Source organism: Streptomyces sp. bgisy159, from assembly GCF_965341775.1.
Taxonomy (GTDB): domain Bacteria; phylum Actinomycetota; class Actinomycetes; order Streptomycetales; family Streptomycetaceae; genus Streptomyces.
The window spans coordinates 277672-334443 of record NZ_CBDQZH010000002.1; the positions used below are offsets into that span (position 1 = coordinate 277672).

50 protein-coding genes, 1 tRNA gene and 1 riboswitch (2 of these 52 cut by a window edge) are annotated in these 56772 nt (G+C 72.7%); of the genes, 23 read left to right on the forward strand and 28 right to left on the reverse strand.

Annotated features, from left to right (window positions below; all coding sequences use genetic code 11):
• A protein-coding gene (locus ACSLTV_RS03375; protein WP_432134244.1) for a hypothetical protein crosses the window boundary here: on the reverse strand, positions 1-40 show its 5' end (the start). The gene continues 173 nt to the left of window position 1, outside the view; 40 of the gene's 213 nt are visible here — the first part of the coding sequence; the start codon lies at positions 38-40; its stop codon lies beyond the left edge, outside the window.
• A 128-nt stretch (positions 41-168) separates the two neighbouring features.
• Positions 169-250 (reverse strand) — tRNA-Tyr (locus tag ACSLTV_RS03380).
• 225 nt (positions 251-475) lie between these two features.
• Between ACSLTV_RS03380 and ACSLTV_RS03385 the strand changes: the two genes are divergently transcribed.
• Complete coding sequence (locus tag ACSLTV_RS03385) at positions 476-964, forward strand: YajQ family cyclic di-GMP-binding protein (protein WP_435611588.1); 489 nt, start codon at positions 476-478, stop codon at positions 962-964.
• Between the two features lie 91 nt (positions 965-1055).
• Here ACSLTV_RS03385 and ACSLTV_RS03390 read toward each other — a convergent pair whose 3' ends face one another.
• Positions 1056-1322, reverse strand: a complete 267-nt coding sequence (locus tag ACSLTV_RS03390) for a GlsB/YeaQ/YmgE family stress response membrane protein (RefSeq protein WP_432134266.1) — start codon at positions 1320-1322, stop codon at positions 1056-1058.
• Positions 1323-1435: 113 nt separating this feature from the next.
• Between ACSLTV_RS03390 and ACSLTV_RS03395 the strand changes: the two genes are divergently transcribed.
• Positions 1436-2689 carry an APC family permease gene (locus ACSLTV_RS03395; RefSeq protein WP_435611589.1) on the forward strand — a complete coding sequence of 418 codons (1254 nt, stop codon included), beginning with the start codon at positions 1436-1438 and terminating at the stop codon, positions 2687-2689.
• A gap of 336 nt (positions 2690-3025) precedes the next feature.
• Here ACSLTV_RS03395 and ACSLTV_RS03400 read toward each other — a convergent pair whose 3' ends face one another.
• The 12 genes from ACSLTV_RS03400 to ACSLTV_RS03455 form a co-directional block, all read right to left on the reverse strand.
• A complete protein-coding gene (locus tag ACSLTV_RS03400) occupies positions 3026-3418 on the reverse strand; it encodes a YccF domain-containing protein (RefSeq protein ID WP_432134268.1) in 393 nt (130 codons plus the stop codon).
• Positions 3415-4278 carry a zinc metalloprotease HtpX gene (htpX, locus tag ACSLTV_RS03405; protein ID WP_432134269.1) on the reverse strand — a complete coding sequence of 288 codons (864 nt, stop codon included), beginning with the start codon at positions 4276-4278 and terminating at the stop codon, positions 3415-3417. Before htpX ends, ACSLTV_RS03400 begins: the two co-directional genes overlap by 4 nt.
• 233 nt (positions 4279-4511) lie before the next feature.
• Positions 4512-6035: an NADH-quinone oxidoreductase subunit N gene (locus ACSLTV_RS03410; protein WP_432134270.1), complete on the reverse strand. Its 1524-nt coding sequence runs from the start codon at positions 6033-6035 to the stop codon at positions 4512-4514.
• On the reverse strand, positions 6032-7606 hold the full coding sequence (locus ACSLTV_RS03415; RefSeq protein WP_435611590.1) for a complex I subunit 4 family protein: 1575 nt from the start codon (positions 7604-7606) through the stop codon (positions 6032-6034). Before ACSLTV_RS03415 ends, ACSLTV_RS03410 begins: the two co-directional genes overlap by 4 nt.
• Before the next feature lie 6 nt (positions 7607-7612).
• Positions 7613-9607, reverse strand: coding sequence for an NADH-quinone oxidoreductase subunit 5 family protein (locus ACSLTV_RS03420; protein ID WP_435611591.1), 1995 nt, complete (start codon positions 9605-9607; stop codon positions 7613-7615).
• Positions 9604-9981 carry an NADH-quinone oxidoreductase subunit NuoK gene (nuoK, locus tag ACSLTV_RS03425; protein ID WP_432134273.1) on the reverse strand — a complete coding sequence of 126 codons (378 nt, stop codon included), beginning with the start codon at positions 9979-9981 and terminating at the stop codon, positions 9604-9606. Before nuoK ends, ACSLTV_RS03420 begins: the two co-directional genes overlap by 4 nt.
• Positions 9981-10712 carry an NADH-quinone oxidoreductase subunit J family protein gene (locus ACSLTV_RS03430; protein WP_435611592.1) on the reverse strand — a complete coding sequence of 244 codons (732 nt, stop codon included), beginning with the start codon at positions 10710-10712 and terminating at the stop codon, positions 9981-9983. Before ACSLTV_RS03430 ends, nuoK begins: the two co-directional genes overlap by 1 nt.
• Positions 10709-11275 carry a NuoI/complex I 23 kDa subunit family protein gene (locus ACSLTV_RS03435; RefSeq protein WP_435611627.1) on the reverse strand — a complete coding sequence of 189 codons (567 nt, stop codon included), beginning with the start codon at positions 11273-11275 and terminating at the stop codon, positions 10709-10711. The genes ACSLTV_RS03430 and ACSLTV_RS03435 overlap by 4 nt, the downstream gene beginning before the upstream one ends.
• A gap of 80 nt (positions 11276-11355) precedes the next feature.
• Entirely contained in the window at positions 11356-12324 is a 969-nt protein-coding gene (locus ACSLTV_RS03440) for a complex I subunit 1/NuoH family protein (RefSeq protein ID WP_432134275.1), read from the reverse strand.
• A complete protein-coding gene (locus ACSLTV_RS03445) occupies positions 12321-13511 on the reverse strand; it encodes an NADH-quinone oxidoreductase subunit C (protein ID WP_435611593.1) in 1191 nt (396 codons plus the stop codon). The genes ACSLTV_RS03440 and ACSLTV_RS03445 overlap by 4 nt, the downstream gene beginning before the upstream one ends.
• Positions 13508-14134: an NADH-quinone oxidoreductase subunit B gene (locus ACSLTV_RS03450; RefSeq protein WP_432134277.1), complete on the reverse strand. Its 627-nt coding sequence runs from the start codon at positions 14132-14134 to the stop codon at positions 13508-13510. Before ACSLTV_RS03450 ends, ACSLTV_RS03445 begins: the two co-directional genes overlap by 4 nt.
• The gene (locus tag ACSLTV_RS03455) at positions 14125-14520 is read right to left on the reverse strand and encodes an NADH-quinone oxidoreductase subunit A (protein ID WP_432134278.1); all 396 of its coding nucleotides are present in this window, start codon (positions 14518-14520) and stop codon (positions 14125-14127) included. Before ACSLTV_RS03455 ends, ACSLTV_RS03450 begins: the two co-directional genes overlap by 10 nt.
• 227 nt (positions 14521-14747) lie before the next feature.
• Between ACSLTV_RS03455 and ACSLTV_RS03460 the strand changes: the two genes are divergently transcribed.
• The 5 genes from ACSLTV_RS03460 (at position 14748) to ACSLTV_RS03480 (ending at position 21910) form a co-directional block, all read left to right on the forward strand.
• Positions 14748-15947 (forward strand): sensor histidine kinase, encoded by a 1200-nt coding sequence (locus tag ACSLTV_RS03460; protein ID WP_432134279.1) that lies wholly within the window; start codon positions 14748-14750, stop codon positions 15945-15947.
• A 176-nt stretch (positions 15948-16123) separates the two neighbouring features.
• Positions 16124-17470, forward strand: a complete 1347-nt coding sequence (locus ACSLTV_RS03465; protein WP_432155475.1) for a sensor histidine kinase — start codon at positions 16124-16126, stop codon at positions 17468-17470.
• Between the two features lie 599 nt (positions 17471-18069).
• Complete coding sequence (locus ACSLTV_RS03470) at positions 18070-18729, forward strand: LuxR C-terminal-related transcriptional regulator (RefSeq protein ID WP_435611628.1); 660 nt, start codon at positions 18070-18072, stop codon at positions 18727-18729.
• Positions 18730-18939: 210 nt separating this feature from the next.
• Positions 18940-20868: a 2-oxoacid:acceptor oxidoreductase subunit alpha gene (locus ACSLTV_RS03475; RefSeq protein WP_432134281.1), complete on the forward strand. Its 1929-nt coding sequence runs from the start codon at positions 18940-18942 to the stop codon at positions 20866-20868.
• Complete coding sequence (locus ACSLTV_RS03480; RefSeq protein WP_432134282.1) at positions 20861-21910, forward strand: 2-oxoacid:ferredoxin oxidoreductase subunit beta; 1050 nt, start codon at positions 20861-20863, stop codon at positions 21908-21910. The genes ACSLTV_RS03475 and ACSLTV_RS03480 overlap by 8 nt, the downstream gene beginning before the upstream one ends.
• Positions 21911-21926: 16 nt before the next feature.
• Here ACSLTV_RS03480 and ACSLTV_RS03485 read toward each other — a convergent pair whose 3' ends face one another.
• The gene (locus tag ACSLTV_RS03485; protein WP_432134283.1) at positions 21927-22346 is read right to left on the reverse strand and encodes a winged helix-turn-helix transcriptional regulator; all 420 of its coding nucleotides are present in this window, start codon (positions 22344-22346) and stop codon (positions 21927-21929) included.
• A gap of 91 nt (positions 22347-22437) precedes the next feature.
• On the opposite strand from ACSLTV_RS03485, the gene ACSLTV_RS03490 reads away from it, so the two are divergent.
• From ACSLTV_RS03490 to ACSLTV_RS03500, 3 genes are all read left to right on the forward strand, one after another.
• Positions 22438-23292: an SDR family oxidoreductase gene (locus tag ACSLTV_RS03490; RefSeq protein ID WP_435611594.1), complete on the forward strand. Its 855-nt coding sequence runs from the start codon at positions 22438-22440 to the stop codon at positions 23290-23292.
• A gap of 206 nt (positions 23293-23498) precedes the next feature.
• Complete coding sequence (gene rarD, locus ACSLTV_RS03495) at positions 23499-24509, forward strand: EamA family transporter RarD (protein WP_432134408.1); 1011 nt, start codon at positions 23499-23501, stop codon at positions 24507-24509.
• A gap of 34 nt (positions 24510-24543) precedes the next feature.
• On the forward strand, positions 24544-25020 hold the full coding sequence (locus tag ACSLTV_RS03500) for a VOC family protein (protein WP_432134285.1): 477 nt from the start codon (positions 24544-24546) through the stop codon (positions 25018-25020).
• A 48-nt stretch (positions 25021-25068) separates the two neighbouring features.
• Here the strand turns inward: ACSLTV_RS03500 and ACSLTV_RS03505 are convergent, their stop codons facing one another.
• A complete protein-coding gene (locus ACSLTV_RS03505; protein ID WP_435611595.1) occupies positions 25069-26328 on the reverse strand; it encodes a tetratricopeptide repeat protein in 1260 nt (419 codons plus the stop codon).
• 193 nt (positions 26329-26521) lie between these two features.
• On the opposite strand from ACSLTV_RS03505, the gene ACSLTV_RS03510 reads away from it, so the two are divergent.
• From ACSLTV_RS03510 to ACSLTV_RS03520, 3 genes are read left to right on the forward strand one after another with little or no spacing between them, the layout of a single operon-like run.
• Positions 26522-27046 (forward strand): DUF6668 family protein, encoded by a 525-nt coding sequence (locus ACSLTV_RS03510; RefSeq protein ID WP_435611596.1) that lies wholly within the window; start codon positions 26522-26524, stop codon positions 27044-27046.
• Positions 27043-27324: an amidase family protein gene (locus ACSLTV_RS03515; RefSeq protein WP_435611597.1), complete on the forward strand. Its 282-nt coding sequence runs from the start codon at positions 27043-27045 to the stop codon at positions 27322-27324. The genes ACSLTV_RS03510 and ACSLTV_RS03515 overlap by 4 nt, the downstream gene beginning before the upstream one ends.
• Positions 27325-27379: 55 nt before the next feature.
• Positions 27380-27964: a flavodoxin family protein gene (locus ACSLTV_RS03520; RefSeq protein WP_435611598.1), complete on the forward strand. Its 585-nt coding sequence runs from the start codon at positions 27380-27382 to the stop codon at positions 27962-27964.
• A gap of 16 nt (positions 27965-27980) precedes the next feature.
• Here the strand turns inward: ACSLTV_RS03520 and ACSLTV_RS03525 are convergent, their stop codons facing one another.
• From ACSLTV_RS03525 to ACSLTV_RS03540, 4 genes are all read right to left on the reverse strand, one after another.
• Positions 27981-28988, reverse strand: coding sequence for an ABC transporter permease (locus ACSLTV_RS03525; protein WP_435611599.1), 1008 nt, complete (start codon positions 28986-28988; stop codon positions 27981-27983).
• Positions 28975-29961, reverse strand: coding sequence for an ATP-binding cassette domain-containing protein (locus ACSLTV_RS03530; protein ID WP_432134291.1), 987 nt, complete (start codon positions 29959-29961; stop codon positions 28975-28977). Before ACSLTV_RS03530 ends, ACSLTV_RS03525 begins: the two co-directional genes overlap by 14 nt.
• A gap of 20 nt (positions 29962-29981) precedes the next feature.
• Positions 29982-31193 (reverse strand): LolA family protein, encoded by a 1212-nt coding sequence (locus ACSLTV_RS03535; RefSeq protein WP_435611600.1) that lies wholly within the window; start codon positions 31191-31193, stop codon positions 29982-29984.
• A gap of 247 nt (positions 31194-31440) precedes the next feature.
• A complete protein-coding gene (locus tag ACSLTV_RS03540; RefSeq protein ID WP_432134293.1) occupies positions 31441-32451 on the reverse strand; it encodes a polyprenyl synthetase family protein in 1011 nt (336 codons plus the stop codon).
• A gap of 445 nt (positions 32452-32896) precedes the next feature.
• Positions 32897-33065, forward strand: a riboswitch (cyclic di-AMP (ydaO/yuaA leader).
• Positions 33066-33068: 3 nt separating this feature from the next.
• Here ACSLTV_RS03540 and ACSLTV_RS03545 point away from each other — a divergent pair.
• Positions 33069-33575 carry a transglycosylase SLT domain-containing protein gene (locus tag ACSLTV_RS03545; protein ID WP_432134294.1) on the forward strand — a complete coding sequence of 169 codons (507 nt, stop codon included), beginning with the start codon at positions 33069-33071 and terminating at the stop codon, positions 33573-33575.
• A gap of 78 nt (positions 33576-33653) precedes the next feature.
• On the opposite strand, the gene ACSLTV_RS03550 is transcribed toward ACSLTV_RS03545, so the two are convergent.
• Positions 33654-34496, reverse strand: coding sequence for an HAD family hydrolase (locus ACSLTV_RS03550; protein ID WP_432134295.1), 843 nt, complete (start codon positions 34494-34496; stop codon positions 33654-33656).
• Positions 34497-34756: 260 nt separating this feature from the next.
• On the opposite strand from ACSLTV_RS03550, the gene ACSLTV_RS03555 reads away from it, so the two are divergent.
• The 6 genes from ACSLTV_RS03555 to ACSLTV_RS03580 all read left to right on the forward strand — a co-directional run bounded on the left by ACSLTV_RS03555 (position 34757) and on the right by ACSLTV_RS03580 (position 41822).
• Positions 34757-35821: a GNAT family N-acetyltransferase gene (locus tag ACSLTV_RS03555; protein ID WP_432155502.1), complete on the forward strand. Its 1065-nt coding sequence runs from the start codon at positions 34757-34759 to the stop codon at positions 35819-35821.
• 28 nt (positions 35822-35849) lie between these two features.
• Positions 35850-37139, forward strand: a complete 1290-nt coding sequence (locus tag ACSLTV_RS03560) for a glycosyltransferase (RefSeq protein ID WP_435611601.1) — start codon at positions 35850-35852, stop codon at positions 37137-37139.
• Positions 37140-37299: 160 nt separating this feature from the next.
• Positions 37300-38055 (forward strand): polysaccharide deacetylase family protein, encoded by a 756-nt coding sequence (locus ACSLTV_RS03565; protein ID WP_432134410.1) that lies wholly within the window; start codon positions 37300-37302, stop codon positions 38053-38055.
• 4 nt (positions 38056-38059) lie between these two features.
• Positions 38060-40027: a hypothetical protein gene (locus ACSLTV_RS03570; RefSeq protein ID WP_432155484.1), complete on the forward strand. Its 1968-nt coding sequence runs from the start codon at positions 38060-38062 to the stop codon at positions 40025-40027.
• Between the two features lie 221 nt (positions 40028-40248).
• Positions 40249-40704, forward strand: a complete 456-nt coding sequence (locus tag ACSLTV_RS03575) for a hypothetical protein (RefSeq protein ID WP_432155485.1) — start codon at positions 40249-40251, stop codon at positions 40702-40704.
• On the forward strand, positions 40701-41822 hold the full coding sequence (locus ACSLTV_RS03580; protein ID WP_432155486.1) for a glycoside hydrolase family 26 protein: 1122 nt from the start codon (positions 40701-40703) through the stop codon (positions 41820-41822). Before ACSLTV_RS03575 ends, ACSLTV_RS03580 begins: the two co-directional genes overlap by 4 nt.
• On the opposite strand, the gene ACSLTV_RS03585 is transcribed toward ACSLTV_RS03580, so the two are convergent.
• Together ACSLTV_RS03585 and ACSLTV_RS03590 are read right to left on the reverse strand one after the other, a co-directional pair.
• Positions 41743-44547 (reverse strand): lipopolysaccharide biosynthesis protein, encoded by a 2805-nt coding sequence (locus tag ACSLTV_RS03585; protein WP_435611629.1) that lies wholly within the window; start codon positions 44545-44547, stop codon positions 41743-41745. The genes ACSLTV_RS03580 and ACSLTV_RS03585 overlap by 80 nt on opposite strands.
• A 133-nt stretch (positions 44548-44680) precedes the next feature.
• Positions 44681-45919: a DegT/DnrJ/EryC1/StrS family aminotransferase gene (locus ACSLTV_RS03590; protein WP_432134301.1), complete on the reverse strand. Its 1239-nt coding sequence runs from the start codon at positions 45917-45919 to the stop codon at positions 44681-44683.
• Positions 45920-46228: 309 nt separating this feature from the next.
• Here ACSLTV_RS03590 and fahA point away from each other — a divergent pair, with 309 nt between their 5' ends.
• Together fahA and ACSLTV_RS03600 are read left to right on the forward strand one after the other, a co-directional pair.
• Positions 46229-47443: a fumarylacetoacetase gene (gene fahA, locus ACSLTV_RS03595; protein WP_432134302.1), complete on the forward strand. Its 1215-nt coding sequence runs from the start codon at positions 46229-46231 to the stop codon at positions 47441-47443.
• A 151-nt stretch (positions 47444-47594) separates the two neighbouring features.
• The gene (locus ACSLTV_RS03600) at positions 47595-48536 is read left to right on the forward strand and encodes a M56 family metallopeptidase (protein ID WP_432155488.1); all 942 of its coding nucleotides are present in this window, start codon (positions 47595-47597) and stop codon (positions 48534-48536) included.
• A 170-nt stretch (positions 48537-48706) separates the two neighbouring features.
• Here the strand turns inward: ACSLTV_RS03600 and recQ are convergent, their stop codons facing one another.
• A complete protein-coding gene (recQ, locus tag ACSLTV_RS03605; protein ID WP_435611602.1) occupies positions 48707-50731 on the reverse strand; it encodes a DNA helicase RecQ in 2025 nt (674 codons plus the stop codon).
• Positions 50732-50939: 208 nt separating this feature from the next.
• Between recQ and ACSLTV_RS03610 the strand changes: the two genes are divergently transcribed.
• Complete coding sequence (locus ACSLTV_RS03610) at positions 50940-51536, forward strand: Uma2 family endonuclease (RefSeq protein ID WP_432134305.1); 597 nt, start codon at positions 50940-50942, stop codon at positions 51534-51536.
• An 87-nt stretch (positions 51537-51623) separates the two neighbouring features.
• Here the strand turns inward: ACSLTV_RS03610 and nuoN are convergent, their stop codons facing one another.
• The 3 genes in view from nuoN to nuoL are tightly spaced (at most 5 nt apart) and all read right to left on the reverse strand, a layout consistent with a single transcriptional unit that may run on beyond the window.
• Complete coding sequence (gene nuoN, locus ACSLTV_RS03615) at positions 51624-53282, reverse strand: NADH-quinone oxidoreductase subunit NuoN (RefSeq protein ID WP_432134306.1); 1659 nt, start codon at positions 53280-53282, stop codon at positions 51624-51626.
• On the reverse strand, positions 53279-54850 hold the full coding sequence (locus ACSLTV_RS03620; RefSeq protein WP_432134307.1) for an NADH-quinone oxidoreductase subunit M: 1572 nt from the start codon (positions 54848-54850) through the stop codon (positions 53279-53281). The genes nuoN and ACSLTV_RS03620 overlap by 4 nt, the downstream gene beginning before the upstream one ends.
• Positions 54851-54855: 5 nt before the next feature.
• Positions 54856-56772, reverse strand: the 3' portion of a protein-coding gene (gene nuoL / locus ACSLTV_RS03625) for an NADH-quinone oxidoreductase subunit L (RefSeq protein WP_432155490.1). Its footprint extends 48 nt past the window's final position; 1917 of the gene's 1965 nt are visible here — the last part of the coding sequence; the start codon falls outside the window, past its right edge — the gene reads right to left on this strand; the stop codon is at positions 54856-54858.

Sequence of the window (56772 nt, forward strand, 5' to 3'; positions counted from 1 at the left end):
CACGACGGCACTCGGGGCAGGTTCTGCGACGGCTGGACATGGGGCCAGTGTGCCCCAGCGGGCCACGGACCTGTGAGGGAGATCACCGCCGGCAGGCAGTCGGCCGCTTTCACGCCGAAAGCCCCTCCGCGCTGCGTTTCCGCAGTTCGGAGGGGCTTTCGTCCCGTGTGGCGGCGCCAGGATTCGAACCTGGGAAGGCTGAGCCGGCAGATTTACAGTCTGCTCCCTTTGGCCGCTCGGGCACACCGCCGGGTTGTGCTGCACTTCGCGCCGCTCTTCGGCGGTGCTCCGTGGCAACGACGTAAACAATACCCGATGGGGAGGGGTGCTTCGCCACTCGGTTGATCACCGCCCGGCGGCAGCCGGGTGGCTAGGCTGGTCCGGATGCGGCCCGGGCCCCCGCGGGGCCCGGCGGCAGTCCCCGTGGACGCCGACACGCACCCGACACGCACCCCGATACAAGGAGCCACAGGACATGGCCGACTCCAGTTTCGACATTGTCTCGAAGGTCGAGCGGCAGGAGGTCGACAACGCCCTCAACCAGGCCGCCAAGGAGATCTCGCAGCGCTACGACTTCAAGGGCGTGGGCGCCTCGATCTCGTGGTCCGGCGAGAAGATCCTCATGGAGGCGAACTCCGAGGACCGGGTGACGGCTGTCCTCGACGTCTTCCAGTCCAAGCTGATCAAGCGCGGTATCTCCCTGAAGGCCCTGGACGCGGGCGAGCCCCAGCTCTCCGGCAAGGAGTACAAGATCTTCGCGTCGATCCAGGAGGGCATCTCCCAGGAGAACGCCAAGAAGGTCGCGAAGCTCATCCGCGACGAGGGCCCCAAGGGCGTGAAGGCGCAGGTCCAGGGTGACGAGCTGCGCGTCAGCTCCAAGAGCCGCGACGACCTGCAGGCGGTCATCGCGCTGCTGAAGGGTCAGGACTTCGACTTCGCGCTGCAGTTCGTGAACTACCGGTAGCGGTCGGCGGCGCGAGGGGCGGCGCACAGAGTGTCCGCCCCTCCATCCGGCCCCCGTGTCCGCCGTGGTGTCCGGCCGTGGTGTCCGCCGGTCAGTCGCGGGAGTTGCCGAACAGGACCCGGTATCCGATCAGCAGCACCAAGGACCCGCCGATCGCGGCGAGCCAGGTGGGGCCGTCGAAGAAGTCCTTGCTGATCGGGTGGTCCAGCCAGCGGGCCGAGATCCAGCCGCCGACGAACGCACCGGCGACGCCGATGAGAGTGGTGCCGACGAGCCCTCCGGGGTCCCGGCCCGGCAGCAGGATCTTGGCGATGACGCCGGCCAGCAGTCCGAGGACGATCCACGCGATGATTCCCATGCCGTGAACCTACCTTTCCGCGTCACACGCCTGACACACTCGTTCGTTCTCCGTTGCCGGGAACGACGGGCGCACGGGGGCCGCCGGTTCCCGGGCTGAGTAGGGTGCGGCGCATGACACAGTCCGGCCCCACCGCCGAACTCCGGCGCACCCTGGGCGTTCCCGACGCCGTCGTCATCGGTCTCGGTTCGATGATCGGCGCCGGCATCTTCGCCGCGCTGGCGCCCGCTGCGCGGGCGGCCGGTTCCGGACTGCTGCTCGGCCTCGCCGTCGCGGCGGTCGTGGCCTACTGCAACGCCATGTCCTCGGCCCGGCTGGCCGCCGTCTACCCGGCCTCAGGCGGCACTTACGTCTACGGCCGCGAGCGGCTCGGCGCGTTCTGGGGCTACCTCGCGGGCTGGTCGTTCGTGGTCGGAAAGACCGCCTCCTGCGCGGCGATGGCGCTGACCGTGGGGTCGTACGTCTGGCCGGATCAGGCGCACGCCGTGGCGGTCGTCGCCGTGGTGGCGCTGACGGCGGTGAACTACGGCGGCGTCCAGAAGTCCGCCTGGCTGACGCGGGCGATCGTCGCCGTGGTGCTGGCCGTCCTCGCGGCCGTCGTGGTGGTGTGCCTGGGTTCCGGGGAGTCCGACGCCGGGCGGCTGGACATCGGGGCCTCCGAAGGCGCGGGGGGCGTGCTGCAAGCGGCCGGACTGCTGTTCTTCGCCTTCGCCGGCTACGCCCGGATCGCCACCCTCGGCGAGGAGGTGCGGGATCCGGCGCGCACCATCCCGCGGGCTGTGCCGCTGGCTCTGGGCATCGCACTGGCCGTGTACGTGTGCGTGGCGGTCGCGGTGCTGTCGGTGCTGGGTGCCGGGGCGCTCGGGGACGCGACGGCGCCGCTGGCGGACGCGGTGCGCGCGGCCGGTGCGCCGGGTCTGGCGCCGGTGGTGCGGGCGGGGGCCGCGGTGGCGGCGCTGGGCTCGCTGCTCGCGCTGATCCTCGGCGTCTCCCGGACGACGCTCGCCATGGCACGGGACCGGCATCTGCCGGCCGCCCTGGCCGCCGTGCACCCGCGTTTCCGGGTGCCGCACCGGGCGGAACTGGCCGTGGGCGCGGTGGTAGCCGTCCTCGCGGCCACGGTGGATGTGCGGGGTGCGATCGGCTTCTCCTCCTTCGGGGTGCTGGCGTACTACGCGGTCGCCAACGCGTCGGCCTGGACGCTGGACCCGGCCGCGCGAGCGCGTGCCCTGCCCGCCCTGGGTCTGGTCGGCTGCGTGGTCCTGGCGTTCGCACTGCCGGCGGCGTCGGTGGGCGCGGGAGCGGCGGTGCTCGCGGTGGGGGTGACCGCGTACGGGGTGCGCCGGTGGGCGGCGGCCCGCGGGTAGGCGGCGCCGGTGAGGGTGGGCCGGTGCCGGCGCGCCGGTGAGGGTGAGCCGGTGTGTCGCGCCGGTGAGGGTGGTGGGGGCGCCCCCGTGAAGGAGCGGTGCCGGGAGTTCGGCGAGCGGTGCAGGCAAGGGGACGCCCGGCGCGGGCCAGGGTGTCTGTGAGGCGGGACCGGGCAGGGTGGTCCAGCCCCAGGGGCGGGTGGTGCGGGCCCTGCCCCCCCTTGCCGGCAACTGCTCGGTCTCGGTCATGGGTTCATGATGCGCGGCGCCACTGACAAGCGGGCCGGCCTGTGGACGGCCGGCAACCTGTGGACAACTCGGTCACCCGGCCGGGGGTCAGCGGGCCGCGAACGGCTCGTCGGTGCGGACGATGTCGCGGCCCAGCGGGAGCAGCGAGATCGGGATCATCTTGAAGTTGGCGATGCCGAAAGGGATTCCGATGATCGTGACGCACAGCAGGAGCCCGGTGACGATGTGGCCGAGCGCCAGCCACCAGCCGGCGAGGATCAGCCAGAGCACGTTGCCGATGCAGGAGGGTGCTCCGGCGTCTCTTCGTTCGACCGTGGTGTATCCGAACGGCCAGAGGGCGTAGACGCCTATACGAAAGGCGGCGATCCCGAAGGGGATGCCGATGATCGTGATGCAGAGCAGCAGTCCGGCGGCCACGTAGCCGAGGAACAGCCAGAAGCCGCTCAGGATGAGCCATATGACGTTCAGGAGGGTCTTCACTGGCGGTGACCTGCCATCTTCTCCAGGCGGGCGATGCGCTCCGCCATGGGCGGGTGGGTGGAGAACATCTTGGAGAGCCCCTGGCCCGGGCGGAACGGGTTCGCGATCATCATGTGGCTCGCGGACTCGATGCGCGGCTCGGGCGGCAGCGGCAGTTGCTTGGTGCCCGTCTCCAGTTTGCGCAGGGCGCTCGCCAGGGCCAGCGGGTCACCGGTCAGCCGGGCGCCGGAGGCGTCGGCCTCGTACTCGCGGGAGCGGCTGATGGCGAGTTGGATGAGGCCGGCCGCGAGGGGCCCCAGGATCATGATCAGGAGCATGCCGAGCAGGCCGGGGCCGTCGTCGTCGTCGGAGCGGCCGACGGGGATCAGCCAGGCGAAGTTGACCAGGAACATGATCACTGAGGCGAGGGCGCCGGCGACCGAGGAGATGAGGATGTCGCGGTTGTAGACATGGCTGAGTTCGTGGCCGATGACGCCGCGCAGTTCCCGCTCGTCGAGGAGGCGCAGGATTCCCTCGGTGCAGCACACGGCGGCGTTGCGGGGGTTGCGGCCGGTGGCGAAGGCGTTGGGCGCCTCGGTCGGCGAGATGTAGAGGCGGGGCATGGGCTGGCGGGCCTGGGTGGAGAGTTCGCGGACCATGCGGTAGAGGCCGGGTGCCTCGAACTCGCTGACGGGGCGGGCGCGCATCGCGCGTAGCGCCAGCTTGTCGCTGTTCCAGTAGGCGTAGGCGTTGGTGCCGAGGGCGACCAGGACGGCGATGATCAGGCCCGTGCGGCCGAAGAGGCTGCCGATGACGATGATGAGGGCGGACAGTGCCCCGAGGAGTACTGCGGTCCTGAGCCCGTTGTGCCGGCGGTGCACGGTACGCCCTCCAAGTCGTGCGGCAGGGGAACCCTCGCTTGCTGATCTCCGGTCCAGCCGGTGTCTTCTCCAGTGGACCCTCCCGTCTTGGTCAACGCCAGGCGGGATGCGGTGGTTCCCCGGTGGGCGCGGCACGGTGGGTGCGCCGTACGGGTGATGGCCCGCACGGCCGGGGGGGGGAGGCGAGCGCTGGACCGGGGTGGCGAGTGCCGGACGGGGCGGCGGAGGTCCCGTCAGAACAGTGCGGTGTCGGTGAAGCGCAGGATCAGCTGGGGTGCTCCGGAGAGGGCGACACCGATGACGCCGGTGACGGCGAGGGCGGCGGTCAGCGGTACGGGAACGCGGTGTCCGGCGGGCTCGCCCTCGGGGGCGCGGAACAGCAGGGCCGTCCACCGCAGGTAGTAGACCAGCGCGATCACCACGTTGACGGCCATGACGACGGCCAGCCAGCCGAGGCCCGCGTCGACGGCGGCGGAGAAGACGGTGACCTTGGCGAACAGGCCGATCACGCCGGGCGGCAGTCCGGCCAGGCAGAGCAGGAAGAAGGCCAGCAGGAGTGCGGCCAGGGGGTTGGTGGCGTACAGGCCGCGGTAGTCGCCGACGCGGTTGGCGGTGCGGGTGCGGCCGACCAGGGCGGCCACCGTGAACGCGCCGAGGTTCACGGCCCCGTACATCAGGGCGTAGGCGAGAGTGGAGCCGATGGCCTGCTCGGGGTCGTCGCCGTAGGCGGCCGCGGCGATCGGGACGAGGAGGTAGCCGGCCTGGCCGACGGAGGACCAGGCGAGCAGGCGGACCGCGCTGTACGCGCGCGTGCCGCTCTGGCGCAGGGCGCCGGCGTTGCCGACGGTCATGGTGAGTGCGGCGAGCGCGGCGAGCGCGGGGCCCCAGACGTCGGCGTACGACGGGAAGCCGATCACGGTGACGAGGATCAGGCCGCTGAAGCCGACGGCCTTGCCGACGACGGACAGGTAGGCGGCGACGGGCAGGGGCGCGCCGACGTAGGTGTCGGGCACCCAGAAGTGGAAGGGGACGGCGGCCGTCTTGAAGGCGAAGCCGACGAGGGTGAGGGCGACGCCGGCCTGGGCGAGGGTGTGGAGTTGTCCGTCGACGTGCTGGATGCGTTCGGCGACCCGGGTGAGGTGGAGGGTGCCGGTCGTGGCGTAGACGAAGCTGATGCCGAGGAGGCTGACGGCGGTCGCGGTGACGGAGGACAGGAAGAACTTCAGGGCCGCCTCGGAGGACCGTCGGTCGCCGTGGCGCAGGCCGACGAGGGCGAAGGCGGGCAGGGAGGCGACCTCCAGGGCGACGACGAGGGTGGCGAGGTCGCGGGAGGCGGGCAGCAGGGCGGCGCCGGCGGCGGAGGACAGCAGCAGGAACCAGAACTCCCCTTCGGGGAGTCGTCCGCGGGCGTCCTTCAGGGCGGTCACGGACAGCAGGGCGGCCAGCAGGGCGCCGCCGAGCACCAGGAACTGGATGACGAGGGTGAACCGGTCGGCGGTGTAGCTGCACACGCGCGGGTCGTCGACGAGGCAGAAGGTGGAGCGGTCGCCGTCCAGGAGGGGCAGCAGCAGGGCCGTGGCGATGGCGAGGCCGGCGACGGAGAGCCAGCCGAGGACGGGCTTCCTCGCCGTGGGCACGAACAGGTCGGCGACCAGGACGGCCAGGGCGGCGACCGCGGCCATGGTGGGTGGGGCGACGGCGAGCCAGTCGACGGACTGCACCAGGTTCTGGGCCGGTGGCTGGGCCAGGGCGCTCATCGGTTGCCTCCTGCGAGGAGCTGCTGCACGGCCGGGTCGGTCAGGCCGAGGAGGGTCTTGGGCCACAGGCCGGCGACGACGGTGAGGGCGACGAGCGGGGTCCAGGCCGCGAACTCGTACGTCGTTACGTCGGCGAGCTTCGGGGCGTCCTGCGGTACCGCGCCCATGCAGACCCGGCGGACGACGACCAGCAGGTACGCGGCGGTGAGCAGGGTGCCGAACGCGCCGATCGCGGTGAAGGTGAGGTAGGCGGGACGGCTGAGGTCGTCGGCGGGCCGGAACGCGCCGAACAGGGCCAGCATCTCGCCCCAGAACCCGGCGAGTCCGGGCAGGCCGAGGGAGGCGACCGCGGCGAACGCGAGGAGTCCGCCGAGCCGGGGCGCCTTGCCGTACAGGCCGGCTCCGGTGGCCTGGGCGAGGGTGTCGAGGTCGGTGGTGCCGGTGCGGTCCTTCAGGGCGCCGACCAGGAAGAAGAGCAGGCCGGTGATGAGGCCGTGGGCGACGTTGGCGAACAGGGCGCCGTTGACGCCGGTCGGGGACATGGTGGCGATACCGAGGAGGACGAAGCCCATGTGGCCGACGGAGGAGTAGGCGATGAGCCGTTTCAGGTCGCCCTTCGCACCCCGCTTGGCGAGGGCCAGGCAGGCGAGCGATCCGTAGACGATCCCGACGACGGCGAAGGCGGCGAGGTACGGGGCGAAGGTCCGGAAGCCGTCGGGCGCGATCGGCAGGAGGATCCGGACGAACCCGTACGTACCCATCTTGAGCAGGACGCCCGCGAGCAGGACCGAGCCGACGGTCGGGGCGGCGGTGTGGGCGTCCGGGAGCCAGCTGTGCAGCGGCCACATCGGGGTCTTCACCGCGAGCCCGATCCCGATCGCCAGTACGGCGACGACCTGCACGGACATGGTCAGCGACCGGCCGTTGTCAGTGGCGAGTGCCACCATGTCGAATGTGCCCGCCCGCAGGCCGATCAGCAGCAGGCCGAGCAGCATGACCACCGAGCCGAGCAGTGTGTAGAGGATGAACCGCCAGGCGGCCTGGGCCCTGCCCTCGCCGCCCCAGCGGGCGATGAGGAAGTACATCGGGATCAGGACCGTCTCGAAGGCGAGGAAGAACAGGAGCAGGTCGAGGACGGCGAAGGTGGCGAGGGTGCCGGACTCCAGGACGAGGACCAGGGCGACGAAGGCCTTCGGGGCCGGGCCCGCCGGGGGCTTGAAGTACGAGTAGAGCGCGCACAGGAACGTCAGCAGCGCGGTCAGGACCAGCAGGGGGAGGGAGACGCCGTCGATGCCGAGGTGGATGCGCACGTCGAGTGCGGGGATCCAGCTGATGTCGGTACTGGCCTGCATCCTCGACGGGTGGTCGTGGTCGAAGCCGAGCGCCAGGACGATCGCGGCTGCGAGGACGGCGCCCGTGACGGTGACGCCGTGCCGCAGCACGGCCTGGTCCGGGGACTTCCCCTTCAGCCCGGGCGGGGCGGGCAGCAGAGCGGCGGCGGCGCCCAGGAGCGGGCCGACGACGACGAACGCGAGAAGGAACTGCATCACGGACTCGTTGATATCGATCACGCCTGCTCACGCTCCCGTGGCGACGAGGACGGCGGCGACCGCGAGGACGACGGTGCCGGCGAGCAGCGCGCTCACATAGGTCTGCACATTGCCGGTCTGGGCGCGCCGGACGGCGGCGCCGAGCCAGCGGGGTAGGGCGCCCGCGCCCCGTACGTAGGTCTCGACGACCTCGCGGTCCAGGAACCGGACCAGCGCGGCTCCGGCCTGGACCGGGCGGACGAACAGGGCCCGGTAGACGGCGTCCAGGTGGAAGCCGTCGGCCGCGTGCCGGTGCAGCGGGCCCAGCAGCAGCCGTCCGGGGTCGGCCGGGTCGGGTGCGGAGGCGAGGTCGCCGTACGCGGGGGCGTGGCTGGCGATGGCCTCGGCCTCGACCTGGGCGGCGTCGCCCTCGGGGTGGGCGGCGACCGCGCCCAGGGGGACGCGGGCGGCGAGGGCGGTCAGGTGGCGCCAGGCCGCGTAGGCGGCCAGGCCGCCGGCCAGGGCCACGCCGGTGCCGAGGACGGAGGTGGCCAGGGCCGGGGCGAGGCCGCCGCCGTCGAACCAGTCGGGTAGCGCGCGGTAGGCGAACCCGCCGAACGCGAGGGACGGTACGGCGAGCACCCACAGCACGACGGTCATGGTCAGCGGCTGCCGGCCGTGGTCGGGGACGGCGGCGCCCCGGCCGCGGAAGGTGAGCAGCCACAGGCGGGTCGCGTAGGCGGCGGTGAGGAGGGCGGTGAGCAGTCCGGCGACGAGGACGATCCAGCCGGTGGCGCCGGGGACGTGCTCGGTGTGGCCGCCGGTGGCGTGCTCGGCGGCGCCGAGGACGGACTCCTTGGAGAAGAAGCCGCTGAAGGGCGGGATCGCGGCGAGCGCGAGCAGCGCCACGGTCATCGTCCAGTAGGCGTCGGGGACGCGGTCGCGCAGGCCGCTCATGCGGGACATGGCGGCGAGCGAGTTGGTGCCGGCGGCGTGGATGATCACGCCGGCGGCGAGGAACAGCACGGCCTTGAAGGCGCCGTGGGACAGGAGGTGGAAGACGGCGGCACCGCGGTCGCCGACGGCGAGGGCGCCGGTCATGTAGCCGAGCTGGCCGATGGTCGAGTAGGCGAGGACGCGTTTGATGTCGTCCTGGGCGAGCGCGGCGAGGGCGGAGCCGGTCATCGTGACGGCGGCCATCACGGCGAGCACGACCATCGCCGCCGCGGAGGACTCGAAGACGGGGAGGAGCCGGGCGACGAAGTAGACACCGGCGGCGACCATGGTCGCGGCGTGGATCAGCGCGGAGACGGGTGTGGGGCCCGCCATCGCGTCGGGGAGCCAGGTGTGCAGCGGGAACTGCGCCGACTTGCCGGCCACGCCCGCGAGCAGCAGCAGGGCGACCACGGTCGGGTGGTCGAGTCCGCCGTGGGCGACGGTGCCGAGGATCTCGGTGATCTGGAAGGAGCCGGTGTCGTCGGCGAGGGCGAACAGGCCGATGAGGAAGGGCACGTCGCCGAGCTTGGTGACCAGGAAGGCCTTGATCGAGGCGGCCCGGGCCTCGGGGGTCTCCCAGTAGTGGCCGACCAGGAAGTAGGAGCAGATGCCCATGACCTCCCAGCCGACCAGCAGCACCATCAGGTCGCCGGAGTAGACGACGAGGAACATGGCGGAGGTGAACAGGGAGACGAGGGCGGCGTACGACGGGTAGCGCGGGTCGTCGCGCAGATAGCCCGTGGAGTAGATCTGCACGCAGGAGGCGACCAGGCCGACGAGGAGGGCGACCAGGGCGGCGAAGCCGTCGATGTAGAGGGCGAGCTCGATGGGCACGGAGCCGGTCGGGGTGAGTTCGCGGGCCGCGTCGAGGGGAGCGCCCCCGCCCTGGCGTGCGGCGACGATCGCCGCGAGGCCCAGGGAGGCGAGCGTCGGCAGGACGGCGAGCGGGCGGACGAACCCGGGGAAGGTGCGGCCCAGGAGGAGCCCGGCGGCCGCGCCCAGGAACGGCAGCAGGGGGACGAGGACGGCGAGGGTGGTCGTGGTCACGCGGTGGCCTCAGCCTTCTCGGCGCCCGTCTCGGTCGCGGGGGTGTCGGTCTCGTCGCTCTCGGCGGTGTCGCGGAGCCTGTCGATGTCCGAGGTGCCGCGGTTGCGGTGCACGGCGAGGACGATCGCCAGGCCGATGCCGATCTCGGCGGCGGCGATGGCGATCGTGAACAGGGTCAGGGCCTGCCCGGAGTGCAGGGTCTCCTCGGCGGTCCTGCTCAGCCAGACGTCGAAGGCGACCAGGTTGAGGTTGACGGCGTTGAGCATCAGCTCGACGGACATCAGGACGAGGATCGCGTTGCGGCGGGCGAGGACGCCGTACAGGCCGGTGCAGAAGAGGAGGGCGGACAGGACCGCGGGGTAGGCGAGGTGCATCAGCGGGTCCCTCCCGGTCCGGCCGTCCGACCGGCTGTCCGCCCGGTCGCCTGTGTGGAGCCCGGGTCGGCGACGGGGCCGGGGGGCACCGGGCCGTTCCCCGGCGTATCCGTCACGTCCGGCGTGGCCGGTGTGGCCGGTGTGGTCGGTGTGGCCGGCGTGGCCGTGGCATCCGTCGGGTCCGGTGTCTCGCCCGCCTGGGCCTTGCGGGACAGCACGATCGCGCCGACGAGGGCGGCGAGGAGGAGGACGGAGAGGGCCTCGAAGGGCAGGACCCAGTGCTGGAAGAGGCCGGCGCCGGTGACCTCCGTGGAGCCGGCGGCCGGGCCGTCCAGGTCGATCCAGGTGGTGCGGAACGCGTCCACCACCACCCAGACCAGAGCGGCCGCGGCGGCCACGGCGACCGTGAGGGCGGCCCAGCGGTTGCCGGAGTCGGCGTCCGGGGAGCGGCCGATGGGGGCCCTGGTGAGCATCAGGCCGAAGAGGAGGAGGACGACGACGGAGCCGACGTAGATGAGGACCTGTACCCAGGCGATGAACTCGGCCGTCAGCAGGAGGTACTCGACGGCGAGGCCGCCGAGGGCGACGACCAGCCACAGGGCAGCGTGCACCAGTTGCCCGGTGGTGACGGTGACCAGGGCGGCGCCGAGGGTGAGCAGGCCGACGAGGAGGAAGGCGATCTCGACGCCGGTCGGGGAGAGGAAGCCGTGGGCTTCGGCAGCGAGGCTCACGCGCGCCCCTCCTTCGGCCCGTCCTGCGTAACTTCATCCTGACCCTGCTCGGACTGAGCCTGCTCGGACTGGGCCTGCTCGGACTGGGCCTGTTCGAGTTGGGCGGCTCGCTTCTCGGCGGTCTTGCGGGCGGCGGCGGTCTCCTTCGGCTCCTCGGCGCCGGGGTCGAGGGCGGGCGGGGCCGGCACGGTCCACATCCACTCGCGCAGCTTGTCCCGCTCGTGGGTCAGGTCGCGGATGTCGGTCTCGGCGTACTCGAACTCGGGGGACCAGAAGAGGGCGTCGAAGGGGCAGACCTCGATGCAGATGCCGCAGTACATGCACAGGGAGAAGTCGATGGCGAAGCGGTCCAGGACGTTGCGGCTGCGCTCGCGGCCGCCGGGGGCCGCCGCCGGGACCGTCTCCTTGTGCGAGTCGATGTAGATGCACCAGTCGGGGCACTCACGGGCGCAGAGCATGCACACCGTGCAGTTCTCCTCGAACAGGCCGATCACCCCGCGCGTGCGGGGCGGCAGCTCGGGCTGGACGTCGGGGTACTGCTCGGTGACGGTCTTCTTCGTCATCGTGCGCAGGGTGACGGCCAGGCCCTTGGCGAGGCCGGAGCCGGGGATGCGGGGCCGGGAGGGCGGCAGGGACTCACCCACTAGGAGATCACCACCTTGACGATGCCGGTGAGGGCGATCTGAGCGAGGGAGAGGGGGACGAGGAGGGTCCAGGAGAGCTTCTGCAGCTGGTCCTCACGCAGTCGGGGGTACGTGACGCGCAGCCAGATGACGACGAAGGCGAGCAGGGCGGCCTTCAGCAGCGTCCAGACCCAGCCGAGACCGTCGGCACCCCAGGGGCCGTGCCAGCCGCCCAGGAAGAGGACGGTGGTCAGACCGCACAGGACGACGATGCCGGCGTACTCGGCGAGCAGGAAGAGGGCGAAACGCAGACCGGTGTACTCGGTGTACGCGCCGAAGATGATCTCCGAGTCGGCGACGGGCATGTCGAAGGGCGGTCGCTGGAGCTCGGCGAGGCCGGCGACGAAGAAGACGATCGCGCCGACGAGCTGCCAGGGCAGCCACCACCACTCGAAGGCGTCGAGGATGCCGGGCAGGGAGACGGTGCCGGCCGCCATCGCCACGGAGGCGGCGGTCAGCAGCATCGGCAGCTCGTAGGCCAGCAGCTGGGCGGCGGTACGCAGACCGCCGAGGAGGGAGAACTTGTTGGCGCTGGCCCACCCGGCCATCAGGGAGCCGAGCACGCCGACGCCCATCACCGCGAGGACGAAGAACACGCCCGCGTCCACGACCTGGCCGACGGCGCCCTCGCTCGGGCCGATCGGGACGGCGAGCAGCACCAGCAGGTACGGCAGCAGGGCCACGGCCGGGGCGAGCTGGAAGATACGGCGGTCCGCGTCCGCGGGGACGACGTCCTCCTTCTGCGCGAACTTCACGCCGTCCGCGATGAGCTGGGCCCAGCCGTGGAAGCCGCCGGCGTACATGGGGCCGAGGCGGCCCTGCATGTGGGCCATCACCTTGTGTTCCGTCTGACCGATGATCAGCGGGAAGGTGAGGAAGACGCCGAAGACGATCAGGAGTCGCAGGGCGACGTCGAGGGCGTCGTTCACTGCTCGCCTCCTGTGGGGGTGTCGGGGGTGCCGGGACCCTCGGTGCCGCCGGGGTCGGCTTCGGCTTCGGCTTCGGGTGTGGGCGCGGGGGCGGGGGCGGGTGTGTCAGAGGTTTCGGAAGCTTCGGGCTTCCTGTCGGCCTTCGACCCCTTCTCGATCTCCGGCTTCCTCTCGGGCTCCGGCCCCTTCTCGGACTCGGGCTTCCGGTCGGACTCCGGCCCCCTGTCGGGCTCGGGCCGGGGCTCCTCGAACGCCGGGCGGGAGTGGTGCCACGGGGCGTCGGCGCTGCGCGGGGCCGCCGGGGGCCTGGCGCTCCGGGGAGCGGTCCCTTCGGCCCCGCTCCGGCCCGTGGAGCCGGCGGCGCCCGTTCCCTGGCCCCGGTCCTGGTTCCCCTGGCCCTGGTTCTTGCCCTGGTGCTGGCCTTGCTTGTTGCCCTGGTTCTGGTTCGACTCCGGCGCGCCACGGCCGGGGGCGCCGGCCTGGCTGGCGGAGCCCTCCGCCGCCGTACGGGTGCGCCGCGGGGGTCGTTCTCCCGCCGCCGCGCGGCCGGCGCCCGGGCGGCCCGCCGCTGTGGTGCCGCGGGCGGGACGGGCCGGGGCGGGCGGGAGCTGGCCCTTGAGCGGGCCCCACTCGTTGGGGTCGGGAACACCGGGGGGAAGCATCTGGCGGCGCTTGGGGCCGCCGTGGCCCGGACCCGCCGCCTGCTCCCCGGGCTCCTTCGCGCCGGGCCACGCCTTGGCGACGCGGGCCGCGAGGACGAAGTCCTTGCGCAGGGGGTGTCCCTCGAAGGTGTCGGGGAGGAGCAGGTGGTCCAGCCCGGGGTGGCCCTCGAAGGTCACGCCGAACATCTCGTGGGTCTCGCGCTCGTGCCAGGCCGCGCCCCCGTAGACGTCGACGGCGGAGGCCAGGGCGGGTGCCTCGTGCGGCACCGTGGTGCGCAGCAGGAGCCGTCGGACCGGGCCCAGCGCGACGACGTGGGCCGCGATCCGGAAGCCCTCGCCGGGCTCGTCCACCGCGCTCAGCCAGTCGAAGTAGGTGCAGCCCAGCTCGTCGCGGGCGGTGCGCAGGGCGTCCGTCCAGGAGCCCGGCGGGACGTCGACCGTGAGGACCTCGTAGGACTCCCCGGCCGTGGCGTCCGGGCCGAAGAGTTCCTCGGCGGGGGCGGGCAGCCAGCCGGCCGTGCTCATCGGGCGTCCCCCTCCCCGGACGGGGCCGGCGGCTGCACCAGGCCGCTGCGCAGGGCGTCGGCCGACGGCCGGCCCGCCGGGGAGCCGTGGCCGTACCGCTCCCCCAGCGACTCGCGGGCGATCTTCTCCTGAAGCTTGAGGATGCCCTGGAGGAGCGCCTCGGGCCGGGGCGGGCAGCCGGGGACGTACACGTCGACCGGGATGATCTGGTCGACGCCCTTGGTGACGGAGTAGGAGTCCCAGTAGGGGCCGCCGCAGTTGGAGCAGGCGCCGAAGGAGATGACGTACTTCGGCTCGGGCATCTGCTCGTAGAGCCGCTTCACGGCCGGGGCCATCTTGTCCGTGACCGTGCCGGAGACCACCATCAGGTCCGCCTGGCGCGGCCCCGGCGCGAAGGGGATCACACCGAGGCGGATGAAGTCGTGGCGGGCCATCGACGCGGCGATGAACTCGATGGCGCAGCAGGCGAGGCCGAAGTTGAAGACCCAGAGCGAGTAGCGGCGGCCCCAGTTCAGGACGACCTTCATCGGCTCGGGGGCGAGGCGGGCCAGCGCGCCCAGCCGCTTCGGCTCGGGGAGCGGCACGGGAGCGGGGTTCACGTCCGTGCCCGGGTTCACGTCCATGACAGGACGCCCTTCTTGTAGGCGTACAGCAGGCCCACGGCGAGGAAGCCCAGGAAGACGAACATCTCCACGAGCGTCGTCGCGCCGTAGCCGGGGGCGGCGAAGATCGTCGCCCAGGGGAAGAGGAAGATCGAGTCGACGGCGAAGATCACGTAGAGGAAGGCGTAGACGTAGTAGCGGACCTGGGTGTGCGCCCAGCCCTCGCCGACGGGGTCGACCCCGCACTCGTACGTCAGGAGTTTCTCGGGGGTGGGCACGACCGGGCGCAGCAGGCGGCCCGCCCCGAAGGCGACGGCGACGAACAGCACGCCGACGACGGCGAGCAGCCCCACCACCGAGTACGACTGGAAGTAGTCCGCCGCGACGACGACGGTCGGTTCCCGCACGTCGGTCCCTCGCTCCCTGTCCTCGACCCTGCCTCGACCATGTCCGGACGACGCCTCGACACTGTTCGACGATCTGTACGCACGGGAGTCTAGGCCCTGATAAAGGGACGGTAAGCAGCCCGTCGCGCCTTGAGATGCGGGAACGCGGCAAGGGTGGGGTTTTCCCCCGTTCCGGGCGGGCGCCGACCTCATGGCGCGGCAGGCCACCGCACGGCACGCTAGCCCATATGACCGCATCGCAGCCCACCCGGCGCCATGGCGCCCCGCGCGCCGACGAGCCCGCGCCGCCGCCTCCCCGGCTCGCCTTCGACGAGCACACGTGGAGGGAGATCGCGCACCTTCTGGCGAACCTGCCGATGGCGTTGATCGGCTTCATGTACGTGATGACGGTGATGGTGACCGGTGCCGCGCTGTCCCTGACCGTGGTCGGCCTGCCGTTGCTGGCGCTGGGGCTGACGGGGGCGCGGCTGCTGGGCCGGGTCGAGCGGGCGCGGGCCCGGGCGCTGCTGGGGGTGCGGATCGACGAGCCGACCCCGCTGCCGCTGCGCCGGGAGAGCGGGCTGCAGCGGCTGTGGCTGGTGCTGAAGGACCCGGTGGGCTGGCGGACGATCCTGTACGACTTCATGCGGCTTCCGTGGGGCATCCTCACCTTCGTCACCACGGTGACGTCGCTGTTCGTGCTCTGGCCGGTGCTGCCCTTCCTGGCGCGGGGGCTGGCCAACGCCGACCGGGCGATGGTGCGGGCGCTGCTGTCGCCGTCGGACGAGCTGGAGCGCCGTATCGCCGAACTGGAGTCCGACCGGGGTGTCGTGGTCGACGCCGCTGCCGCCGACCTGCGGCGCATCGAGCGGGACCTGCACGACGGGGCGCAGGCCCGGCTGGTGAACCTGGCGATGGGGCTGGGCCTGGCGAAGGAGAAGCTGCTGGAGGGCCGGGCCGACGACGCGGTGGCGGCGATGGTGGACGAGGCGCACGGCGAGGTGAAGCTGGCGCTGCAGGAGCTGCGCGACCTGGCGCGCGGCATCCACCCGGCGGTCCTGACCGACCGTGGTCTGGACGCCGCCCTGTCGTCGGTGGCCTCGCGCTGCACGGTGCCGGTGAAGGTGACCGTCGACCTGGTGAGCAGGCCGGCGGCGGCCATCGAGGGCATCGCCTACTTCACGGTGTCGGAGCTGCTGCAGAACGTCAGCAAGCACAGCGGGGCGCGCTCGGCGTCGGTGGACGTGTGGCGCACGGACGACCGGCTGCTGATCCAGGTGGTGGACGACGGCCGGGGCGGGGCGCGGCTCGACGGCGGCACCGGTATGCGCGGTCTTGCCGAGCGCCTGGACGCCGTCGACGGCCTGTTCGTCACCGACTCTCCGTCCGGCGGCCCCACGACGATCACGGCGGAGCTCCCCTGGCGGGACCGCGGCGAACCGGCGTAGCCCCGGGCCCGGCTGGGCCGGGCCGCGAACCGCGGTGCAGCCCCCGCTGCCCGGCGGGGCCGGGGTGGGGAAAACCCCCCTCCCGGGACGCCGACGGGCCGGATGGTTCCGGCCGCGCGGGGCGGCGAGGGTGGAGGTACGACAGCGGAGCCTCATGACGAGAATGGACGACGGCGATGGTCATGGAGTACGGACAGCAGTACGGGCCGGCCCCCGGGGCCGCCGCTGAGCGCCCGCGCCGACTGCCCGCCGCGCTGCGCGCGCCCGTGGAGGCGCGGGCCTGGCGGGAGCTGGCGTACGTGCTGACGGGTCTGCCGGTGAGCGTGCTGCTCTTCACGTTCGCGGTGACGATGACGTCGTTGGGCGTGGGCCTGCTGGTGACGTTCCTCGGCGTTCCGGTGCTGGCGGCGGGGCTGGCCGGGTGCCGGGGCTTCGGCGCGCTGGAGCGGGCGCGGGCGCGGGGGCTGCTGCGGCTGGACGTGGCGGCGCCGGAGCCGCTGCGGCCGCGCCGCAACGGCCCGATGGGCTGGATCGGGGCGACGCTGCGCAGCGGCACCTCCTGGCGGAGCCTGCTGTACGCCTTGGTGCAGCTGCCGTGGGCGGTGTTCTCGTTCGCCGTGACGGTGGCCCTGTGGACGACCGGCTGGAGCCTGCTGACGTACCCGCTGTGGTTCTGGGTGTTCCCGATGTACGGCGGCCAGGACGGCCTGCAGCTGTACGGGGACGAGCAGCACAGCGTCTATCTGGACAACCCGTTCGAGATCTCGGTGACCGCGGGCGTGGGCCTGGTGTTCACGCTGGCCACGCCGTGGGTCGTGCGGGCGCTGACAATGGTGGACCGGCTGCTGGTGCACGGGCTGCTCGGCCCGTCGCGGCTGGCGTCGCGCGTGGTGGAGCTGGAGTCGGACCGGGGGGTCGTGGTCGACGCGGCGGCCGCCGACCTGCGGCGCATCGAGCGGGACCTGCACGACGGCGCGCAGGCCCGGCTGGTGGCGCTGGCGATGGATCTGGGGCTGGCGAAGGAGAAGCTGCGGGAGGACCCGCGGACGGCGGCGCGGATGGTGGACGAGGCGCACGGCGAGGTGAAGACGGCGCTGCAGGAGCTCCGCGACCTGGCGCGCGGCATCCACCCGGCCGTGCTGACCGACCGGGGCCTGGACGCCGCCCTGTCGTCGGTGGCCTCGCGCTGCACGGTGCCGGTGCGCGTGGAGGTGGACCTGCGGGAGCGGCCGGCCCCGGCTATCGAGGGGATCGTGTACTTCACGGTGTCGGAGCTGCTGCAGAACGTCAGCAAGCACAGCGGGGCGCGCTCGGCGTCGGTGGACGTGTGGCGGTCGGAGGACCGGATGCTGCTGCAGGTGGTGGACGACGGTGTCGGCGGCGCGGACACCACGGCCGGCTCAGGGCTGGCCGGTCTGGCGGGCCGCCTGGACGCGGTCGACGGCATCCTGATGGTCGACTCCCCGGCCGGCGGCCCCACCCGCGTGACGGCGGAGCTGCCGTGGCGCGGCGCGGAGGTGTGAGAACACCGCTTGCCCAGCGGGCGGCCCCACCGGGTGGCGGTGGAGCCGCCCGGGGCGCGGGACGGCGGCTGTCCGCCCCCGTGCCGCAGCCTGTCGGGGGGATGGAGCCGCCCGTGGTGCGGGGCGGCGGCACAACGCGGCGGCCACACCGCCCCGGCACGGAACCGAAGCACAACCCGGCGGCAACCGCCGCAGCGAGGCGCGGCGTCGGCGCGGCACAGCGGCACAACCCCGCGGCCACACCGCCCCGGCACGGAACCGAAGCACAACCCGGCGGCAACCGCCGCAGCGGGGCGCGGCGGGCGTCGGCGCGGCACGGCAGCACAACCCCGCGGACCATCGCTCCGGCACGGAACCGAAGCACGGCCCGGCGGAGCATCGCCGGGCGCGGCACGCGGGTGGGGGGAAAGCGCTGAGCCAATGTGGCCGGAAAAGGGCCGGGCGGCCGGAATCGGCGGTCGGTCGGCCCGGTTCGTTCCCCGGAATTCCCTGGTCCGGTCCCTATTCTCGTTGCCCCGGCCCACCAAGGTCCTCAATGCTGGAATGCTGGACCCCGGCAACTGCCGGGGCACGGGGGAGCAGAGGACGTGGAGGACAGGGTGCGGGTGGTCATCGCCGAGGACTCGGTGCTGCTGAGGGAGGGCCTGACCCGGTTGCTGACCGACCGAGGGCATGACGTCGTCGCCGGGGTGGGCGACGGCGAGGCCCTGGTGAAGACGGTCACCGAGCTGTACGACCAGGGCGCGCTGCCGGACGTGGTGGTGGCGGACGTGCGGATGCCGCCGACGCACACCGACGAGGGGGTGCGTGCGGCGGTGCAGCTGCGCAAGGCGCACCCCGGTCTGGGGGTACTCGTCCTGTCGCAGTACGTGGAGGAGCGGTACGCCACCGAACTGCTGGCGGGTTCCAGTCGCGGCGTCGGCTACCTGCTCAAGGACCGGGTGGCCGAGGTGCGGGAGTTCGTGGACGCGGTGGTGCGGGTGGCCGAGGGCGGTACGGCCCTCGACCCGGAGGTGGTCGCGCAGCTGCTCGGGCGCAGCCGGAAGCAGGACGTGCTGGCCGGGCTCACCCCGCGGGAGCGCGAGGTGCTGGGCCTGATGGCGGAGGGGCGCACCAACTCGGCCGTCGCCCGGCAGCTCGTGGTGAGCGACGGCGCGGTGGAGAAGCACGTCAGCAACATCTTCCTCAAGCTCGGGCTCTCGCCGAGCGACGGGGACCATCGCCGGGTGCTGGCCGTGCTGACCTACCTGAACTCGTGAGGCGGTCGGTCCCGTGAATCGCCGACCGCCCGCACCGGATCCCGTGAACCGCGGTCCGACCTCGTGAAATACCGACCTGTTTCATGAACCGCCGAGAAATCAACGCCGGGAAATCAAGGTACGCCCTTATCGACGTAGGGTTGATTTCGGGAAGGTCTGGTAGAGATCACAGACCGCTCCCCGACAGCCGCCTCAGGGAGGTCCAGTTCAGTGACCAGTCAGGTCAGCAGCCCAGCGGAGCAGGCCGACGCAAGCGTCGTGGGAGAACAGCGAAAACCGGCCGGTGCGAAGGACGTGCGTCGTCTGGACCGGGTGATCATCAGGTTCGCGGGTGACTCGGGTGACGGTATGCAGCTCACCGGTGACCGTTTCACGTCGGAGACGGCGTCGTTCGGGAACGACCTGTCGACGCTGCCGAACTTCCCGGCGGAGATCCGCGCTCCGGCCGGCACCCTGCCGGGTGTCTCCTCGTTCCAGCTGCACTTCGCCGACCACGACATCCTCACCCCGGGCGACGCGCCGAACGTACTGGTGGCGATGAACCCGGCCGCGTTGAAGGCGAACATCGGGGACGTGCCGCGGGGTGCGGAGATCATCGTCAACACGGACGAGTTCACCAAGCGGGCGATGGCGAAGGTCGGCTACGCGGCTTCGCCGCTGGAGGACGGGTCGCTGGACGGCTACCAGCTGCACCCGGTGCCGCTGACCACGCTGACCGTGGAGGCGCTGAAGGACTTCGACCTCAGCCGCAAGGAGGCCGAGCGCAGCAAGAACATGTTCGCGCTGGGGCTGCTGTCGTGGATGTACAACCGGCCCACGCAGGGCACGGAGGCGTTCCTGCGCTCGAAGTTCGCCCGCAAGCCGGAGATCGCGGAGGCGAACATCGCGGCGTTCCGGGCGGGCTGGAACTTCGGGGAGACCACGGAGGACTTCGCGGTCTCCTACGAGGTGGCGCCGGCGGCGAAGGCGTTCCCGGCCGGCACCTACCGCAACATCTCGGGGAACCTGGCGCTGTCGTACGGTCTGATCGCGGCTTCGCGGCAGGCGGACCTGCCGCTGTTCCTGGGCTCGTACCCGATCACGCCGGCCTCGGACATCCTGCACGAGCTGAGCCGGCACAAGAACTTCGGGGTGCGTACCTTCCAGGCGGAGGACGAGATCGCCGGGATCGGTGCGGCGCTGGGCGCGGCGTTCGGCGGGTCGCTGGCGGTGACGACGACGTCGGGGCCGGGGGTGGCGCTGAAGTCGGAGACGATCGGGCTGGCGGTGTCGCTGGAGCTGCCGCTGCTGGTCGTGGACATCCAGCGGGGCGGCCCGTCGACGGGCCTGCCGACCAAGACCGAGCAGGCGGACCTGCTGCAGGCGATGTTCGGGCGTAACGGGGAGGCGCCGGTGCCGGTGATCGCGCCGTGCACGCCGGCCGACTGCTTCGACGCGGCGCTGGAGGCGGCCCGGATCGCGCTGGCCTACCGCACGCCGGTGATGCTGCTGTCGGACGGCTACCTGGCCAACGGCTCCGAGCCGTGGCGGATCCCGGAGCTGGAGGAGCTGCCGGACCTGACGGTGCGGTTCGCGCAGGGCCCCAACCACACCCTGGACGACGGCAGTGAGGTGTTCTGGCCCTACCTGCGCGACCCGCAGACCCTGGCCCGCCCGTGGGCGGTCCCGGGCACGCCGGGCCTGGAGCACCGCATCGGCGGCATCGAGAAGGAAGACGGCTCGGGCATCATCTCCTACGCCCCCGCCAACCACGAGACGATGGTCCGCACCCGGCAGGCCAAGATCGACGGCATCGACGTGCCGGACCTGGCCGTCGACGACCCGGACGGCGCGCGCACCCTGGTGCTGGGCTGGGGTTCCACCTACGGGCCGATCACCGCGGCGGTGCGCCGGATCCGCCGGGCGGGCGGCCGCATCGCGCAGGCCCACCTGCGCCATGTCAACCCCTTCCCCCGCAACCTCGGCGAGGTGCTCAAGCGGTACGACAAGGTCGTCGTGCCCGAGATGAACCTCGGCCAGCTCGCCCTGCTGCTCCGGGCGAAGTACCTGGTCGACGCCCACTCCCACACCCAGGTCAACGGCATGCCGTTCAAGGCCGAACAGCTCGCCGCCGCGCTGAAGGAGGCCATCGATGACTGAGACGCTGAAGCTGGTCCCCAAGGCGCAGGCCGCGCAGTCCATGAAGGACTTCAAGTCCGACCAGGAAGTGCGCTGGTGCCCCGGCTGCGGCGACTACGCGATCCTCGCCGCCGTGCAGGGCTTCATGCCGCAGCTCGGCGTGGCCCGCGAGAACATCGTCTTCGTCTCCGGCATCGGCTGCTCCTCCCGCTTCCCGTACTACATGAACACCTACGGGATGCACTCCATCCACGGCCGCGCCCCGGCCATCGCCACCGGCCTGGCCACCTCCCGCCGCGACCTGTCCGTGTGGGTGGTCACCGGCGACGGCGACGCGCTGTCCATCGGCGGCAACCACCTCATCCACGCCCTGCGCCGCAACGTCAACCTGAAGATCCTGCTGTTCAACAACCGCATCTACGGCCTGACCAAGGGCCAGTACAGTCCCACCTCCGAACTCGGCAAGATCACCAAGTCGACCCCGATGGGCTCCCTGGACTCCCCCTTCAACCCGGTCTCGCTCGCCCTGGGCGCCGAGGCGTCCTTCGTCGCCCGGACCGTCGACTCCGACCGCAAACACCTCACCGAGGTACTGCGCCAGGCCGCCGACCACCCCGGCACCGCGCTCGTCGAGATCTACCAGAACTGCAACATCTTCAACGACGGCGCCTTCGAGGTGCTCAAGGACCGGCAGCAGGCCGAGGAAGCGGTGATCCGGCTGGAACACGGCCGGCCGATCCGCTTCGGCCGCGACGCCTCCCAGGGCGTCGTACGCGACCCGGACACCGGCGACCTGCGGGTCGTCGAGGTGACACCCGACAACGAGAGCCGGGTCCTGGTCCACGACGCCCACGCCACCTCACCCACCACCGCCTTCGCCCTCTCCCGCCTCGCCGACCCCGACACCCTGCACCGGACACCGATCGGGGTGTTCCGGTCCGTGGACCGGCCGGTCTACGACGACCGGATGGCCGACCAGCTCGACACCGCCGTCGAACAACACGGCAAGGGCGACCTCGCCGCACTCCTGACCGGCGGCGACACCTGGACGGTCATCGGCTGAGTCCGGCGTACGCCCGTCACGAGGCCCGGGAGCGGTTCTCCGCCCGGGCCTCGTCGTATGCCCGGCGGGCCTCCTCGACGTCGGCCAGCCGGGTCTCGGTCCACCGGGCCAGGGCACGCACCTGCTCGGCGGCCTCCCGGCCGAGGCCGGTGAGGGAGTAGTCGACGCGGGGCGGGATCACCGGCCGGGCGTCCCGGTGGACCAGGCCGTCGCGCTCCAGGGTCTGCAGGGTCTGGGTGAGCATCTTCTCGCTGACGCCCCGGCCGCCCGTCCGGCCGATGGCCCGGCGCAGCTCGCTGAAGCGGTGCGTGCCCTCGAGCAGCTGGATCAGCACGAGTACGCCCCAGCGGCTGGTGACGTGCTCCAGGACGAGGCGGTAGGGGCACATGGCCTCGGTGTCGCCGGGGCGGCGGCCCTCCTGCTTACTTACTGCCATGCCAGTACCTTACTTCAAAGTGGGTACTTTCGTTCAGTTAGCGCTACTCCTAGGGTTAGCGGCAGAGCCACCCCACAAGGAGTTGTGAATCATGAGCATCGTCGTCACCGGAGCCACCGGACACCTCGGCCGGCACGTCGTGGAGCAGTTGCTGGAGAAGGTCCCCGCGGAGCGGATCACCGCGGTCGTGCGCGACGAGGCCAAGGCCGCCGGTCTCGCGGCCCGCGGAGTATGGATCGCGGTCGCCGACTACAGCCGCCCCGAGACCTTCGACGGCGTGTTCGCGGCCGGCGACAGGGTGCTGCTGATCTCCGGCAGCGAGATCGGCAACGACCGGGCGGGCCAGCACCGCGCCGTCATCGACGCCGCGAAGGCCGCCGGGGTCGCCCTGCTGGCGTACACCAGCGCGCCGGGCACCCTGACGGCCGCGCTCGCCGACGACCACCGCGCCACCGAGGCGGCGCTGCTCGCCTCCGGCCTGCCGTACACGCTGCTGCGCAACGGCTGGTACCACGAGAACTACACCGTGAACCTCGCGCCGGTACTGGAGCACGGCGCCGTGGTCCAGGCGGCCGGCGACGGCCGGGTCTCGTCCGCCGCCCGCGCCGACTACGCGGCCGCCGCGGTCGCGGTGCTGACCGGCGAGGGCCACGAGAACGCGACGTACGAGCTGGGCGGCGACGAGGCGTGGAGCTTCGCCGAGTACGCGGCCGAGGTGGGCCGGCAGACCGGCAAGGAGCTCGCGTACACCCCCGTCCCGCTCGACACCTACGTGTCCGTGCTGACCGGCGCCGGCCTGCCGGAGCCGCTCGCCCGGATCATCGCGGGCGTCGACCTCTCGGTCGAGAAGGGGGAGCTCGTCGTCACCAGCGGCGACCTGTCCCGGCTGATCGGCCGCCCGACCACCCCCGTCTCCGAGGCGATCAGGGCCGCCCTCCAGGGCTGACCCACTCCGGACCGCCCAGGACCGCCCGGAACAACCCCACCCCCGCCTGTCATGACCGTATGGCGATACGGGCATGACAGGCGGGGGTGTCCGGCGCTACCTTCGAGCCACGCGCGCGTGCGCGAGACGAGAAGGAGGGTGCCGTGGCCGCACAGCCCAAGGGCGATCAGCGCATAGGTCTGCTGAACGGCTTCGCCGCCTACGGCATGTGGGGCCTGGTGCCCCTGTACTGGCCGCTGCTCAAGCCCGGCGGGCCCGTGGAGATCCTCGCCCACCGCATGGTGTGGTCCCTGGTCTTCGTCGCCGTCGCGCTGTGCTTCGTGCGGCGCTGGGCGTGGGCCGGGGAACTGGTGCGCCGGCCGCGCCGACTGGCACTGGTCGCGGTGGCGGCCGCCGTGATCACGGTGAACTGGGGCGTCTACATCTGGTCCGTGAACACCGGCCACGTGGTCGAGGCGTCGCTGGGCTACTTCATCAACCCGCTGGTCACCATCGCCATGGGCGTCCTGCTGCTGAAGGAACGGCTGCGCCCGGCCCAGTGGGCGGCCGTCGCGATCGGCCTCGCCGCGGTGATCGTCCTGACCGTCGGCTACGGCCGGCCGCCGTGGATCTCCCTCGTGCTGGCGTTCTCCTTCGCCACGTACGGACTGGTGAAGAAGAAGGTCAACCTCGGCGGGGTGGAGTCGCTGGCCGCCGAGACCGCCCTGCAGTTCCTTCCGGCGCTGGCCTACCTGATGTTCCTGACCGGCCGCGGCGAGTCCACCTTCACCACCGAAGGCACGGGGCACGCCGCCCTGCTCGCCTCGACCGGCATCGTCACCGCGCTGCCCCTGGTCTGCTTCGGCGCGGCCGCGATCCGCGTGCCGCTGTCCACACTGGGCCTGCTGCAGTACCTCGCACCGGTCTTCCAGTTCCTGCTCGGTGTCGCCTACTTCCACGAGGCCATGCCGCCCGAGCGCTGGGCCGGCTTTTCCCTGGTCTGGCTGGCGCTGACCCTGCTCACCTGGGACGCACTGCGGACCGCCCACCGCTCCGCCCGCGCCCTGCGCGCCGCCGCTGCCGGTGCTGCTTCCGCTTCGGCTTCCGCATCGGCCTCCGCTTCGGCTTCCGCTTCTGGTTCTGCCGCGGTACCGGCCCAGGAACTCGCCCCGGCCGACACGGCGGCCGCCGCCGGGACGGCCGACACCGCCGACGCGCCACTGAAGGTCAAGCCGTAGCAACGGCGTCGGCGCACTCGATATAACGAGTCGCATGACGCCGGATCAGACCTCATCCCCCGCGCCCCTGCACTGGAAGCTCGTCATCGACTGCGCCGACCCTCACGCCCAGGCGGACTTCTGGTCCGCCGCCCTGCACTACGAGGCCGAGGACAACAGCGCGCTCATCGAACGGCTGCTGAAGGGCGGGATGCTGCCGGGCGAGGCCACCGTGGAGTACCACGGCCGGCCCGCCTTCCGTGACCTGGTCGCGGTACGGCACCCGCAGGACCCGTACGACCCGGACAGCGGCACCGGCCTGGGACGGCGGCTGCTGTTCCAGCGGGTGCCGGAGGAGAAGTCCGGCAAGAACCGGCTCCATCTCGACCTGCACGCCGGCGCCGAGCGGCGCGCCACCGAGGTCGAGCGCCTGACGGCGCTGGGGGCGAGCGTGCTGCGCGAGGTGGCGGAACCGGGCGGCCGGTGGGTGGTCATGGCGGACCCCGAGGGCAACGAGTTCTGCGTGCAGTGAGCCGGGCTCACCGCCCGGCCGCGGCTGCCTCCCTGGGTGCCGTCCGCGTCAGCGCCCCGGCTCCCGGCCGGCCTTGCGGGCCCGGTCGGTGAGTCGGTGCATGCGGGCGCGGGCGGAGTCGAGTGCCTCGGCCTCGTCGGCGGCGGGGCCGTCCTCGGTGGTCAGTTCGGTCCACAGGGTGAGGAGTTCCTGACCCAGGTCCAGCCCCTGCAGCGGGTCGCGCACCGCTCGCCAGGCGGCCGCCGCGCTCTGCACGTTGCCGTAGGCGGCCTCGGCGTCCCCGAGCCGACGGTGAATCCGGGTCAGGTCCAGGGAGAGGTGGAAGGCACGCAGCGGGTCGTCGGCCAAGTAGGCGATGTAGGCAGTGAGTTCGCGCAGCCGCAGCACCTCGGGGTGGTGCGGGCCGAGCGCCTGCGACGCCTCTGCCACGGTGTGGTCCGCGATCTGCCCGGCCTCCTCGGTACGGCCCGCCCGCACCGCCGCGTTGACCCGCCGCATCGGCTCCGCGAGCAGCGCCGCGTCCCCGCCGGGTCCGGCGCCGGGCTCCTCCTCGGCGAGCACGGCCTCGGCCACCGCGTCGAACCCGCGGGCCGGGGTGGGCCTGGCGTCCTCCATCGCGAGCTCGGCGACCAGGGCGTCCTCGGGGACCGGGGCGACCGGGGCGACGGGGGCGACTCGGGCGGCCGGGGCTACGGGGAGCGGGGCCGGGGGCGTGATGGGCACCGGCTCGAACGACGTGCGGACGGCGGCCGGAGCCTCGGCGTCCGTCGGCTCCGCGGCGAGCGGCATGCTCGGCGGCGGGCCGAAGACCCCGGTGGGGGCGGTGGCCGTACCGGGGGACGGGATGGCGCCGGAGGCGGAGGCCGAGGCTGAATCGGAAGGGGAAGGGGAGGAGTCGGACCCGGCTTCTGCTTCTACTTCGGCTCCTGCTTCGGGCGGCGTGGGGCTGGACGGTACCGCCCGCAGCCGGAAGGTGGGCGGCGAGTCGGCCGCCGAGCGGGCCGCCTCCTGCAGCGCGCCCGTCCGTACCGGCTCCGCCGTGAAGTGGCTGGACCCGTCCGGGTCGACCCGCAGGGGGACGACATAGCCGATCCGGGAGTCGTGCACCGTGGCGAGCACGGGGTGGCCGGTGGCCAGCGCGACCCGGTGGAGGTGGCGCAGCACGGCGTGGTGGATCTCCTCGTCGCCGGTGGCGCCGACCGGCACTCCGCCGATCGTGGCCCCCGCGGCCCCCGTTCCGGGGACGCGCACCTCCAGCGGCACCACCACGGCCGTTTCCCGCTGCTTCTCGCGGCTGAGTCGAGACATCGGTTCCCTCACACTCGGATGCGTGGGGACGCCGTACGGCTCACACTCCCCAGCGTCACGATCCCGTCGTACACGTACTGTTGAGTCTCGCCGCTCGCCCCGCTGCACACGTCACCGCGACGTCACAGCCTCGTTCCAGACCCGACGAGACTGCCGGGAACGGGGGCGGCGGCCACAGGGAGGGGCGGGGCGGATGCGGACCACGGGGGGCGACGGACGCGGACCGGAGATCTGGATCCGGGGCCCGGTCGGCGCAACGACGCCCGCACCGCCGTACGACCCCCCGGCCGCCCGTGTCCCGGGCCCGCGCCGGTGCTCCTGGGTGGCCGTGCACGGCGGCGCGGGCGCGACCACGCTCGCGGCGGTCTACGGCGGCCACGACTGCGGCCGTGACTGGCCCGGCCCCGACGTGCCGGCGTCCGTGCTGCTGGTGGCCCGTACGCACGCCGGCGGTCTGGCGGCCGCCGCGCGGGCGGTCGACGCCTTCCGGCGCGGAGAGGCACCTCACGGGCTCGGCCTGGACGCGGTGGTGCTGGTCGCGGACGCGCCGGGCCGGCTGCCCCGTCCGCTCGCCGTCCGGGTGCGGTGTCTGGAGGAGGTCGTGGCCGTCCACCGCGTGCCCTGGGTCCCCGCCTGGCGCCTGGGCGACCTCACCGGCCCTCCGCCGCGCGGCACCGGGCCGCTCGTACGGCTCGCCGGGACGACGGGCGGGCGGTGAGGGAGCCGTGTCGGCGGGCCGTCGACATCGCCGCCGACGTCGGCACGGGCCGGGGGCGGGCCGTCGACGTGGTGCGCGAGGCCCTTCACCGGATCGAGCGGGTGGACCCCGTCCTGTCCGCCTTCGCCGACGTGTGGCCGGAGCGGGCGCTGCGGCGGGCCGCCGAGGTGGACGCCCTGGTGGCCGCCGGTGCGGTGCTGCCGTTGGCCGGGCTGCAGGTCGTCGCACGGCACGGCGCGGAGGAGACGTTGCTCCAGATTGCCTGCGCATGCATATAATGCACATGCATGTTCATGTCGGTCGTCGGACCGGCCCACCGGGGAAGGGGACCCGATGACTACCCGCCGCTTCCTGTTCGTGCTCGGCAGCAGCCGCAGCGAGGGCAACACCGAACTCCTCGCCCGCCGGGCGGCCGAGCAGCTGCCCGCCGACGTGACACGGGAGTGGGTGGACCTGACCGAGCATCCGCTGCCCGAGTTCCGGGACCTGCGTCACGACAGTGACCACGTCCGCCCCACCGGGGGCGCCGCCGGGCTGCTGCTGGACGCCACGCTCGCCGCGACGGACATCGTGATCGTCTCGCCGCTGTACTGGTACTCGGTCTCCGCGCAGACCAAGCGCTACCTGGACCACTGGTCGGGCTGGCTGCGCACGCCCGGCGTCGACTTCAGGGAAACGATGGCAGGGCGCACCCTGTGGGGCGTGACCACACTCGCGCACCGCGAGCCCGAGGTCGCCGACCCGCTCGTGGGCACCCTGCGCAACTCGGCCGCGTACCTGCGCATGCGGTTCGGCGGGGTGCTGCTGGGCAACGGCAGCAGGCCCGGTGACGTGCTGACGGACACCGAGGCGCTGGCCCGCGCCAAGACGTTCTTCGCGCGGGAGACACCCCCCGCGCGCTTCCCCTACGAGGACTGACACCCGGTCGGGCGGATCAGGTGCCGATGTCCTTCGTCGTGAAGCGAGCCCACGCCGCCGAGCCGAAGAAGGCGGTGTAGAGCGCCTGCAGGCCGAGGTTCTCTCGCAGGTCGGTCCAGTAGACGGGGTCGCGCATCAGGTCGGCGAAGGACAGCCAGTGGTGCGGGAACAGATACGGGTGGACCGCGTGCAGTTGCGGGATCTGGTCGACGATCTGGACGGTGATCAACAGTCCGACGGTGGTCGCCATCGCGGCGATGCCGCTGTTCGTGAGCGTGGAGACGAACAGTCCGAGCGCCGCCACCCCGAGCAGGGACGCGGCCACCACCAGCGCGATCAGCAGCGCTCTGAGCAGTCCCTCGGCGAACGTGATCCGGGTGCCCGAGATGGTGGTGAGATCGCCGAGCGGGAACAGCAGCGCGCCGACGGCGAGCGCCGAGCAGGCGACCACGAGGGTGGCGACCAGGCAGAACGCGGCCGCGGTGGTGAACTTGGCGAGCAGCAGACGGGTCCGGCCGGCCGGGGCGACCAGCAGGTAGCGCAGAGTGCCCGCGTTCGCCTCGCCCGCGATCGCGTCGCCCGCGACCACCCCGACCGCCATCGGCAGGAAGAACGGCAGGGTCGCGGCGAGCGCGGTGAACACCAGGAACAGGCCGTTGTTGGTGACCTGCGCCATGAACGCCGGGCCCTCGCCGCCCCCTCCACCTCCACCGCCACCGCCACCGCCGTCCGACTCGATCCTCACGGCGATCCCCACCAGGACGGGCACGGCGGCCAGCACCCCGAGCAGCGCCACGGTGCGCCAGCGGCGCAGGGTGACGACGAACTCGCTGACGAACAGCCCGAGTGACCAGGTGAGTCGGGGGCGCACGATCACCGCGCCGGTCGGCGACGGACCGGACGGCGATGGACCGGACGATGACGGACCGGACGGCGCCGGACCGGACGATGACGAACCGGACGGCGACGAACCCGACGGCGACGAACCGGACACCCCGGCGCCGGGCACCTCAGCCCGCGACATCGAACCCCTCCCCCGTGAGCGCCACGAACGCGTCCTCCAGCGAGGCGCGTTCCACCCCGAACGCACGCACCCGCACCCCGGCCGCCACCAGAGCGGCGGTCAGCTCGGCGGGATCGCCGTCGGGCGGGTCCCCCGTGACCCGCAGCCCTTCCTGGGCCACGACCACGTCCCCCACCCCCCGCTCCTTGAGGACCCGGGCCGCGTCCGAGGTGTCCGGGGTGGTGACCACGAGCCGCCCGCGCGCCCGGGCCGCGAGGTCGGCCACCGCTCCCTGGACGAGCAGCCGGCCGCGGGCCATCACGGCGGCGTGCGTGCAGACCTGCTCGATCTCGTCGAGGAGGTGGGAGGAGAGGAAGACGGTGCTGCCGTCGGACGCCAGCTCCCGCACCAGGGCCCGGATCTCCCGCATGCCCTGCGGGTCCAGACCGTTGGTCGGCTCGTCGAGCACCAGGAGCCGGCGCGGCTGGAGCAGGGCCGCCGCGAGACCGAGCCGCTGCTTCATGCCCAGCGAGTAGGCCCGGGCCTTCTTCCCGGCGGCGGCCGTGAGGCCGACCCGCTCCAGCGCCGCCCCGGTCCGGGCGCGCCGGGTGCGCGGGTCGGCGGTCGGGTCGGCGGCGTCGTAGCGGTGGAGGTTGTCCCGGCCGGAGAGGTGGCCGTAGAGCGCCGGGCCCTCGATGAGGGCACCGACGTGCGGCAGTACGGTGCGGGCGGCGCGCGGCATGGGCTGTCCGAGGACCCACGCCGAGCCGGACGTCGGCTCGATCAGGCCCATCAGCATGCGGATGGTGGTGGTCTTGCCCGAGCCGTTGGGGCCGAGGAAACCGAAGACGCTGCCGCGCGGGACGGTGAGGTCGAGCGCGTCGACGGCGAGCTGGCCACCGCGGTAGCGCTTGGTCAGCCCGCGGGTGCGGATGACGTCGTCGGGGTGTCCCCCGTCGCCGGGTGACCCCGGGTCACCGTGTCCCGCGCCCATCGGCCCCTCCCGTCCCGTGGCTACTTCTGCCCGTCCGCCGCCTTCACCAGCGCGTCCTTGGTGACGGCACCGACGTAGACCTTGCCGTCGTCGGTGACCAGGGCGTTGACGAGGCGGGTGGAGTAGACCGTACCGGAGCCGAACTTCCCGGTGACCTTGTCGCCGAAGGAGCCGAGGAAGTCGCCGAAGCCGCCCATGTCCCCGCCGCCGGCGGCCGCCCCGGAGGGGAGGCCGGCCAGGCCCTCGGCGCCGGAGTCGAAGGTGGCGATGGCTCCCCAGCCCTCGCCGAGGACCTTCGCGTCGTCGGTCTCGCCGAGCCCGGGGAACTCCTGCCCGAAACCCTCCGGACCCTTCGCCCCGGCCTCGGACTCGGCGTCGTCGGCCTCGGTGACCTTGGCGCCCTTCGGCGGGGTGAAGTCGAACGCGGAGGCGTCCGGCTTGTCGAAGCTCACCTGGGTGAAGCCCGCGTCCACGACGGCCGCGCCGCCGCTCGCCGGGGTCAGGGTGAACTTCAGGGGCGTGCCGGTGCCCGCGTCGACCGCCACGGTGACGGCACCGACCGTGGAGGCGTCGTCCTTGGGCCGGATGACCAGCTTGTAGGCGTCCCGGCCGGCGACGTGCAGGGTGCCGTCGACGGTGACGGAGGTGGTGTCGTCGACCGCCTTCAGGGCCTGGTCGGCGAGTTCCTTCGGCGTGACGGGAGCGGAGTGCTCGCGGTCCCCGCCCGCCGCCCCGGACTCCTCGGCGGTGGAGTGGTGGACCTCGTTGGACGCGCTGTCGTAGCCCCAGACGTCCTTGCCGTTGTGGATCAGGCTGTACTCGGCGCCCTTCTCCAGCAGCGAGAGCCGCTGCCGGTCGGGGCCGTCGGCGGCGACGCGCAGCGTGTGCGTGCCGGTGACCAGCTCGGTGAGGCGGGCCGAGGGGTCGGCCGAGGAGCCGTCGCCCCGTTCTCCGGTCGCCGAGAGGAAGCCGTCCGCAAGGCCGCCGAAGTCGGGCAGCCCCAGGTCGGCGGTGATCTTCACGGTGCCGGAGAACCGTTCGACGTCCGACGCGGCGATCTTCTCGACGAGCTGCTGGGCGGTGATCTCGGGCAGGTCCGGGTCGCCGGAGTCGGCGAGCGCCGGGACGAGCCCGATGGTCGCCGCCGCGACACCCACGACGGTGACCGGGACGACGTACCGGACGGCCTTGCGGCGCGTGCTGGTGGAGTCGTCGGATGCGTACGGTGCCATGAGTGCCTAACCTCCGTAGTCGGCGGCGCCATTCTCACCCGAAACGGTGAGGAGCGGTGGTTTTCCGTACCCACCATCTGACCGCATGCGCCTCCCGCGCACGTCACCCTGCGGAGCCAACTCGGCGTACGACTGCGGTATGACACGGGCGACTTGGCGGCGGACCCGACCCGTAGGGGACGGGGGCGGCGCCGACGTCACCACGGCCGCCGGGAGTCCGCCGTACGACGACTGCCGGGGCGGCGGGTCAGCCCGCTCGGTGGACCACCGCGTCGCACAGCTCCGTCAGGGCCGCCTTGGCGCCGCAGTCGGGGAGCGGGGACAGCGCCGAGCGGGCGTCCTGGGCGTAGCGCACGGTGTCCCGGCGGGCCTGCTCCAGCGCCGGGTGGGCGCGCAGCCCGGCCAGCGCCTCCGCGTGCCGGGCGTCGTCGCTGAGGTCGGAGTCCAGCAGCTCGCAGAGCGCGATGTCCTCGGGCAGCCCCAGCCGTGCCGCCCGTTCCCGCAGCCGCAGCACGGGCAGGGTCGGGATGCCCTCCCGCAGATCGGTGCCCGGGGTCTTCCCGGACTCGTGGGAGTCGCTGGCGATGTCGAGCACGTCGTCTGCGAGCTGGAAGGCGACGCCGAGCCGCTCGCCGTACTGGGTGAGCACGTCGACGACGGTCTCGTCGGCCCCCGACATCATCGCGCCGAACCGGCACGACACCGCGACCAGCGACCCGGTCTTGCCGCCGAGCACGTCGAGGTAGTGCTCCACGGGGTCACGCCCGTCCGTGGGCCCCGCCGTCTCCAGGATCTGCCCGGTGACGAGCCGCTCGAACGCGAGCGCCTGCACGCGCACCGCCTCGGGTCCGAGGTCGGCGAGGATCTGCGAGGCGCGCGCGAAGAGGAAGTCACCGGTGAGGACGGCGACGGAGTTCCCCCAGCGGGTGTTCGCGCTGTCGACGCCGCGCCGCACCTCCGCCTCGTCCATGACGTCGTCGTGGTAAAGGGTGGCCAGGTGGGTGAGCTCCACCACCACGGCCGACGGCACGACACCCGGCGCGTAGGGGTCACCGAACTGCGCCGCGAGCATCACGAGCAGCGGCCGGAACCGCTTGCCGCCGGCCCGCACCAGGTGCTGGGCGGCCTCCGTGATGAAGGGCACCTCACTCTTGGTGGCTTCGAGCAGGCCCTCCTCGACAGCCGCCAATCCAGCCTGGACATCGGCTTCGAGAGCCTGGTCCCGCACGCTCAGCCCGAACGGCCCGACGACGGTCACGAGGGGTCTCCTGTCTGCTGGTGTCTACCGGCGGTTCACGGTTTGTCGATAGGTCGCTGCCATCACTCAAGTCAGCGTATCCGGTCACGTTTCGATCACCATCAGACCCCACCGCCTCACGTGACGGGACATTTATCGACTTACCGGAAAGTATCCACGAGGCGACTAATGAAGAAATAGCCACTATTGCCCGATTTACCATGCATTGTGGATCTCGGTGACATGACTCACTCGCCCTCGCCGACCGGCCACCGCACCTTCACCCTTCTCCCGCTCCCCCCAGGCGAGTTGACCCGTGGCGAACGCAAAGGATCAAGCACCTCATAGGCATCACGCACGGCCAATGGGCGCGTTATGTGAATTCCCCACTTGTTCCCGACATGTGCTCTCGCATACGTTCCCGCCCAGTCGAGCGGACGCCGAATCCTGCCGCCGCCCGGCACCCACCCATCGATCACCACTCGCGTACGGCAGGAGCGGGGGACCCAGGTAGACCGCCGCGCCGGGCAGCGACCCGGCCGGCTCGGGGTGAAGCCGTGCCCGCACCGGGCGCGGCCGGGCACCTCCCCGCCCGAACCCGACAGCTCACCTCGCAGGCGCCGGAGAGGAACATCCCCATGCCCGCACACGGCACCCCCCTGCCCGCTTCCGGCCGCACCACCCGGCCCCGCACCGCCCGCGGCCTGCGTGCCCTCGTCGCCGCCGGCGCCGGCGCGGCCGTCCTCGCCCTCCCCCTGCTCGGGGCGGCCACCGCGAGCGCCGCCACCGCCACGCCCACCTCGACGACCACCATCGCCGGGTACCCCAACAACCTGGACGGCTGGATCCGCGAGTCCCTGGCGATCATGTCCGAGACCGGCATCCCGGGCAGCTACGACGGCATCTACCGCAACATCATCCGCGAGTCGTCCGGCAACCCGAACGCGATCAACCTCTGGGACTCCAACGCCGCCGCGGGCACGCCTTCCAAGGGGCTGCTGCAGGTCATCGACCCGACCTTCCAGGCGTACCACGTGCCCGGCACCGCGTACGACCCGTACGACCCGGTCGCCAACATCACCGCCGCCTGCAACTACGCGGCCGACCGCTACGGCTCGATCGACAACGTCTTCGGCGCGTACTGAGCACCCACCCGAGCAGCCCCCGGATGCCTGGTCCGGCCCGGCCCCGCTCGGCCGGGCCGGACCGGACCCGACCGGGCCTCAGGGAAACAGCCGTTCGAGGACGACGGCCACGCCGTCGTCCTCGTTCGACAGCGTGACCTCGTCGGCCACCGCCTTCAGTTCCGGGTGGGCGTTGGCCATCGCCACCCCGCGCGCCGCCCAGTCGAACATCGGGATGTCGTTGGGCATGTCGCCGAACGCCACCGTCTCGGCCGGGCCGATGCCGAGGTGCTGGGCGGCCAGCGCGAGACCGGTCGCCTTGGTCACCCCGCACGGCTGCAGCTCGACCGTACCCGGCCCCGACATGGTGACCGTGGCCAGCGAGCCCACCGCCGCGCGCGCCGTGGCCGCCAGCTCGTCGTCCGACAGCTCGGGGTGGCGCAGCAGCACCTTGCTGATCGGCTCGCCCCACAGGTCCTCGCGCCGCTCCACCCGCACCGCCGGCAGCGTCGGGTGCGGCATCCGGTAGCCCGGTTCGATCAGCGTCAGCCCGTCGACGCCGTCCTGGTCGACGGCCGCGTACACCGAACCGACCTCGGCCTCGATCTTGCCGAGCGCGGTCTCTGCCAGTTCCCGGTCCAGGGTGACCGACCACACCAGACGGTCCGCGCCGGCGTCGTACAACTGCGCGCCCTGCCCGCACACCGCGAGCCCCCTGCTGCGCAGGTTCTCCAGCAGCGGCCGTACCCGCGGCGCGGGCCGGCCGGTCACCACCAGGTGCCGGGCGCCGGCCCCGGTGACCCGCGCGAGCGCGTTCAGCGACCGGTCGGAGAAGGTGTCGTCGCCGCGCAGCAGCGTTCCGTCCAGGTCCGTGGCGACGAGGGAGTACCCGGGATACGCGGGGTACACAGCGCGGTCGGCATATGCGGTGGGTGCGGGCATGATCAGAGAATACGGACACCGGACCATCGCCCGGCGGCCGTCTCCCGGCATCGCCCGCACACCGCCGCCCGGCGCCGGTGAACGCCACCCCCATCGCCTGCTATTCCGCTCATCGCCGGGTAAAGGACGGTTGACGGGTTCTGCACCGGTTGGCAACAACATGCTCCGCTACCTACCGCACGTACCGACTCGGGCGGTACCGTCCAAGAGTCCAGGGGGGACTTGATCGGGGGGTCAGGTTGAACAGTGGGCGCATTCGTGTGCTGCGGCCGGGCGAACTCGGCACGGGGGAAAAGGAACGGTGGCGCGGGCTGCGAGCCCTCTCGTCGGCGCCGCGCAACCCTTTCATGGAACCGGAGTTCACCGACGCCGTGGGCCGGGTGCGACCGCGGGCCCGGGTGGCGGTGGTCCACGAGGGGCGGGAGCCGGCCGGTTTCCTGCCCCATGAGCGGGGCCCGTTCGGCGTCGGCCGGGCGCTGGCGCACGGAGTGTCCGACGTCCAGGGCGCGGTGCTGGACCCGGGGCTCGTCCTGGACACCGCCGAACTGATGCGGGCCTGCTCGCTGTCCGCGTTCGCCTTCGACAACCTGGAGGCGGGACAACGGCTGTTCGTGCCGCACGCGGCCGCCGAGTACGCCTCGTACGTCATCGACGTGGAGAAGGGCTACGACGCCTACGAGTCCGTGCTGCGCGAGCAGTCGCCGAAGTTCCTGAGGACGACGCTCGCCAAGGAACGCCGGCTCGGCCGCCAGGTCGGCGACCTGCGCTTCGTGTTCGACGAACGCGATCCGGCCGCGCTGCGCGCACTCATGGCGTGGAAGTCCGCCCAGTACCGCCGGACCGGCCGCCGGGACCGGTTCGCCCAGGAGTGGATCACGCGGCTCGTGCACACGCTGGCCGGCACCCGGACCCCGGAGTGCACCGGCACCCTGTCCGTGCTCTACGCCGCCGGCCGGCCGGTCGCCGCCCACTTCGGTCTGCGCTCCTCGACCATGCTGGCCTGCTGGTTCCCCGCGTACGACACGGAGTTCGCCAAGTACTCGCCGGGGCTGGTGCTGCACCTGCGGATGGCCGAGGCCGCCGCCGCCGAGGGCATCGGCGCGCTCGACCTGGGGCGGGGTGCCGCCGAGTACAAGGACGCGCTGAGAACCGGGGAGGTCCCCGTGTACGAGGGGGCGTGGACGCGTCCGGGGGTGGGCGCCGCGCTCCACTGGCTCAGCCGCGAACCCGCGCGCCGGGCGCACCACTTCGTGCGCGGCCGGCCGAGGCTGGCGGCGGCGGCCGCGCGGGTGCTGAAGGGCACGGGGCGACTGCGCCGCCCGTGACACACCGTAACTCTGGGGGGGAGGGCGCATGTCCCGTACCGCGCGCACACGGCAGGAGATCCGGCGGTTCCTCGACATCGACCCGGTCCAGGTCGCCGAGTTCGACCTCGACGACGGGGTGCTCAGACCGGGTCCGGGCAGCGCGCCGGTCACCCATGGCGAGGTGTTCGTCCTGGTCAGGCGCGGTGGCCGGCCGGTCGGCAGCTTCCTGGGCCGGGTGCCGCAGGGTAGTGATCCCACAGCGGTGCTCGGGGCGGCGGCCCGGCGGTCGGGCGCGCCCGCCGTCGCACCGCGGCCCGGGCCGCCGCCGTACACCACCGTCGTCATCGCCACCCGCGAGCGCGCCGGGCGGCTCGCGCACGCGCTGGACTCGATGCTCGCCCAGGACCATCCGGACTTCGAGATCGTCGTCGTCGACAACGCGCCCGTCACGGACGCCACCCGGGACGTCGTCGAGCGCAAGTACGCCGAGCGGGTGCGGTACGTGCGTGAGCCGGTGCCGGGGCTGGCGGTCGCCCACAACACGGGTGTCGCGGCCGCCCGCGGCAAGGTGATCGCCTTCACCGACGACGACGTGGTCGCCGACCCGCGCTGGCTCACCGAACTGACCGTGCCCTTCGCGGCCGATCCGCGGCTGGGGTGCGCGACCGGCCTGATCCTGCCGGCCCGGCTGCGCACCCCCGCCCAGGTGCTGCTGGAGAGCCACGGCGGCTTCGCGAAGGGCTTCACGCCCCGGACGTACGACCCGGCGCGGCCGCCCGCCGACGAGCCGCTGTTCCCGTTCACGGCGGGCCGGTTCGGCTCCGGCGCCAACATGGCCTTCCGCACCGGAGCGCTCCGCGCGGTGGGCGGATTCGACCCGGCGACCGGCGCGGGCACGGCGGCGCGCGGCGGCGACGACCTCTACGGTTTCGTCCGCGTCCTCGCCCAGGGGCACCGGCTGCACTACACGCCGTACGCCCTGGTCTGGCACCACCACCGGGAGACCTGGCGGGACCTGGAGACCCAGGCGTACGGCTACGGCGCCGGGCTGACCGCCTACCTCACCGCGATCCTCGTCAACCGGCCCGCGCTGCTGCCCGCGTTCGTCGCACGGCTGCCCCGCGGGCTGTCCCACGCCCGGTCGCTGACGGCCGCGCGGGACGCGGGGCGGGGCGGGGCGCCCGGCGGCCACGACGACCGCGGCCATCCCTGGCCGCGCCGGCTGTCGCGCCTCCAGCGGCGCGGGATGCTCCACGGCCCGGTGGGCTACCTGCGCGCACGACGGGCACTGCGGGCCTTCGCGACCACGGGACAGGACGGCGATGAACGGCTCTGACGGCAGAACGGCGCGGCTCGGCGGCAGCACGGCCCGGGCCGGTGGCGCAACGGCCCGGCTCGGGGCCGTGCCGGGGAACCGCCCGACGGAGCCGGGGTCCGTGGGCTCCGGCGCCCCGGACGGGCGGGCCTGTGTCCCGGTGCTCCTCTACCACGCCGTGATGGAGGAACCCCCGGGCTGGATCGCCGAGTTCACGGTCACGCCACGGCAGTTCGCGGCGCATCTGGACGCCGTGGTGGCCGGCGGCCGTACGCCCGTCACCGTGGGGGCGCTCGCCGACCACCTGGCCGGACGGGCGCCGCTGCCGCCCCGGCCGGTGCTGCTCACCTTCGACGACGGCTTCGCCGACCTGCCCGGGCCGACCGCCCAGGCCCTGGCCGACCGCTCGCTCACCGCGACGGCGTACCTCACCACGGGCGCGGTCACCCCGGGCGGGCACAGCCTGCTACCGCCCGCGCCGATGATGACGCTGGACCGGGCCGCGCTGCTGGAGCAGAGCGGCATGGAGGTCGGCAGCCACACCGTGACCCACGCCCAGCTCGACACCCTGGCCCCGAAGGCCCTCGCCCGCGAACTGCTCGACTCCCGGGCCGCCTTGGAGGACGCGCTGGGCCATGCCGTACGCCACCTCGCCTACCCGCACGGCTACAACGACGGCCGGGTCCGGCGGATGGCGGCGGCGGCCGGGTACGAGACGGCGACGGCCGTGCGGCACGCGCTCAGCTCGGACCGCGACGACGCGTACCGCATCGCACGGCTCATCGTGCGCCGCAGCCACACCGTCGCCGACGTCGAGGGCTGGCTGGCCGGCCGGGGGGCGCGGACCGCACCGTACCGGGACGGCTGGCGGACGGTCGGCTGGCGGTGGTACCGCCGGGCGCGCGCGGCCGTCCGCGGCCCCGTCTTCGCGGGGTAGTCCGATGGGTTCTCGGACGAGCGGCGACGGCAATTCCGGTACTCGGTCCCGGGGAGGGAGTTCCAGCGTGCAGCCACAGGTGCCCGCAGCGACCACGGAGAGCGGCGTGCCGCCGGTCCCCGGCCCGGCGGCCGGACCGGGGCCGCGGGAACCGGCCGCCGGCGGCGGCCGCGCGCCCCGGCGCATCCCGCTCCGTGCCCCCGGCCCGAGCCTGTACGCCCTGCTCCTGGCCGCGGCGCTGTGGCTGTACGCGCTGCCCCGCATCGGCTTCCGCGACATGGGCGACTACGGCCTGCTGGACCGCCTGCCGGCCGCCTACTACCTTTCCCTGCTAATCCTCACCGCGGGATTCGTGGTCGCTCTGCGGCGGGCGGGGACAGCGCCCTGGTGGCCGGCCGCGCACTGCGCAGCGCTGCTGTGCGCGCTGAAGGCGCCCCCGGCGGTGCTGTACGACGCGGTGCGCTACCCGTGGGCCTCCAAGCACGACGCCGTCGTCGCCACCCTGCTGCGCAACGGCGAACTCCGCCCGGGCGCCGCCCTGTCGGGCAACATGTCGGCGTACGACCAGTGGCCCGGCTTCTTCACCCTCAACGCCGGCCTGGTGCGCGCCTTCGGCGTGACCGGTGCCGCCGCCTACGCCAACTGGGCGCCCATCGTCCTCGGCCTGCTGATGATCCCGGTGCTGGTGCTGATCTACCGCACCTTCTGCGAGGACTGGCGGCTGGTGTGGACGGCCGTGTGGATCTTCCAGCTCGCCAACTGGGTCGGCCAGGACTACTTCGCGCCGCAGGGACTCGCCTACCTGCTGCACCTGACGGTGCTCGCCGTGGTGCTACGGCACTTCGTGCGCCCCGGCTCCGCCGGGCGGCTGCGCGACCGCGGGTACCTCGATCCGGCGGCCGCGCCCGTGCCACCCGCCACGGACACCCGGCAGCGCGCGGTGCTGGTGCTGGTCCTCGCGCCGCTGATCGTCGCCGTCAACGCCACCCACCAGCTCACCCCGGTGATGCTGACGGTCTGTCTGCTGGCACTGAGCTGCACCCGCCGCTACCGCAACTACGGGCTGCTGGCCGTCACCGGGCTGCTCATGCTGACCTGGGACCTGACCATGGGGCGGCCCCTGTTCGTCGAGACGCTCTCCACGGTCCGCAGAAGCGTCGGCGAACTCACCCAGAACTCCCGCGCCGGATACGCGGGAGAGCTCACCGGGCCCGGGCCGGAACTCGCGGGCGCCGCCAATGTGTCGATGGTTCTCGCGGTCGCCGCTCTCGCCGGGGCCGCGGTCGTCCTGCGCCGTCGGCTGACCCGCGGCGCGCTGCCGCTGCTGCTGGTCTCCGCCGCCCCGGTCCCGCTGTTCGCCGTCAACGACTACGGCGGTGAGATGCTCTTCCGCGTCTACCTGTTCGGCCTGCCCGGCGCCGCCTTCTTCGCCGCGGCCGCGCTGGTCCCCGCCGCCGGAGGCAGCCACGGCAGCCGCCCGAAGATCCTGCGGCGCAGGGCGGCGGCGGTCGCGCTGCCCGCCGTCCTGCTGGTGCTGACGGCCGGCTTCCTGCCGTCGTACTACGGCAAGGAGAAGATGTACTACACCCCGTCCGCCGAGACCGCGATGGTCACCCGGGCCCTCGACAACGCCCCCGACGGCTCGCTGCTCCTGGCCGCCAGCGGCTCCTTCCCGCAGGCACTGCACCGCTACGACCGGGTCGAGCACTGGTTCTTCGCCGAACAGGAACGGCCGGAGAACGAGCGGATGCTGCGGGACCCGGCCCGCTACCTCGCCGCCGGCATCCCGCCGGGCACCAGGGCCTACGTCGTCCTCACCCGTACCCAGGACGTCTACACCGCCGGCGAGGGCCTGCTGCCGCCGGGCGGGTTCGCGACCCTGCGCGCGAAGCTGACCGCCTCACCGCTCTTCCGGACCGTCGAGAGCCATCCGTACGGGATCGTCCTCGCTTACCGACCGGGCACCGGGTGAACGCCCCGGCCGGCGGGGTGCGACGCGTCCTTCGTGACCGCTCCGGGTCCCGGCTCCACCCGTCACGTCTGCCCGCGGTTCATGTCTCAAGCCCACGCCTCAAGTCCACGCCTCAAGTCCACGCCTCAAGCCCATGCCTCAAGTCCACGCCTCAAGTCCACGCCTCATGTCCACGCCTCAAGTCCAGGCCTCGACTCCGTGCCTCGTAAGGTGTGATCGAAGTGACCGATGAAGGCCGGCCCACTCCGCCCGCGAACCTCACGGAGTTCCCCGGGAAGACCGCCACGGCCTACCTCAGAGTCCTCGTCGCCGCCTCCGGCTGGCTGGCGCTGACCGCCACCACCGTGTCCGGACCCGCGCCGCTGCGCTGGATACCCGTCCTGCTCTTCGTGCTGTGCGGCCCGGGCTGCGCGGTGCTGTACCCGCAGCCGAACGAGCGGGCCTTCGGCGCCCGTCTGGAGGCGGTCGCGCTCGTGGCGCCCGTCAGCCTCTCCCTGGGCGTCCTCACCGCGACCTCGCTGTTCCTGGTGGAGCGCTTCTCGGCGACCGCCTTCCTGGTCACGCTCGCCGTCCTGACCAGTGTCGTCGCGGCCCTGCCCGGTCTGCCGCTGTCCACCGCACCGCGCGGAGCGGCCGAACGCGCCCGGCCCAGGCCCGCCGACGGCGGTGACACATGAAGGGGCACCGTCGGAGTGTGGGCGGCACAGCCCGCCGTACCTTTCTGGCGGTCGCCCTGGTCGCGGTGGCCGCGCTGCTCGCCTGGCTGGGCGTGTGGGCCGACCGCGGCGATCGCGACGGCGCGGACGCGCTGCCGGACAACGCCGCCTCCGGCGACCTGCCCACCGGCGTCTGCGCCCCCACCGGCATTCTGGTGCCGCCCTGCGGGGCCTGGTGGGGCGCCGCCGTACCGTACGGCGAGAACGGCTCCCTCAAGGACGCCGTCCTGGCCTTCGAGAAGAGGATCGGCCGCCGCCTCGACCTCGTCTACAACTACCACGACATGTCGGGCACCCGGCGGGACGGACAGCTCCTCACCCCGGACGAGCAGGAACTCGGCAGGGACCGGCTGCTGATGCTCGCCTGGGAGTCCACCGTGTGGACCGAGCCGCACCACGAGAACTGGACCGAGACCCAGCTCGGCTGGAGGAACATCGCCTCCGGCGCGCTCGACGAGGAGATCGTCGATCCGCAGATCCGGCGCATCAAGGCCTACGGCAAGCGGATCTTCTTCTCCTTCGACCAGGAGACCGACGCCCGCATCAAGGAGGGCGCCGGCACCCCGGAGGAGTTCGTCGCCGCCTACCGGCACCTGCACGACCGCTTCCGCGAGCTGGGGGCCGACAACGTCGTCTGGGTGTGGACCGTCTCCGGCTACCTCGGCAGCGCCGCCGACATGAAGGCGCTCTACCCCGGCGACGCGTACGTCGACTGGATCGCCATGGACCAGTACAACTACTACGCGTGCCACGGCACCACCGACTGGAAGGACTTCCTGCGCAGCCAGCGGCCCAGCTACGACTGGCTGCGCGCGAACATCAGCGACGACAAGCCGGTGATGCTCGCCGAGTACGCCACCGCGCCCGACTCCGACAACCCGGTGCGCCAGCGCGACTGGTACACCCGGATTCCCGCCGCCGTGAAGCGACTCCCCGGGGTGAAGGCGCTGGTGCACTGGAACCGCGCCACCTCCGACCGGCCCGCCTGCGACCTGACGGTCAACGAGGGTCCCGGACTGGAGGGTTACCGGGAGGCGGGCCGCAACAGCTACTTCCACCAGCCGGTGCCGTCCCGCTGAACCCGGGGCCGGCACCGGCCCGCCGTCTCACGTGCCGACACCGGCCCGTCGTCTCAGCGGGCCCGGCCGCCGACCAGGCGTCGGCGGGCCGGCCGAGCCGCAGCAGTACGGCGGCGAGGACCAGGACGGCGAACATCGGCACCGCCAGCGGCGCCAGCTCCTGCCGCCACACCCAGCCGCCCACCGCGACCAGGTACAGCACCGCCCAGCGCCCGGGCCACGTCAGCCGGCCGCCCACACGAGCGAGGACCAGCCACAGCGGTACGAGACACAGCAGCTGCACCACCGGTGGCGCCCACCGCAGCAGCGGCTCGGGACCGGCGAGGTCCACTGCGTCCGCGAGCCGGCCGGCCGTCCGCTCGTACCCGTGTCCGTCGACCGGCCGGGGCTCCCGGCCGAAGGCCACCGGCACGGCGTACAGGGCGAGCAGGGCCGAGCCCAGCGCCGTCGCCGGCAGCCACACGTCCGACGCGGGGCGCAGGGTGACCGCGCCCGCGAACACCACCAGCAGCAGGCCTCCCGCGACCAGTGCCGCGGGCGGCAGGTCCGCCAGCATCCGGCGCCCGGCCAGGTAGTCCCCCGCCGTACCACCACGCCACGGCAGTCCGCGCACCGCCGCCCAGTATCCGGCGGTGGCCACGCCGAGCAGACCCCACAGGGTCCGGGTGAGCCATCGCTCGCGGAGGGTGGGGCCGGCGGCCCCCGGAGGGCGCCGGCTGGGAGGGAGGGCTGCGGCGCTGGGCGGGGCTGGGAGTTCGGGGGGTGCGGGGGCATGGGGTGCGGCGGCACGGAGTGCGGTGGCACGGGGTGCGGGGGCACGGGGTGCGGGGGCATGGAGTGCGGTGGCACGGGGTGCGGGGGCACGGGGTGCGGGGGCATGGGGTGCGGGGGCATGGGACGCGGCGGTACTCGGTGCTCTTGAGGACACGATGTGGTCGGGGCGCTCGGGGGGCTGCTGTGGGTACTCCGGGTACTCCAGGTACTCCGGGACCTCTAGGTGCTCAGGCGGCTCGGGCACCGCTGGGTGGTCGGGGACCTCGGGGTGGCCGGGGGCGTCTCGGTGCTCTGGGTGCTCGAAGGTCTCCAGGTGCTCCGGGTGCGCGGGAGGCCCTGGGTGCGCGGTCGGTCCGGCGGAGGCCGAGGCGGACTCGGACCGGCCGTCCTCGTGCGCGCCGTCCCGCCGTCGGCCGACCTCGCGGGCGGTCGTGTCGCCCGGAGCCCGGTCCGCGGTCTCCCCGGGCAGCAGCTTCGCGCGGAACTGCGCGGTCGGCAGGTCCCCTGCCGAGCCGTCGGCACCCGCCCCGCTCCCCTGCCGCCGCCTGATCAGCGCGAGCGTGTCCGCTTGGAGCGCCTCACGTTCGTACCCCGGGCGCCCGATGAACAGCGTGACCGTGTCCGCGTCCCCGCCCGCGCGAGCGCGGGGGGAGCCGGACACCGGATCGGTGACGTACCCGGCGGCGGCGTTCATCCGGGCCCAGCGGGTGCCGTAGGCCGGTTCGGCGGCGGGTGGGCCGGCCGGCCCCGGGGCCCCGCGGCGCAGCGCGGAGCGCAGACCGGCGACGCAGAAGCCGGCGATCAGAGTCATGCTGAGCAGCACCGCCCAGCCCGCGCCCGCGATGCCCGCCGGAGCGAACAGCAGGGCCGCACTGCCCAGCACCAGCGTGCACATCGCGCCCTGCAGCGCGGCGAGCATCCCGGTGCGGCCCTGGACGCGCAGCACCCCGATGTACAGCTCCACGACCACCCTGGGCAGCGCCCCTGCGGCCAGCAGACGCAGCACGGTGGTGCCGTGCTCCGCGTAGTCGGGGCTGAACGGCGCCAGGACCTGCGGCGCGAACAGCACCAGCACCGCGACCACCGGCACCAGCAGCAGCGTCATCCGGCGCAGCGCGCCGCGCACCCCGTCGGCGAGATGGCGAGGGTCGTGCGAGGCGTGCGCGGTGAGGGAGGAGGCCATGTTGATGGCCAGGAACTCCATGGTCCCGCCGACGGTGTAGGCCACGTAGAAGTAGCCGTTCTGCGCCGCGCTGAAGCGGACCGCGACCATCACCGGCAACAGGTTGATCATCGCCAGGCTGAACAACGCGCCCAGCGAGTCCCCGGCCAGGAAGCGGCCCATCGTGCGCAGCCCGGGCGGGTCGACGTGCCGGTCGGCGGCCTCCTGGCGCGGTATCAGCCGACGGAAGATCAGCCAGCCGAGCGGCAGGGTCGAGAAGGCGATGGCGACCGCCCAGGACACGAAGATGCCGAGGACCGGCAGCGCGCCGGCGAGGACGACCAGCAGGACCAGCTTGCCGATCGAGAACACCGCGTTGCCGATCGGCACCCAGCCGGATCGGCGCAGCCCGGTCAGCACCCCGTCCTGCAGGGTGAGCAGCGCCCACGCCACACAGGCCACCACGAACGCCGCACCGGCCGCCCGGCCGCCGAGCGGCGCGTAGGAGTCGCCCCACAGGTCGAGGGTGAGCAGGAAGAGGACGGCGGCGACCGTCACCACCACCGAACTCGCCGCGTACGCCCGCCACACCAGCGCCCCCGTCCGGCGCCCCGCGCGCGGCACGAACCGTACGACGGCACCGATCATCGTGGTCGCCGTGATGCTGGCCAGCAGGCGCATCGCGGCGATGGCGGCGGACCCCTCGCCGACCGCCTCCTCGGAGTAGTAGCGGGCCGCCACCAGCCAGAAGCCCAGGCCGAGCACGGCCGAGACCCCGGTGCTGAGCATCAGGAAGTAGGCGTTCCGGAACAGCGAGTCCGCGGGCGGCGCAACGGCCGGCGCGAGGCCCTTGCGCTCCGGGGCCGCGTCCGAGGTGGCGGGCACGGCGGCCCGGACTCCGGCCGGTGTCCCGGCTCTGGTCTCAGCCACGTGTCGGCCCCGGCCCTCCCGGCGGACCGGCCGGGCGCACCCCGGACTCCTCCAGTGCCCGCGCCACCTCGCGGGCGCGCCGCGGGTCCACGGGCAGCGCGTGCCGCGCGAACCAGCGCGCGCCGCGCGGGTCGGGCGACGGGTCGGTGAACCGGGCGCCCGCGTAGTCGTCCAGCGGCGGGTCGTACAGATAACCGACGGGCATGCCCCGCCGGGCCAGTGCCGCGCTCGCCGCGTCCCGGTCGGCGACGAACAGCGGTACCCGGAACAGCGGCTGTGCCGGGCCCGGCGCCGGCCGCTCGGCGGGCCGCGCCCATCTGGTCTCCCGCAGCAGGTCGGTGCCCGCCCGGCAGTCGGCCAGCACCCGGTCGAGCCGGTCGAGCCGGCGGGCGATGCGGCCGAGCCGCAGCCGTCCGGACCGCAGCCGGTAGTCGTGCATGTCGACACGGACCCAGGAGTCGGACGCCGTCAGGTCCGGCGCCGCGTGGACCGCGCGGGCCAGCTCGGCGGGCCGCAGCGGCATCCGGATCTCCTCGCGCTCGGTCAGCCGCAGCGCCCTGAGCGTCGCCCACGCCGCCCGCCGCAGCCCGAGCCGGCGGACCGCCGCCTCCGCGTACGGCCTCACCGCGTAGGCGAGTTCGGCGGTGGGGCGGGTCGGCAGCAGCAGGCCCTCGCAGGTCTTCGCCAGGGCCTCGCGCAGCCCCGGGTCGGCGCACGACAGGAACCCGCCGGCCTTCGCGCCGACGTGCTTGGACAGGCTGAAGACCGACGCGTCGCCCCACGCCCCGACCGGCCGGCCGCCGGTATCGCTGCCGATGGCGTGCGCCGCGTCCTCCAGCAGCGGGATCCCGAGCGCGTCGCACCGCCGCCGCAGCCGGGCGGCGTCGTCCGGGTTCCCGTACAGGTTGGTGGTCAGCACCCCCGACAGGGAGCCCCACACCTCGTCGGGAACGGCGTCGACGTCGATGGACGCGTCCAGCGGGTTCAGCGGTGCCTGCACGGGTCTGAGACCCGCCGCCAGGACGACGAAGAAGATGACGTCGTCGTTGACCGGCGACATCAGGACCCGTCCGCCGGGCGGGCACCAGTGGCGCAGCGCCACGAACAGCCCGAACCGGCACGACGGCACGTACACGCATTCCCGGCCGAGTCTGCCGCGCATGGTGGCTTCCAGCCGCCTCGGCTGTGCACCACGACGCGCTGACCCGAGGCCGGCCTCCCCAATGGCCATCAGCCCCCCAAGGCGTGCCGTGCGAAGGCCCCTCCCCCGAGGCCTTGCGGCACATGCCCAGAGTCGCCCTGTTCGCACCGCTCCGTCAAGATTGCGGGCCGCCCCGTGGACGACGTGCCGTGCCCGCGCGACGACGGTGCGCTGTCGAAGCGGCCCGGCGCGAGGCGCCCCGTACGGGGTGTCGGACGCCTCACCCCTCTCACCTGGTGCCTCCCGCCCGAGGTCGGCCGTAACGTGTGGCCCGGCTCCCGGCACCCGCGGAGCACCCGCGAGCACGACATGGCGCACACGAAAGCGAGGCAGCACCCGATGCCCCCGTTCGACCTCCCCGAGGGCGACCCCTTCGGCCCGCACAACCTTCCGTACGGTGTCTTCTCCCGCCCGAACGCACCCGAGGAGCGCACCGTCGGTGTGCGGCTCGGTGACCACGTCCTCGACGCCGGCGCGGCGGCGCGTGCCCTCGGCTCGCCGCACGCGTCGCTGCTCGGACAGCCGACGCTCGGCCCGCTGCTCGCGGCGGGACGCACCACCTGGTCGCAGGTGCGCGCCGCGCTGCGGCAGTGGGTGACCGACCCCGCCCGGCGGGCCGTTCTGGAACCGCTGTTCCACCCCCTGTCGTCGGTGACCCTGCGTCTGCCGTTCGAGGTCGCGGACTACGTCGACTTCTACGCGTCCGAGAACCACGCCCGCAACGTCGGCCAGATGTTCCGCCCCGATGCCGCCGACTCGCTCACCCCCAACTGGAAGCACCTGCCGATCGGTTACCACGGCCGCTCGGGAACGGTCGTGGTGTCCGGCACGGACGTCGTGCGCCCTTCGGGCCAGCGCAAGGCGCCGTCCGACGCCGAACCGGTGTTCGGCCCGTCGGTCCGGCTCGACATCGAGGCGGAGGTGGGCTTCGTCGTCGGCGTCCCGTCGCGGATGGGCGAACCGGTGGGCCTCGGCGCCTACCGCGACCACGTGTTCGGCCTCTGCCTGCTCAACGACTGGTCCGCCCGCGACATCCAGGCGTGGGAGTACGTGCCCCTCGGCCCCTTCCTCGGCAAGTCCTTCGCCACCTCCGTGTCCGCCTGGATCACCCCGCTGGAGGCGCTGGAGGAGGCACGCGTGGACCCGCCGCGGCGCACCCACCCCCTGCTGCCCTACCTCGACGACTCGGGCGAGGAGCCCGCGGGCTACGACCTGCGCATGTCCGTCGCGATCAATGGCCATGTGGTGTCCGAACCCCCCTTCTCCACGATGTACTGGACGGCCGCCCAGCAGCTCGCCCACATGACGGTCAACGGCGCCTCCCTGCGCACCGGCGACCTCTACGGCTCCGGCACGGTGAGCGGCTCCGCGGAGCGTGAGCGCGGCTCCCTGCTGGAGCTCACCTGGAACGGCCGCGACCCGCTCGAACTCCCCGACGGCAAGCGGACGTTCCTGGAGGACGGCGACGTGGTCACGCTGTCCGCCTGGGCTCCCGGACCCGGTGGCCTGCGCGTGGGCCTCGGCGAGGTGACCGGTCGGGTCACGGCGGGCTGACGCCCGCGGCCGAGAGCGTCATACTGGCGGCGGGTGCGGTCCCGCAGTGCCCGCCGCCCAGCACCACTCTCCGCTCCGCCCTCTTCGCACCACCCTTATCCGCTCCACCTTCTCCGCACCTCCCTCCCGACCAGGATCCGGAGCCCGTGGCGTGATCTTCTGCCTGCTCCTGCTGAGCGCCCTCGCCCTGACGGCCGCCGTGCCCGCCCCCCGCGCGCTGACCCGGGCCGGCTGGCCCGAACGCGAGCCCGTGGTCGCGCTGTGGGTGTGGCAGTGCCTGGTGGCCACGGTCCTGCTGTCCTGTCTGACCGCCCTCCTGCTGGGCGCCGCCGCCGTCTTCCAGACCGTGCGCGCCCAGGTGTTCGCGCCCGCGCCGCCCGGCGTGGCCGAGGCCTACGACCTGTCCGCCGCGCCCCTCTGGGCGGCAGCGCTCACACTGCTGCTGGCCGCCGGCGCGGCGTGGACCACCGCGATGCTCGCCCGCGAGCTGGTCGAGGCCCGTCGGCGCCGCGGCCGCGCCCGCGCCCATCTGCGGGAACGGGCCCCCGACCTACCCGCCGGCCTGCCCGCCGCCCGCGGTCCCCTGCTGGTGCTGGAGGACGAGTACCCGGACGCCTGGTGGCTGCCCGGAAACCCGGCCCAGCTCATCGTCACGACCGGCGCCCTGCACCGCCTCACCTCCCATCAACTGGACGCGGTCCTCGCCCATGAGCGCGGTCACGCCCGCGCCCGCCACGACTGGCTGCTCCACCTGTCGACCGCCCTCGCGACCGGCTTCCCCCGTGTGCCCCTCTTCGCCCACTTCTGCGATCAGACCCACCGCCTGGTCGAACTCGCGGCGGACGACACGGCCTCCCGCCGCTGCGGTCACCTCACCACGGCGCTGGCCCTGATCGAGCTGAACCAGCACCGGGGCGTCCTCTCCTGCGCCAACACCCACCGTCTGCTGGGCGAACGCGTCGACCGACTCCTCGAACCCCCGCCCCGGCTGCTCCCCCACCACCGGGCCCTGACGACGACGGCGGCCGCCCTGGTCCCGCTCCTTCCGCTGCTGATCACCTTCGCCCCGGGGCTCACGGCGCTCGGCGGCTGAATCACCGGGATTGCGGCTACCCCCGGCCGGCCGTCACGGGGCGAGCGGACCACGCCGCGGCGCCGCGCCGGCGCCCGCACGCCGCCCGGGTTCGCCACCGCCCGGGTTCGCCACCGCCCGAGTGGGCGGACGTCAGGCCCGCGCAGTCCGGTCAGGCCCGCGAAATCCCGTCACGCCTCGTAGTCGGGTTCGGGCTCGGGATCCGACCAGAAGTCAGCGTCGGGCGCGTCATCCGGCTCGGGCCCGGTGTCCGGCCCGGTCGCCGGGCCGGCCTCGCCCGCCGGTCGCGGGAGTCCGGCCAGCACCGCCAGGACGCCCTCGCCGTAGGTCACCAGCTTCTTCTCGCCCACCCCGCTGACACCGCCGAGCTGGGCCACCGACGTCGGCCACTCCAGGGCGATCTCCCGCAGCGTCGCGTCATGGAAGATCACATACGCCGGGACGCCCTGCTCCCGGGCCTGTTGCGCCCGCCAGGCCCGCAGCGCCTCGAACGCCGGCACCAGGTGCTCGGGCAACTCGGCCGCCACCGACTTCGCCTTGCGCTCACCCCGCCCGGCGGACGAACCGGAGGAGCCGCCCGATCTCGCGGTCGCCGGCTTCTTCGGCTCCTTGCGCAGCGGCACCTCGCGCTCGCGGCGGAGCACCGAGCCGCTGGCCTCGGTCAGCACCAGCGTGCCGTACTCCCCCTCCACCGCCAGCAGCCCCTGCGCCAGCAACTGCCGGATGACCCCGCGCCATTCACCCTCGGTGAGGTCCTCGCCGATGCCGAACACGGACAGCTGGTCGTGGTCGAACTGGATGACCTTGGCCGTGCGCTTGCCCAGCAGGATGTCGACGATCTGCACGGCGCCGAACTTCTGCCCGCGCTCCCGCTGCAGCCGCACCACCGTCGACAGCACCTTCTGCGCCGCGACGGTGCCGTCCCAGGTCTCCGGCGGCGTCAGGCAGGTGTCGCAGTTGCCGCAGCCCGCCGGGTCCGGTTCCTGGCCGAAGTAGTCCAGGAGCTGGCCGCGGCGGCACCGGGCGGTCTCGCACAGCGCCAGCATGGCGTCCAGATGGCCCTGGGCACGTCTGCGGAAGGACTCGTCGCCGTCACCGGACTGGATCAGCTTGCGCTGCTGGATCACGTCGTTGAGCCCGTACGCCATCCAGGCCGTGGACGGCAGTCCGTCGCGGCCGGCCCGGCCCGTCTCCTGGTAGTAGCCCTCGACCGACTTCGGCAGGTCGAGATGGGCGACGAACCGCACGTCCGGCTTGTCGATGCCCATCCCGAAGGCGATGGTCGCGACCACGACCAGCCCGTCCTCCCGCAGGAACCGGGACTGGTGCGCCGCACGGGTGCCCGCGTCCAGACCGGCGTGGTACGGGACCGCCACGACGCCGTTCTTCGACAGGAACTCGGCGGTCTTCTCCACGGAGTTGCGCGACAGGCAGTACACGATGCCCGCGTCGCCCGGGTGCTCCTCGCGCAGGAAGCCCAGCAGCTGCTTCTTGGGGTCGGCCTTCGGCACGATCCGGTACTGGATGTTGGGCCGGTCGAAGCTCGCCACGAAATGCCGGGCCGCCGGCATGTTCAGCCGCTGGGTGATCTCCTGGTGCGTGGCGCGGGTGGCCGTCGCCGTGAGGGCGATCCTCGGCACGTCCGGCCAGCGCTCGCCGAGCAGGGACAGCGCCAGGTAGTCAGGGCGGAAGTCGTGACCCCACTGGGAGACACAGTGCGCCTCGTCGATCGCGAAGACGGAGATCTTGCCGCGGGAGAGCAGTTCGAGCGTGGACTCCAGCCGCAGCCGTTCCGGCGCCAGATAGAGCAGGTCCAGCTCGCCGGCCAGGAACTCGGCCTCGACCACCCGGCGCTCGTCGAAGTCCTGCGTGGAGTTGACGAAGCCGGCGCGCACGCCGAGCGCGCGGAGCGCGTCCACCTGGTCCTGCATCAGCGCGATCAACGGCGAGACCACGATGCCGGTGCCCGGCCTGACCAGGGACGGGATCTGGTAACACAGCGACTTGCCGCCACCGGTGGGCATGAGCACGACCGCGTCGCCGCCGGCCACCACATGCTCGATGACCGCTTCCTGCTCGCCGCGGAAAGCCTCGTACCCGAAGACCCGGCGCAGGGCGGCGAGCGCCTCGCTGCCGCCACTCGTCCCCGACATGTCCGCTTCGGTCATCACAACCGTGTCACCCGTCCCGACCATCGCCTCGTCCCCCTGCTTCGTCCCTCGACCACTGCCTCCACGATAGGGCTCCCGACTGACACCCTCGGAGTTATCCACAGGTCGATCCCTTTGCAATCGAACAGTTCGATCAAGGGTGCGGCACTCGTTCACACATACGTGGGAGCCCCGTCCGTTTCCGCCCGATAGTCTGAATGCCCCGGCGAGACTCCGTCCCATGGGAGCACTGATGAGCGTCGAACCGAAGGCGTCCACGTCCGGCTGGCCCATCCCGCCGGAGGGCGGCTGGACCGCCGACGACCTGGACCGGCTTCCGAATCTTCCTCCGCACACGGAATTGATCGACGGGAGCCTGGTCTTCGTGAGTCCGCAGACCGTCTTTCACGAGCGCGCCATTGATTTCATCAAGTGGCAGCTTCAGTCTCTGGCACCGGCGGACCTTGAGGTGTTCCGCGAATTCACCATCGACATCGATCGTCAGAACAGGCCGGAGCCGGACGTGGTCGTGGTGCGCGGGGAAGTCGTGGAGACTCCGGAGCAGACCCGGTTCCCGGCGGATGCCGTCATTTTGGCCGTCGAGGTCGTCTCCGAGGACTCCGTCTCCCGGGACCGCGAGACGAAGCCCTTGAAGTACTCCAACGCCAAGATCCCCCACTACTGGCGCGTCGAGAACGAGAAGGGCCGCGCCGCGGTCCACGTGTTCGAGCTGGAGCCCACCACCGGCTCCTACACCAGCGTGGGCATCTTCCGCGAGCGGATGAAGGTGGACGTTCCGTTCCCCGTCGACCTGGACCTCACCCGGATCAAGGCCCGCCGCGAGAAGTGACCGGCGGCTCCCCCTCGGCGCGACAGCGGCCCGGCACCCCCGAGGGAGCCGGGCCGCTGTCCTGTCCGCCGGGTGCGAAGCCACCGGTCAGCGCACGAACACCCCCGCCTGGCTCGCCAGGTCCAGGAAGTACTGGGGCGCCACGCCCAGCACCAGCGTGACCGCCACGCCGATGCCGATCGCCATCCGGGTCAGGGGCGAGGCGAGGGCGACGGTCGGCCCCTCGGGGCTCGGCTCGCTGAAGAACATGAGCACGATCACCCGGATGTAGAAGAACGCGGCGATGGCCGACGAGATCACACCGACCACGACCAGCGGCGCGGCGCCGCCGTCCGCCGCCGCCTTGAACACCGCGAACTTCCCCGCGAAGCCGGACGTCAGCGGAATACCGGCGAAGGCCAGCAGGAACACCGCGAACACGGCCGCCACCAGCGGCGAGCGCCGGCCGAGGCCGGCCCACTTCGACAGGTGCGTCGCCTCGCCGCCCGCGTCCCGCACCAGCGTGACCACGGCGAAGGCGCCGATCGTGACGAACGAGTACGCCGCCAGGTAGAAGAGGACGGACGACACCCCGTCCTCCGTGGTCGCGATCACGCCAGCGAGGATGAAGCCCGCGTGGGCGATGGACGAGTACGCCAGCAGCCGCTTGATGTCGGTCTGGGTGATGGCGACGATCGCACCGCCGAGCATCGTGATGATCGCCACGCCCCACATGACCGGCCGCCAGTCCCAGCGCAGGCCCGGCAGGACGACGTACAGCACGCGCAGCAGCGCGCCGAAGGCGGCCACCTTGGTCGCCGCCGCCATGAAGCCGGTGACGGGGGTCGGCGCGCCCTGGTAGACGTCCGGCGTCCACATGTGGAACGGCACCGCGCCCACCTTGAACAGCAGCCCCATCACCAGCAGGGCGGTGCCGACCAGCAGCAGCGCGTCGTTGCCCATGGTGCCGGCGAGCGCCGGGTCGACGTTGGTGACGGTGCCGTCGACGACGGCCGCGATCCGCGCGTAGGACACGGAGCCCGCGTACCCGTACAGCAGGGCGATGCCGAACAGGGTGAACGCGGAGGCGAACGCGCCGAGCAGGAAGTACTTGACCGCGGCCTCCTGCGACATCAGCCGCTTGCGGCGGGCCAGCGCGCACAGCAGGTACAGCGGCAGCGAGAAGACCTCCAGCGCGATGAAGAAGGTCAGCAGGTCGTTGGCGGCCGGGAAGATCAGCATGCCGGCCACCGCGAACAGCAGCAGCGGGAAGACCTCGGTGGTGGTGAAGCCCGCCTTGACGGCCGCCTTCTCGCTGTCGCTGCCCGGCACGGAGGCCGCCTGCGCGGCGAAGGAGTCGACCCGGTTGCCGTGCGCCACCGGGTCCAGGCGCCGCTCGGCGAAGGTGAACACCCCGACCAGCGCGGCCAGCAGGATCGTGCCCTGCAGGAAGAGCGCCGGGCCGTCGACGGCGATGGCTCCCATCGCGGCGATGCCGGCCTTGGTGGTGGCGTACCCGTCGGCGGCGAGTGCCACGACCGCGGCGAACGCGGCGCACAGCGCCACCACGGCCAGGAAGACCTGGGTGTAGTAGCGGTGTCTGCGCGGCACCAGTGCCTCGACCAGCACCCCGAGGATCGCCGCGCCCACGACGATCAGGGTGGGCGACAATTGCCCGTACTCGATCTTCGGCGCGTCGATCTTCGCGATCGGCTCGGTCGCGGCTGCCGCCGTTGTCCACAGGCTGTGGACGGCTGTTGCGCTCACTTGGCCGCCTCCACATCGGGCCGGGGGTCACTCTTCTGTACGTCCGACATGGTCTGCTTGACCGCCGGGTTGACGATGTCCGTGACGGGCTTCGGGTAGACGCCCAGGAACACCAGCAGCACGATCAGCGGGGCCACCACCGCCAGCTCGCGCACCCGGAGGTCGGGCATCGCCGACACCTCGGGCTTCACCGGGCCCGTCATCGTCCGCTGGTAGAGGACGAGGGTGTAGAGCGCGGCCAGAACGATGCCGAACGTGGCGATGATCCCGACCGCCGGGTAGCGCGTGAACGTGCCGACCAGGACGAGGAACTCGCTGACGAACGGCGCCAGACCCGGCAGCGACAGCGTCGCCAGGCCGCCGATCAGGAAGGTTCCGGCGAGCACGGGGGCGACCTTCTGCACCCCGCCGTAGTCGGCGATGAGCCGCGAACCGCGCCGGGAGATCAGGAAGCCGGCGACCAGCATCAGCGCGGCCGTCGAGATGCCGTGGTTGACCATGTACAGCGTGGCGCCCGACTGGCCCTGGCTGGTCATCGCGAAGATGCCCATGATGATGAAGCCGAAGTGGGAGATCGACGCGTAGGCCACCAGCCGCTTGATGTCGCGCTGGCCGACCGCGAGCAGCGCCCCGTAGATGATGCTGACCAGGGCGAGGGCCAGGATGACCGGCGTCGCCCACTCACTGGCCTGCGGGAACAGCCCGAGGCAGAAGCGGAGCATCGCGAAGGTGCCCACCTTGTCGACGACCGCGGTGATGAGCACGGCGACCGGGGCGGTGGACTCGCCCATCGCGTTCGGCAGCCAGGTGTGCAGCGGCCACAGCGGCGCCTTCACCGCGAAGGCGAAGAAGAACCCGAGGAACAGCCAGCGTTCCGTGCCGGTCGCCATGTCCAGCGAGCCGTCGGCCCGGGCCTGGGCGATCTCCGGGAGGGAGAAGTTGCCCGCGACGACGTAGAGGCCGATCACCGCGGCCAGCATGATCAGACCGCCGGCCAGGTTGTAGAGCAGGAACTTCACCGCGGCGTACGACCGTTGGGTGGCCGCCACCTTCTCACCGTGCTCATGGGCCCGGTCCCCGAAGCCGCCGATGAGGAAGTACATCGGGATCAGCATGGCTTCGAAGAAGATGTAGAAGAGGAAGACGTCGGTGGCCTCGAAGGAGATGATCACCATCGCCTCGACCGCCAGGATCAGTGCGAAGAAGCCCTGGGTGGGCCGCCACCGCTTGCTGCCGGTCTCCAGCGGGTCGGCGTCGTGCCAGCCCGCCAGGACGATGAAGGGGATGAGGACGGCGGTGAGCGCGATCAGCGCCACCGCGATGCCGTCCACGCCCAGCTCGTACCGCACCCCGAAGTCCGCGATCCAGGAATGGGATTCGGTGAGCTGGTAGCGCGCGCCGTCCGGGTCGAAGCGGACCAGGACGACGATCGCCAGGGCCAGCGTGGCCAGGGAGAAGAAAAGCGCCAGTGCCTTGGCGGCGTTGCGCCGGGCGGCCGGGACGGCGGCCGTGGCCACCGCTCCGATCGCCGGGAGCGCCGCCGTCGCTGTCAGCAGAGGAAAGGACATCGGTATCAGACCGCCCTCATCAGCAGGGTCGCGGCGACCAGCAGTGCCGCACCGCCGAACATCGAGACCGCGTACGACCGCGCGAAGCCGTTCTGGAGCCTGCGCATCCGTCCGGACAGGCCGCCGACCGAGGCCGCCGTGCCGTTGACGACACCGTCGACCAGCGTGTGGTCGACGTAGACCAGGGACCGCGTGAGGTGCTCGCCGCCGCGCACCAGGACGATGTGGTTGAAGTCGTCCTGGAGCAGATCGCGGCGGGCGGCCCGGGTGAGCAGCGAGCCGCGCGGGGCGACGACGGGGACCGGGCGGCGGCCGTACTGGGCCCAGGCGACGGCGACGCCGACGACCATGCAGGCCACGGTCGCGCCGGTGACCGTGGCCGCTCCCACCGGGGAGTCTCCGTGGTCGAACCCGGTGATGGGCTCCAGCCAGTGCAGGAAGCGCTCGCCGATGCTGAAGAACGCGCCGGCGCCGACCGACCCGACGGCCAGCAGGATCATCGGGATCGTCATGACCTTGGGCGACTCGTGCGGGTGCGGCTCCGCGTGGTCGCCCCGGGTGTCGGCGGCGGGCTCCACGCCGGGCTCGGCCGGCGACGGGGTGGCCCGGTTGCGCCAGCGCTCCTCGCCGAAGAACGTCATCAGCATCACGCGCGTCATGTAGTAGGCGGTGATGGCCGCGCCGAGCAGGGCCGCGCCGCCGAGGATCCAGCCCTCGGTGCCGCCCTTGGCGAACGCCGCCTCAATGATCTTGTCCTTGGAGAAGAAGCCGGACAGGCCCGGGAAGCCGATGATCGCGAGGTAGCCGAGGCCGAAGGTGACGAAGGTGACCGGCATGTACTTGCGCAGGCCGCCGTACCGGCGCATGTCGACCTCGTCGTTCATGCCGTGCATGACGGAACCGGCGCCGAGGAACAGTCCCGCCTTGAAGAAGCCGTGCGTCACCAGGTGCATGATCGCGAAGACGTAGCCGATCGGGCCGAGGCCGGCGGCCAGCACCATGTAGCCGATCTGCGACATGGTCGAGCCGGCCAGCGCCTTCTTGATGTCGTCCTTCGCGCAACCGACGATCGCACCGAACAGCAGCGTGACCGCGCCGACGACGGTGACGACGAGCTGTGCGTCGGGCGCCCCGTTGAAGATCGCGCCGGACCGGACGATCAGGTAGACGCCCGCCGTCACCATGGTCGCCGCGTGGATGAGGGCGGAGACCGGGGTCGGGCCCTCCATCGCGTCACCGAGCCAGGACTGCAGCGGCACCTGGGCGGACTTGCCGCACGCGGCCAGCAGCAGCATCAGCGCGATGGCGGTGAGCTTGCCCTCCGAGGTGTCGCCGACCAGCCCGGGCTCCTCCTGGGTGCCGAGCACCGGGCCGAAGGCGAAGGTCCCGAACGTGGTGAACATCAGCATGATGGCGATCGACAGGCCCATGTCGCCGACGCGGTTGACCAGGAAGGCCTTCTTCGCCGCGGTGGCCGCGCTGGGCTTGTGCTGCCAGAAGCCGATCAGCAGGTAGGAGGCGAGACCGACGCCCTCCCAGCCGACGTAGAGCAGCAGGTAGTTGTCGGCGAGGACCAGGATCAGCATCGCCGCGAGGAACAGGTTCAGATAGCCGAAGAAGCGGCGGCGGCGCTCGTCGTGCTCCATGTACCCGACCGAGTACAGGTGGATCAGCGAGCCGACGCCGGTGATCAGCAGCACGAACGTCATCGACAGCTGGTCCAGGCGGAACGCGACGTCCGCCTGGAAGCCCTCGACCGGGATCCAGCTGAACAGGTGCTGGGTCAGCGTCCGGTCCTCGGCGCTCCTGCCGAGGAGGTCGCCGAAGAGGATCAGGCCGAACACGAAGGAGACGGCCGACAGGAGCGTGCCGATCCAGTGGCCGACGGCGTCGAGCCGACGGCCGCCGACCAGCAGGACGGC

Coding starts and splice junctions, on each gene's coding strand:
- ACSLTV_RS03385 (WP_435611588.1), top strand. CDS start 476: ATGGCCGACTCCAGTTTCGACATTGTCTCGAAGGTCGAGCGGCAGGAG.
- ACSLTV_RS03390 (WP_432134266.1), bottom strand. CDS start 1,322: ATGGGAATCATCGCGTGGATCGTCCTCGGACTGCTGGCCGGCGTCATC.
- ACSLTV_RS03395 (WP_435611589.1), top strand. CDS start 1,436: ATGACACAGTCCGGCCCCACCGCCGAACTCCGGCGCACCCTGGGCGTT.
- ACSLTV_RS03410 (WP_432134270.1), bottom strand. CDS start 6,035: ATGAGCGCCCTGGCCCAGCCACCGGCCCAGAACCTGGTGCAGTCCGTC.
- nuoK (WP_432134273.1), bottom strand. CDS start 9,981: ATGCACCTCGCCTACCCCGCGGTCCTGTCCGCCCTCCTCTTCTGCACC.
- ACSLTV_RS03435 (WP_435611627.1), bottom strand. CDS start 11,275: ATGACGAAGAAGACCGTCACCGAGCAGTACCCCGACGTCCAGCCCGAG.
- ACSLTV_RS03445 (WP_435611593.1), bottom strand. CDS start 13,511: ATGAGCACGGCCGGCTGGCTGCCCGCCCCCGCCGAGGAACTCTTCGGC.
- ACSLTV_RS03450 (WP_432134277.1), bottom strand. CDS start 14,134: ATGGACGTGAACCCGGGCACGGACGTGAACCCCGCTCCCGTGCCGCTC.
- ACSLTV_RS03460 (WP_432134279.1), top strand. CDS start 14,748: ATGACCGCATCGCAGCCCACCCGGCGCCATGGCGCCCCGCGCGCCGAC.
- ACSLTV_RS03465 (WP_432155475.1), top strand. CDS start 16,124: ATGGTCATGGAGTACGGACAGCAGTACGGGCCGGCCCCCGGGGCCGCC.
- ACSLTV_RS03480 (WP_432134282.1), top strand. CDS start 20,861: ATGACTGAGACGCTGAAGCTGGTCCCCAAGGCGCAGGCCGCGCAGTCC.
- ACSLTV_RS03485 (WP_432134283.1), bottom strand. CDS start 22,346: ATGGCAGTAAGTAAGCAGGAGGGCCGCCGCCCCGGCGACACCGAGGCC.
- ACSLTV_RS03490 (WP_435611594.1), top strand. CDS start 22,438: ATGAGCATCGTCGTCACCGGAGCCACCGGACACCTCGGCCGGCACGTC.
- rarD (WP_432134408.1), top strand. CDS start 23,499: ATGTGGGGCCTGGTGCCCCTGTACTGGCCGCTGCTCAAGCCCGGCGGG.
- ACSLTV_RS03500 (WP_432134285.1), top strand. CDS start 24,544: ATGACGCCGGATCAGACCTCATCCCCCGCGCCCCTGCACTGGAAGCTC.
- ACSLTV_RS03505 (WP_435611595.1), bottom strand. CDS start 26,328: ATGTCTCGACTCAGCCGCGAGAAGCAGCGGGAAACGGCCGTGGTGGTG.
- ACSLTV_RS03510 (WP_435611596.1), top strand. CDS start 26,522: ATGCGGACCACGGGGGGCGACGGACGCGGACCGGAGATCTGGATCCGG.
- ACSLTV_RS03520 (WP_435611598.1), top strand. CDS start 27,380: ATGACTACCCGCCGCTTCCTGTTCGTGCTCGGCAGCAGCCGCAGCGAG.
- ACSLTV_RS03525 (WP_435611599.1), bottom strand. CDS start 28,988: ATGTCGCGGGCTGAGGTGCCCGGCGCCGGGGTGTCCGGTTCGTCGCCG.
- ACSLTV_RS03530 (WP_432134291.1), bottom strand. CDS start 29,961: ATGGGCGCGGGACACGGTGACCCGGGGTCACCCGGCGACGGGGGACAC.
- ACSLTV_RS03535 (WP_435611600.1), bottom strand. CDS start 31,193: ATGGCACCGTACGCATCCGACGACTCCACCAGCACGCGCCGCAAGGCC.
- ACSLTV_RS03545 (WP_432134294.1), top strand. CDS start 33,069: ATGCCCGCACACGGCACCCCCCTGCCCGCTTCCGGCCGCACCACCCGG.
- ACSLTV_RS03550 (WP_432134295.1), bottom strand. CDS start 34,496: ATGCCCGCACCCACCGCATATGCCGACCGCGCTGTGTACCCCGCGTAT.
- ACSLTV_RS03560 (WP_435611601.1), top strand. CDS start 35,850: ATGTCCCGTACCGCGCGCACACGGCAGGAGATCCGGCGGTTCCTCGAC.
- ACSLTV_RS03565 (WP_432134410.1), top strand. CDS start 37,300: ATGGAGGAACCCCCGGGCTGGATCGCCGAGTTCACGGTCACGCCACGG.
- ACSLTV_RS03570 (WP_432155484.1), top strand. CDS start 38,060: ATGGGTTCTCGGACGAGCGGCGACGGCAATTCCGGTACTCGGTCCCGG.
- ACSLTV_RS03580 (WP_432155486.1), top strand. CDS start 40,701: ATGAAGGGGCACCGTCGGAGTGTGGGCGGCACAGCCCGCCGTACCTTT.
- ACSLTV_RS03585 (WP_435611629.1), bottom strand. CDS start 44,547: ATGCTCAGCACCGGGGTCTCGGCCGTGCTCGGCCTGGGCTTCTGGCTG.
- ACSLTV_RS03590 (WP_432134301.1), bottom strand. CDS start 45,919: ATGGCCATTGGGGAGGCCGGCCTCGGGTCAGCGCGTCGTGGTGCACAG.
- fahA (WP_432134302.1), top strand. CDS start 46,229: ATGCCCCCGTTCGACCTCCCCGAGGGCGACCCCTTCGGCCCGCACAAC.
- recQ (WP_435611602.1), bottom strand. CDS start 50,731: ATGGTCGGGACGGGTGACACGGTTGTGATGACCGAAGCGGACATGTCG.
- ACSLTV_RS03610 (WP_432134305.1), top strand. CDS start 50,940: ATGAGCGTCGAACCGAAGGCGTCCACGTCCGGCTGGCCCATCCCGCCG.
- ACSLTV_RS03620 (WP_432134307.1), bottom strand. CDS start 54,850: ATGTCCTTTCCTCTGCTGACAGCGACGGCGGCGCTCCCGGCGATCGGA.